Here is a 57671-nt window from a genome sequence, read left to right as displayed (position 1 = left end):
CCGGGGTCCGGCGTGTCACCCACGGCCCCGTAGGCGGTGGACTCCAGCCGGTGCGCGACCTGCTCGGCGGTGAGCCGGGGGTGGTAGGAGAGGACCAGGGCCGCCGTGCCGGCCACGAAGGCGCCGGCCACCGCGTCGCCGCGGCCGGTGAACTGGCCGCTGCCGCCCGGCCCGGGCCCCACCACCGAGACGCCGGGGGCGCTCAGCCTGGGCTGCGTACGCCGCCCCTTCTCCGTGCCCGGTGCTTCCGGTTCGCCGCCCGGCCCCACCGAGGAAACGGCGAGCACTCCGGGCAGCGCCGCCGGGTAGGCGGGCCCGTTCACCGTCTGCGATGCCGCCGCGCCGGCCTCCCACTCCCGTGCCGAGGCGGGCGCCACCACCAGCGCACCGGCCTTCTGTGCGGCGAGGACGGCGTCCTTGAGCTGCTTCGGTGCGGAAGGGACGCTCAGCGCCACGTGGATGATCCGCGCCCCGGAGTCGGTGGCCGCCCCGATGCCCTTGGCCAGCGCCTCGGGTGTGGTCGCACCGTATTTGTCGGTGGCCCGCACCGCGATCACCTCGGCCTCCGGGGCGACGCCGGCTGCCTTGACACCCTGCTGCTGTCCCCCCGCCACGATCCCGGCGAGGAACGTGCCGTATCCGACGCAGTCGTCCCGCACGGTGCCGCCCGCCACCACATCCGGGCCGCCGGTGACCCGGCCGTCCAGCGCCGGAACCCGCCGCAGGTCCGCTCCGGTGCCGATGACGGCAACCTTGACCCCCGCGCCACGGCTGAGTTCCCAGGCCCTGTCGATCCCCAGGAAGCTCTGCGCCCAGGGGACTTGGGAAGATTTCTTGGCGGATCCCGGAGTGCACGGGCGGCCGTCGGCGACAGTGGCGGGCATTCCCGGCAGTGAGGGGCTGTCCGTGTCCCCCGCCGCGCCGGCCGGAGCCGCGGTGCCGGGTATCAGGAGCAGGGCGGCCAGTGCTGCCGGCCCGAGTGCGCGGGACACCGAGGACCTCGAAGATCGCATGCGCCGATGGTAACGACGCTCCCCGCACCACCGGTACCTGCCCAGGAACACGCCCCGGACCCGTGCCCCGGCGGCCCCGGAACACCGACCACCATGGCGGGCAGGCTGCGGCAACAGGCATGATGGGCACAGCAGTTCCCCACGCCCTACATGCCGCGCGTCTCCGCCCCGTACCTACGGCGCAGGGGTCCGGGAGGTCAGACAAGTGTCACGCCAGATGCTCACCGTCGCCGCCGACGGAACGGGCGACCACCGCACCGTCGGGGAAGCCGTCGCTCGGGCCCGTGCCGGAGGGGTCGTCAGGATCGCTCCGGGGCGGTACGAGGAGAGCCTGACGGTCTCGGCCGCGATCACCCTGACCGCCGCCGAGGGCGAGGGGACGGTGGAGCTGGCGCCCCGGCGCGGTACGGCGCTGACACTCATCGGGGACGCGGTGATGGTCAGGGATCTCGTGCTGCGCGGGCACGACGACGAACTGCCCGTGGTCGACGCGCCGCGCGGGCAGCTCGCGATGGACCGGTGCGACATCCACGGTTCGGCCTGGTCGGCGCTCTTCGCGCGGGACGGCGGGTCGCTGGCGCTGCGTCAGTGCCGGATCAGCAACCCGGTGGGCGCCGGTGTGGTGTCCACCTCCTCGGCCGAGAGCTTCCTCGAGAACTGCGTCGTCGAACACCTCGGTACGTCCGCCGTGGTGGCCGGTGAGCAGGGCAGGATCACCGCGCGCTTCAGCCGGCTCAGGGACACCAAGGGCAACGGTGTCCTCACCAACGGGCAGGCGCACGTCCTCCTGGAGGAATGCGCGATATCGGCGACCGGCAAGCCGGGCGTCGCCGTCGAGGAGGAGAGTTCGGTCAGGATGGTGCGCGGCACGGTCCGCAAGGCCGTCGTCGGCGTGTTCGTGAACAGCGCCGGGCCGGTCGTCCTGGAGGACGTCGCGGTCAGCGACGTCACCGGGCACGGATTCGTCCTGGGCGGCGGCAGTTCACCGAAGCTGGCCCGGTGCAGTACCGAACGGACCGGCGGGCACGGCCTGTTGGTGACCGAGCGCAGCCGTGGCACGTTCGAGGAGTGCGTGTTCGCCACCGCCGAGGAACCCGGCGTACGCGTCACCGGCTTCTCCTCACCGGTGCTGACGGACACCGTCGTCCATGACGCCGAGGGCACCGGCGTGCTGCTCGACGAGGACTCGTCCGCCGAGTTCAACCACCTTGAGGTACGGGACAGCGGCGGGTCCGGAATCGTGATCCGCAGCGGCGCCAACCCGCTGCTGCTGCGGGCCACGGTCACCGGCGCCGGCACGCACGGCGTGGAGGTCGTCAAGGACGGCAGGGGGCGGCTGGAGGAGTGCGTCGTCGAGCGGTCGGGCGACTCGGCGGTCCATGTCTCGGGCCACGGCAATCTGTTCGTCGGCAAGGGCCGGCTGCGTACCTCCGCCGGGGCCGGGATCCACATCGGGGCGCTCGGTACGCTCACGCTGCGGGACACCGGGGTCGAGGAGTCCGGCGGCGCGGGCGTCCACATCGCACCCGAGGGCGAACTGGCGGCCGTGCGTGCCGTGGTGACCGGGTCCGCCGAGCACGGCGTACTGGTGTCCGCGGGCGCGCGGGCCTCCCTCAACGGCTGCGAGGTGACCGGTTCGGGCGCCGACGGCATACGGGTGGAGGGCACCGACGCCGTGTCGCTGACCGGCTGCACCGTCCGCGCCAACCGGGGCAGCGGAGTGCGCCAGACGGTGCCCGGCGACCGGCTCGCCGTCGAGGGGCTGGCCAGTGCGGAGAACGGTGCCCCGGACGCCTGGGGCACCGCGGAGGACGCGGAGGCGGCGGGCGACGGGCGGCTGCCCGGCGGAGCGGCCCCGGCGGCGGCCGAAACCCTGTCCGGTACGGGCCCGGTGGCCGAGCTGGAGTCGCTGATCGGCCTCGACGAGGTCAAACAGCAGGTGCTGACGCTGATCAACCTCAACCGGATGGCGCAGCGCAGGGCGAGCATCGGCATGCCCGCTCCGCCGATGAGCCGCCATCTGGTCTTCGCGGGCCCGCCCGGCACCGGCAAGACAACCGTCGCCCGGCTGTACGGCTCCATCCTCGCCTCGCTCGGCGTGCTGCGCTCCGGGCACCTGGTGGAGGTGTCGCGTGCGGACCTGGTGGCGCAGATCATCGGCGGGACGGCCATCAAGACCACTGAGACCTTCAACAAGGCGCTGGGCGGGGTGCTGTTCGTCGACGAGGCGTACACCCTGCTCTCCGACGGCGGCGGCAGTGGCGCCGACTTCGGGCGCGAGGCGATCGACACCCTGGTGAAGCTGATGGAGGACCACCGCGAGGACGTGGTGGTGGTGGCGGCCGGCTATCCGAAGGAGATGACGGACTTCCTGGCGTCCAACCCGGGTCTCGCCTCGCGTTTCACCCGCAGCGTCGAGTTCAGCGACTACACCTCGGACGAGCTGGTCACGATCGTGGAACGGATGTGTACCGGCCACCACTACGAGCTGGATCCGGCGGCGCGGACCGCACTGTTCACCCGCTTCGAGCGGATTCCCCGTGACGCGGGCTTCGGCAACGGCCGTACCGCCCGCAAGGTCTTCGAGGAGATGGTTGACCGGCAGGCATCCCGGCTGGCCACCCTGCCGGAGGCCGGCGAGCGGGAGCTGGCCGTGCTGACCGCGGAGGACGTGGGCGTCCCGGCGGGCGGCGCGCCGGAGGACGGGCAGGACGAGGATCCGCTGCTGCGGCTGGACGCCCTGGTGGGCCTCGCGGCCGTCAAGCGCGAGGTGGGCGACCTGGTCAGTCTGCTCGCCACCGCGCGCCGGAGGAAGGAGGCCGGCCTGCCCGCGCCCCGGATCAGCCACCATCTGATCTTCGCCGGCCCGCCCGGCACCGGCAAGACAACCGTGGCGCGGCTCTACGGCGAACTGCTGGCCTCCCTGGGCGTGCTGCCGCGCGGCCAGCTCGTCGAGGTCTCACGTGCGGACCTGGTGGGCCGCTATGTCGGACACACCGCGCAGCTGACCCGGGAAGTGTTCGAACGGGCTTTGGGAGGCGTTCTGTTCATCGACGAGGCGTACACCCTGACGCCCCACTCGGGCGCCGGTTCCTCGGACTTCGGCCAGGAGGCGGTGGAGACACTGCTGAAGCTGATGGAGGACCACCGCGATGAGGTGGTGGTGATCGCGGCGGGGTACACCGCGGAGATGAACCGGTTCCTGAGCTCCAACCCCGGCCTCGACTCACGCTTCCCGCGGCGTATCGAGTTCCCCGACTACTCCTCGGACGAACTGGTCACGATCGTCCGCATGCACGCGGCCGACAACGGCTACGAGTGCGCGCCCGGCACGGCCAACGCGCTGCGGACCCACTTCGACGGCATCCCCAGGGGGGCGACGTTCGGCAACGCTCGGCTGGCCCGGCAGACGCTGGAGCAGATGATGACCCATCAGGCGGGGCGGCTGAGCACCGTCCCGGTACCGAGCCTGGACGACCTGCGGCTGCTCCTCCCCGAGGACCTCCGCCGGCGCTGAGACCAAACGAGGCCCGGGGCCGTGGCGGCTATGCGAAACACTCCAGGATCACCGGCAGATCCTCCAGCCACTCCTGGAGGCGGGCGCACCTGCGTGCGGCGAGCAAGCAGTGGTGCACGGAGACGGACGGTGACCCCGAGGTGTCTGGGGCCCTTGGCCACGTACTCGACGGAGCCGATCTCGGCCCAGGTGAACTGCGAATCCCCGGCCGGGGATTCGATCGTGACGCCCACGGCGTCGATCGGCAGGGAACTCTCCGGGCCGACCGCCACACATTCGAGGCCGACGCCGGCCGGCGCCCCGCCCACGGGGGCGGCTTCGGTCGGGGCCGGTGCGGCGGGACGCCGTTGGGCGGTGCGTAGGAGGGCGGCAGGAGTACCGGTACCGTCACCCTGGTTGAGTACGTCGCGCTCTCCGGCACGAACAGGTCCAGCAGGCCTTACGGCGTGGGCCGTCGGGACGGTTTCTCGGCCAGGCACGACGTCACGGACTGCAGTAACGCGCAGCGCCCCCAGGTGATGGCACACCGAGGGGCGCGAATACTGAGGGGACTATCCGCCGGCCGGAGCTTCGATGACCCCCTGTATGCGGCCAATCTCGGCAAGAGGAAAAGGTTCACGTCCGCTCAGCCGAGACGCTACACCGGCCGGGCTCAGCCGGTCCGTCGCAGCAGCGCCAGATACATCGCGTCCGTGCCGTGCAGATGCGGCCACAGCTGGACGTCGGGACCGTCGCCCAGCGCCGGCACTCCCGGCATCAGCGGGCGGGCGTCGACCCACTCCGCCTCGACCGGCCGTCCGCCACGCCCCTTGAGTACGTCCTCGACGACGACCCGGGTCTCCGCGAGATGCGGCGAGCAGGTCGCGTAACCGACGATGCCGCCGACCCGTACCGCCTTCAACGCCTCACGCAGCAGACCGCGTTGCAGCGGTGCGAAGCTCTCCAGGTCCTCCGGGCGGCGCCGCCAGCGCGCCTCCGGACGGCGCCGCAGCGCGCCGAGGCCAGAGCACGGCACATCCATCAGGATCCGGTCGAAGGTGCCGGGCAGCCATGGCGGGCGGGTGCCGTCGGCGGTGATCACCTGGTACGGGCCGGGATTGCCGGCCAGCGCGCGCTGTACGAGGCGGGCCCGGTGCGGCTGCTTCTCGGCGGCCAGCAGGGCGGCGCCGCGTTCGGCGGCGAGTGCGCCGAGCAGGGCGGCCTTTCCGCCGGGCCCCGCACAGCCGTCGAGCCACCGGGTGTCGCTGCCCTCCAGCGGTGCGTTGGCGAGGGCAGCCGCCACCAGTTGACTGCCCTCGTCCTGGACCCCGGCCCGGCCCTCCTGCACAGCGGCCAGCGCACCGGGCTCGCCGCCCTCCGCCATCCGTACGGCATAGGGCGACCAGCGGCCGGGCAGGCCGTTCTCGTCACCGAGGGTGGCGAGCAGCTCGTCGGTGGTGGAGCGGCCGGGGCGGGCGACCAGAGTGACCTCGGGCCGTTCGTTGTCCGCTTCGAGGAGGTCCTCGATCCCGGCACGGCCGCCGCCCAGCGCGTCCCAGAGGGCGGAGACGACCCAACGCGGATGCGAGTGCACGACCGCGAGGTGGTCCTCGGCGTCCTCGTCGTACGACGGGGCGACGCGCGCCACCCAGCCGTCGAGGTCGTCCGCGGAGACCTTCCGGAGCACGGCGTTGACGAACTTGGCCCGCCCTTCGCCGAGCACCACCCGGGCCAGTTCCACGCTGGCGGAGACCGCCGCGTGGGTGGGGATACGGGTGCCGAGCAGCTGGTGCACGCCCATGTTGAGGACGTCCAGGACCGGCGGGTCGACCTCGCGCAGCGGCCGGTCGATGCAGGCCGCGACGATCGCGTCGTACGTCCCCTGGCGGCGCAGCGTCCCGTAGACCAGCTCGGTCGCCAGCGCCGCGTCCCGGTTGTCGAAGTCGCCCTTGGCGCGGGCCTTCTTCAGCAGTGGAGGAAGGACGAGGTTGGCGTACGCATCGCGTTCGTCGACGGCCCTGAGCGCTTCGAAGGCGAGGAACCGGACGGGGTCCTTCTTGGGGCGGCGATGCGGCTTGGCAGGACGGCGACTGCGCTGGTCGTTCACGTGAAAGGTGCTCCGCTGATGGTGAGAGGACGAACCATCCCAGCGTACGTCGCCGCCCGGCCCCGGATTCCCCCAGTGCCGCGGCACTAGACCCCCAGCAGCTCGCCGTGGACGATCCGCACCCCGCGTGCCCAGTCCGCGGCCCGCATCGGCTTCTTGCCCTGCGGCTGGACCCAGAGCAGCTCGACGGCGTGCGATCCGGTGCCCACGTACACATTGTTCTTGGCCGCCGACAGCTCGCCGGGCGCCAGCTCGGTGCGGTCCAGCACGGGCACCGCCTGGATCACCTTCAACCGCTCACCGCGGAACAGCGTCCATGCCCCTGGAGCGGGCGTGCAGCCGCGCACCACCCGGTCGACCCGCAGGGCAGGGGCGGACCACTGCACCTGGGCGTCCTCGACGGTGATCTTCGGTGCGAGGGTGACACCCTCGGCAGGCTGCGGTACGGCGTGCAGCGTGCCGTCCTCGATGCCGTCCATGGTCGCGACGAGGAGCCCCGCACCGGCGAACGCAAGCCGGGTGAGCAGGTCACCGCTGGTGTCGGTGGGCCGTACCTCTTCGGTGAGGACGCCGTACACCGGGCCGGAGTCGAGCCCCTCCTCGATCAGGAAGGTCGACGCACCGGTCACCTCGTCCCCGGCCATGATCGCGTGCTGCACGGGGGCCGCGCCGCGCCAGGCGGGCAGCAGCGAGAAGTGGAGGTTGACCCAGCCGCGGGCGGGCACGTCGAGCGTGGGCTTGGGCAGCAGCGCCCCGTAGGCGACGACCGGACAACAGTCCGGGCCGATCTCCCGCAGCCGCGCCAGGAAGTCCTCGTCGCGCGGCCGGGCGGGCTTGAGCACCTCGATCCCGGCCTCCTCGGCGCGCTCGGCAACGGGGCTGGCGACCAGACGGCGGCCTCGCCCGGCGGGGGCATCGGGCCGGGTGACGACCGCGGCCACCTCGTGCCGGTCGGAGGCGATCAGGGCGTCCAGGGCGGGTACGGCTACCTCGGGGGTACCTGCGAAGACGAGCTTCATGGGTGGCTGACTGCCTCTCAGGCCGAAACGTACGGTGACGAGCAACGCACAAGTCTATGGGCCGGGTGACCGGGGGCGTACGCACGGCTGCGCGCCCCCGGGATATGCCCGCGCGCCCCTCCACCGTGACCAGATCCCCGGCTGACGCGTTGGTCAAGAGAGATTGACCGAAGCAAGCCGCCACGATGCGGCCCTATCCCTTTCAATGCCGGTTCGAGAGGCTTCTTCATGGCCGACCACGCAACCCACGACGCCCAAGCGCGGGCCAGCCTGCATCTGTTGGTGCGGGACATCGAGCGGGTCCGGCGGCAGGTGGACGCGCTGCGCACGCTCACCGCCCAACTGGGCAACGTCTACCGTCCGCGCCGCTCCGGCCCGTCCACGGGCTTCGTCGTCTACGGCAGGGCCCCGGCCCCCACCGTCAGGCTGGCCCAGGAGCTGCGCGACAGTGTCGAGACCCTGGTCACCGCGGCAGTGGACTTCGACCGCTCACTGGGCTTCTCCTGGGACGCGGTGGGCTCCGCACTCGGGGTCACGAAACAGGCGGTGCACCGCCGCTACGGCGCCCGCCGCAACGCCCGGCAGCCGGGAGCGGCCGAGGCCACCGCAGAGGCCACGGTGCCGCGCCCCCTGCCCATCGCGCCCGGCTCCGCCCATGCGCCGACGCTGCCCGCCGTACCCGCCGCACGCTCCATGCCCCCGCAGCCGTCGATGGACCGCCCGTCCCTGCGCGAGGACGTGCGCCCGGGCATCTTTCCCGGCCCACGCAACGGCTGACCACCCCACCCCCTGCCCCGCCGCGCCCGACGCACGGCGGGGCAGCCGCATCTCCTCGCCCAGCTCCACCCCACCGGACCGTCACCCGATGTCCGGTGGATCCACCCTGATCCGGACCTGCGCACCGCTCCCCCGGGAAGTCCGCGCCGCCTGTGCCGCCTTCAGCGCGGCCGCAAGCGCCGCCCCGCTCCCGGGCGGCACTCTGAGCAGCGCCCGCTCCCAGGACTCCCCCGGCGGTGCGTCCCAGGGCCTGCGGGGCCTGCCGGGCTCGGCACCCGGCATCGGGACCGGGCCGAGCACCTCGGCCTCCGCCGGCAGTTCGGCGGCCGAGAGAAAAGCGGCGAGTGCCTCCGGTGGGCCGGTCACCGAGGCCATCCGGGACACCGGCGGGAAGCCGAGCTCGGCACGTTCCGCCAGCTCACGGCGGGCATGCCCGACCGGGTCCCAGCGCACCAGGGCCTGCACGGGCCGCAGCGTGGGCTCGGCGACCATCACCACCGTGCCACCCTGCGGCTGCCCCCTCACCAGCGAGGCCGCTGCGATCCAGCGGCGCAGCGCCTCCTCGCCGGCCCGCAGGTCGGGGCGCCCGACCATCACCCAGCCGTCCAGCAGCAGCGCCGCCGCGTATCCGCCCTCGGCGACGGGTTCGGCCCCCGGGGTGCTGACGACCAGCGCCGGCACGTCCGGCACCGAGTCCAGGACGTGGTCGCGGCCGGACGTCCGTACCGGTACCGCGGGAAACGCCCGGCCGAGCTCCTCGGCGGTGCGGCGGGCGCCGATGATCTGGGCCCGCAGCCGGTTGGAGCCGCAGGCCGGACAGTGCCAGGCGGTCTCGGTCCGCGCGCACCATGCGCAGTCGAGATCCCGCTGGTCCGGTGCCTGAAGCGGTCCGGCGCAATGCCGGCACCGGGCGGGTTCACGGCAGCGCTCGCAGGCCAGCCGCGGTGCGTATCCGCGGCGCGGCACCTGGACCAGGACGGGGCCGCTGCGCAGCCCGTCCCGTACCGTCTGCCATGCCAGGCTGGGCAGCCGGGCGGCCCTCGCGGCCCCGTCCCGCGCCAGCTCTCCGTCGCCGACCGTACGCACCAGGGGCGCCGCGATGCGCAGCTGCTCCCGGTCCGCGCGCAGCGGCAGCGCCCAGCCGCTCTCCACCAGCTGAGCGGCCTCCACGGTGCAGCTCGTACCGCCCAGCAGGAATGCGCACCGGCCGTGCGCGGCCCGTAGCTCGAGCACTTCGCGGACGTGCGGGAAGGGGGCGTTGTCGTCGCTGTGGCTGGAGTCCCCGTCGTCCCAGACGGCGACCAGGCCGAGGTCGGCGACGGGCGCGAACATCGCGGCCCTCGTCCCGACGACCGCCCGCACGGAGCCGCGCCGCACGGCGAGCCACTCCCGGTACCTCTTCTCCGGTCCGGAGTCGGCGGTCAGCAGCGCGTGGCGGCCCTCGCCGAGCAGCTCCGTGAGCGCGGCGTCCACCCGCCCCGCGGTCCGGCCGTCCGGCACGACGACGAGTGCGCCCCGTCCGGAGGCGAGCGTCGCGGCCACGGCCCTGGCGATCTCCTCGGGCCAGTGCGGTCCGGGCAGGGCGGTCCATACGGCCCGGGGCGCTCCGCCCTCGGCCAGCGCCCGCAGGAACGCGGGCCCCTGTGCATACCGCTCCCAGGTCCCGGCCGACGGCGCCGGGGGCGGCGGCAGCGGCTCCGGCGAGGGCTTGGACTCGGCCCGTCCGTTCCTGGGCGGCACGGCGAGCTGCAGCACATCGGCGAGGCTGCCCGCGTAGCGGTCGGCGACAGCCCGTGAGAGGGTCAGCAGCTCCGGTCCCAGCACCGGTTCGGGCGATACGACATAGGCCAGCGCGGCCAGGGCTCCCGTGTAGTCCGATTCGGCGAGCCGCTCGACGAGGAACCCGTCGATCAGCCCGCCCCCTTCGCGCCGCCCGCCGCGGACATTGCGCCCCCCTGCCCCGAATCGCACCCGCACCCGTACTCCGGGCTGTGCGTCGGCGTCGAGCTCCTCGGGCACGGCGTAGTCGAAGTACTGGTCGAGATGGAGCACGCCCTTGTTGACCAGCACCCGGGCGACGGGCAGTTCCTTGGCGAGCGCGGCCCCGCGCCAGGTCCGCGGTTTGGCCCGCGGCACCTCGGCCTTCCGCACCGTCTCCCGAATGAGCGCAAGCTGCTCCGGGGCCCCGCTCGCGGGGTCCTCGGATCGCTTGTTGTCGCTGCTCACAGCCAAATTCCTACCAGACACCGCTGACACCGGCCCCTGCGAGCCGGCACCGGCGGCCGTACGCACCGGGGCCCGGACACCATGTGCGGCGTCCGGGCCCCGGCGTACAGACGGAGAGCGGCAGGCTTACAGCCCGGCCGCCGTGCGCAGCGCGTCCACGCGGTCCGTGCGCTCCCAGGTGAAGTCGGGAAGCTCACGGCCGAAGTGGCCGTACGCCGCGGTCTGGGCGTAGATCGGGCGGAGCAGGTCGAGGTCGCGGATGATCGCGGCCGGGCGGAGGTCGAAGACCTCGCCGATGGCGTGCTCGATCTTCTCGGTCTCGATCGTGGCTGTGCCGAACGTCTCGACGAACAGGCCGACGGGCTCGGCCTTGCCGATCGCGTATGCGACCTGCGCCTCGCAGCGGGCGGCGAGGCCCGCGGCGACGACGTTCTTGGCGACCCAGCGCATGGCGTACGCGGCCGAGCGGTCGACCTTCGACGGGTCCTTGCCCGAGAAGGCGCCACCGCCGTGGCGGGCCATGCCGCCGTAGGTGTCGATGATGATCTTGCGACCGGTCAGGCCGGCGTCGCCCATCGGGCCGCCGATCTCGAAGCGCCCGGTCGGGTTGACCAGCAGCCGGTAGCCGTCGGTGTCCAGCTTGATGCCGTCCTCGGTCAGCTGCGCGAGCACATGCTCGACGACGAACTCGCGGATGTCGGGCGCGAGCAGCGAGTCGAGGTCGATGTCGCTGGCGTGCTGCGAGGAGACGACGACCGTGTCGAGACGGACGGCCTTGTCGCCGTCGTACTCGATGGTGACCTGGGTCTTGCCGTCCGGGCGCAGGTACGGGATGGTCCCGTTCTTGCGAACCTCGGAGAGCCGGCGCGAGAGCCGGTGTGCGAGGTAGATCGGAAGCGGCATGAGCTCGGGCGTCTCGTCGCAGGCGTAGCCGAACATCAGGCCCTGGTCGCCGGCGCCCTGCTTGTCGAGCTCGTCCTCATCGCCCTCGACCCGCTTCTCGTACGCGGTGTCGACACCCTGCGCGATGTCGGGCGACTGCGCACCGATGGACACCGAGACACCGCAGGAGGCGCCGTCGAAGCCCTTCTTGGAGGAGTCGTAGCCGATCTCGAGAACCTTGTTGCGTACGAGGGTCGGAATGTCGGCGTAGGCCTTGGTCGTGACCTCACCCGCAACATGCACCAGACCGGTGGTGATCAAGGTCTCGACGGCGACGCGGGACCGGGGGTCCTCGCTGAGCAGCGCGTCGAGAATGGTGTCGCTGATCTGGTCAGCAATCTTGTCGGGGTGGCCCTCGGTGACAGACTCCGAGGTGAAGAGACGGCGGGACACATCGCTCCCTGGGGTTGCAGCGGCTGCTGGCTGATCATTTGGCGGACGGCCGGGAGCTGCGCCCGGCACGGTCCGGGGGTCAGTTTATCCGCTATCGCTCAACGGACAACCTGTCTCGTCCTTTGGGAGATCTGTGACCTGTGGCACGACCCGTCCCTGCACGAGAATCCTTTCCGGAAGAGTCATTCCAGCCCGTATTCCAGGGATTCTGGCTTGCGCGAAGGCATCGAACGGCAATGTGGTCCCGGCCTTCATCCCAGCCGCGACGACACGAGGTCCCAGACCGTGTCGGCGAGCGCCTCCTTGGGGCCGAACGGCACCGGGGTCTCACCGCCGTCGGCTGCGAGGACCACCGCCTCGTTCTCCTCGGAGCCGAACGTCCTGCGCTCCCCCACCTCATTGACGACGAGGAGATCGCAGCCCTTGCGGCGGAGCTTCTCGCGGCCGTTGGCGAGGACGTTGTCGGTCTCGGCGGCGAAACCGACGACGATCTGGTCCGGCCGGGCGCGTTCGCCGGCGATCTCGGCGAGGATGTCGGGATTGCGGACGAGCCTGATGGGCGCAGGCTCCCGGCCGTCCTTCTTCTTGATCTTCCCCGTCGCGTACTCGGCGGGGCGGAAGTCCGCGACCGCCGCCGCCATCACGACCACATCGGCGTCCGCCGCGGCCTTCAGCACGGCCTCGCGCAGCTGTATGGCGGTCCCTGCGTGCAGGACGTCGGCGCCGGCCGGGTCGGGCAGGCCGGTGTTGGCCTCGATGAGGGTGACCCGGGCGCCACGGGCGACCGCGGTACGGGCCAGGGCGTAGCCCTGCTTGCCGGAGGAACGGTTTCCGAGGTAGCGCACCGGGTCGAGCGGCTCCCGCGTGCCCCCCGCGCTGACCACGACGTGACGGCCGGCCAGGTCGGCCTCGACGGGACCACGGGCCAGCACCCGGCGGCAGACCTCGAAGATTTCCCCGGGGTCGGGCAGCCGGCCCTTTCCGGTGTCGACGCCGGTGAGCCGGCCGACGGCGGGCTCGATGACGACGGCGCCGCGGCGGCGCAGCGTGGCGACGTTCTCCTGAGTGGCGGGGTGCTCCCACATCTCGGTGTGCATGGCGGGCGCGAAGACGACCGGACAGCGGGCGGTGAGGAGCGTGTTGGTGAGCAGGTCGTCGGCGAGACCGTGGGCGGCCTTGGCGAGCATGTCGGCCGTGGCCGGGGCGACGACGACCAGATCGGCACCCTGCCCGATCCTGACGTGCGGCACCTCGTGGACGTCGCTCCAGACTTCTGTCGACACCGGGTGGCCCGAGAGCGCCGACCAGGTGGCCGCCCCCACGAAGTGCAGGGCCGACCCGGTCGGGACGACCCTCACGTCGTGGCCGGACTCGGTCAGCAGCCGCAGCAGCTCGCACGCCTTGTACGCGGCGATGCCTCCGCTGACCCCAAGAACGACCTTCGGCTTGTCCACTGTGTCTCCCCGCACTCGGATACGAACACCCCCATGCTGCCTCACCGCACCCGGTCCGACGCTGTCGCCCCGGACACACCACAGGCCCGGCAGCCGAGGCCGCCGGGCCTGTGGTGAAGATGCAATTCCTGCTTACTGCGCGGGGCCCTCGATGGCCTCGGAGGTGAGCAGGCCCGCGTTGATCTCGCGGAGCGCGATCGAGAGCGGCTTCTCGTGCACGTGGGTGTCGACGAGCGGACCGACGTACTCCAGGAGACCCTCGCCGAGCTGCGAGTAGTACGCGTTGATCTGGCGCGCGCGCTTGGCGGCGTAGATCACGAGGCTGTACTTCGAGTCGGTGGCCTCAAGGAGCTCATCAATCGGCGGGTTGATGATGCCCTCGGGCGTGGTGATGGAAGAGGACACTCTCTGCCTTCCGAAGGGGGTAAAGATCAAAGAAATCTTTGACAGTGCGGAGTTCCGTACTGCCGCGCGTGTCGGCTGTGTCAGTCACTGTCGGCACGGTGGCCGGAAGCCTCCAGCATCAAGGCTAGCAGCTCACGTGCCACGTCCTGGACCGAGGTGTTGACCAGCGTCGTATCGAACTCGGACTCGGCGGCCAGTTCGATTCTGGCAGCAGCGAGCCGGCGCTCGATCACCTCGGCGGACTCGGTCCCGCGGCCGGTGAGCCGGCGCACCAGCTCCTCCCAGCTCGGCGGGGCCAGGAAGACGAGCTGGGCGTCCGGCATCGACTGCCGGACCAGCCGGGCGCCCTGGAGATCGATCTCCAGCAACACCGGCTCGCCCGCCTCCAGGCGGTCGAGCACGGCGCGGCGGGGCGTGCCGTACCGGTTGCCGGCGAACTCGGCCCACTCCAGCAGCTCGCCGTTGGCGATCAGCTTGTCGAACTCGTCGTTGTCCAGGAAAAAGTAATGGACTCCGTTGCGCTCGCCGGGGCGCGGCTTGCGGGTCGTCGCCGACACCGAGAGCCATACCTCGGGGTGGGCCTTGCGCATATGAGCGACGACCGTGCTCTTGCCGACCCCCGAGGGGCCGGAGAGCACGGTCAGCCGCGGACGTACGTCCGGGGGTACGGGGGACGTCCCCCGGGATGTTGCAGCCATGAAGCGATTATCCAGGTTCTCAGGGGTGCCCGAGAACGTCAGGCGGCGCTGCCGCCGAACTCGCGCTCCAGGGATGCGATCTGGTTGGAGCCGAGGCCCCGGACCCGGCGACTCTCGGAGATGCCGAGCCGCTCCATGATCTGCTTGGCGCGGACCTTGCCCACGCCCGGCAGGGACTCCAGGAGGGCGGAGACCTTCATCTTCCCGATGACGTCGTTCTCCTGGCCCTGCTTGATGACCTCGTGGAGGGAGGCGCCGGAGTGCTTGAGTCGATTCTTGACCTCGGCCCGCTCCCGGCGAGCCGCGGCGGCCTTTTCGAGCGCGGCTGCGCGCTGTTCAGGGGTAAGGGGCGGAAGAGCCACGCCTACGTCACCTCGGATGTCGATCTGTCGGATACGGACCGGTGAGGAAGCAGAGCGCTCCACACCAGGTGAGCGACGAACAACTTGTGCACGACGACTCTCGTCGGAGACTAGCGGGCAAGGCCGCTCGAGTCAGCGAGAACCAACGAAAAGTCCTGGTCAGCCTCAGCCGACCAGGACATTTCGGTCATAACAACCGAGTTTTTTGGTCAGGATTCCTTCAGCACGCTGTTACGTGGCATGTTTCACCTGCCTGCGAGGGCCGCCCGGACCTCGTCCGTGAGCCGGTCGGCGGCTGCGCGCAGCCCCGCCACGTCCGGTCCCTGGCTCAGTACGCCACGGCTCACACTGGGCACGACATTGCCCACCGCGTCGCCGAAGACACTGGGCAGATCCGCGGGCGTCGCACCCTGGGCCCCGATCCCGGGGGCGAGCAGCGGGCCGTTGATCGCCAGATTCACGCCCGCGTCCCCGAGCGTGGCACCGACCACCGCACCGACGGAGCCGAGCGGGGTGGCACCCTCGTTCTCGGCAGCCATGTGGTCGAGCATCACCTGGGCCAGCGAACGGCCGTCGGCGGTGGTGGCGCGCTGCACCTGCGCGCCCTCCGGATTGGAGGTGAGGGCGAGCACGAAGACACCCGCGCCGGAGAGGACGGCCGCGTCGAGCGCCGGGCGCAGCGAACCGAAGCCGAGGTACGGCGAGACGGTGACGGCGTCCGAGAAGAGCGGTGAGTCCTTGTCCAGGTAGGTCGCCGCGTAGGCGCCCATGGTGGAGCCGATGTCGCCGCGCTTGGCGTCCATCAGGACGAGTGCACCGGCCGCCCGCGCCTCCTCGACGGCCTTCTCCAGGACCGCGATGCCGCGCGAGCCGAACCGCTCGAAGAACGCGGACTGCGGCTTGAGGACGGCGACCCGGTCCGCCAGTGCCTCGACGACCGTACGCGTGAAGTGCTCCAGACCTGCGACGTCGTCGTTCAGGCCCCAGGCGGTGAGGAGCGAGGCGTGCGGGTCGATGCCGACGCAGAGCGGCCCGCGGGTGTCCATGGCGCGGCGCAGGCGTGCGCCGAACGGTTCCGGGATCATGCGGAGGCCTTCCTGGTTTCTGCGCCGACGGCTTCGGCGAGGGTGGCGTACGGGGAGGCGGCCAGGCGCGCGGCCAGGCCCTTGTGGATGGCCCGGGCGTAGAACGGGCCCTCGTAGATGAAGGCGCTGTAGCCCTGGACGAGCGTGGCGCCGGCCAGAATGCGCTGCCAGGCGTCCTCGGCGTTCTCGATGCCCCCGACACCGACCAGGGTGATCCGGTCGCCCACCCGCGCGTACAGGCGGCCGAGGACCTCCAGGGAGCGCGCCTTGAGGGGCGCACCGGACAGCCCGCCGGTCTCCTTGACCAGGGACGGCGAGGACTTCAGGCCGAGGCCTTCCCGGGCGATGGTGGTGTTGGTGGCGATGATGCCGTCCAGGCCCAGCTCGACCGCGAGATCGGCGACCGCGTCGACGTCCTCGTCCGCGAGGTCCGGGGCGATCTTGACGAGCAGGGGGACCCGCCGGTCGGTGACGGTCCGGTCGGCTGCCTCGCGCACGGCACCGAGCAGGGGACGGAGCGCCTCGGTGGCCTGGAGGTTGCGCAGGCCGGGGGTGTTGGGCGAGGAGACGTTCACGACGAGGTAGTCGGCGTGGCGGGCGAGCCGTTCGGTCGACTTCACGTAGTCGCCGACGGCTTCGGCCTCCGGCACAGCCTTGGTCTTGCCGATGTTGACGCCGACCGTGGTCCGGAAGACGGGGTTGCGGGTGGCCAGGCGCTCGGCCACGGCCGCAGAGCCCTCGTTGTTGAAGCCCATACGGTTGATCAGCGCGCAATCCGCGACGAGGCGGAAGAGACGCTTCCTGGGGTTGCCGGGCTGCGGCTCGCCCGTGACCGTACCGATCTCGATGTGGTCGAAGCCGAGCATCGACATGCCGTCGATCGCGACGGCGTTCTTGTCGAACCCGGCGGCGAGGCCGAAGGGGCCGTGCATCCGCAGGCCGAGGGCCTCGGTGCGCAGCTCCTTGAAGCGGGGGGCGAGCGCGGCGGCGACGAAGGTGCGAGCCACGGGGATGCGGGCGGCGAGGCGGATCCAGCGGAAGGCCAGGTGGTGCGCCTGCTCCGGGTCCATCCGCTTGAAGACCAGCTGGAAGAAGAATTTGTACATCGGGGTGTCCTCGGTGTCCTCACGGAGAGGGGGACACCGTTTCCGGTGTCCCCCTGCTGGACTGCTAGTCGCGGGCCGCGGTCAGACGCTCCGCGTGTTCCTGGAGGGAGCGGACGCCGACGTCTCCGTGGGTGAGTGCGTCGATGCCCTGGACGGCGGCGGCGAGCGCCTGGACGGTCGTCAGGCAGGGCACGGACCGGGCCACGGCTGCGGTACGGATCTCGTAGCCGTCGAGGCGGCCGCCCGTGCCGTACGGCGTGTTGACGATCAGGTCCACGTCGCCGTCGTGGATCAGCTGGACGATGGTCTTCTCGCCCTGCGGGCCCACGCCCTCGGACTGCTTGCGCACGACCGTGGCGTTGATGCCGTTGCGCTTGAGGACCTCGGCGGTGCCGGAGGTGGCGAGCAGCTCGAAGCCGTGGGCGACGAGTTCGCGCGCCGGGAAGATCATCGAGCGCTTGTCGCGGTTGGCGACCGAGATGAAGGCGCGGCCCTTGGTGGGCAGCGGGCCGTAGGCGCCGGCCTGCGACTTGGCGTACGCCGTGCCGAAGACCGAGTCGATGCCCATGACCTCACCGGTGGAGCGCATCTCCGGGCCCAGGACGGTGTCGACGCCGCGGCCGTGGATGTCGCGGAAGCGCGACCACGGCATGACGGCCTCCTTGACGGAGATCGGTGCGTCGAGCGGCAGTGTGCCGCCGTCGCCGTGTGCCGGGAGCAGGCCCTCCTCGCGCAGTTCGGCGACGGTCGCGCCGAGCGAGATCCGGGCGGCGGCCTTGGCGAGCGGGACCGCGGTCGCCTTCGAGGTGAAGGGGACGGTGCGGGAGGCGCGCGGGTTGGCCTCCAGCACGTACAGGATGTCGCCGGAGAGTGCGAACTGGATGTTGATCAGTCCGCGTACGCCGACGCCCTTGGCGATCCCCTCGGTGGAGGCGCGCAGCCGCTTGATGTCGTAGCCGCCGAGCGTGATCGGGGGCAGGGCGCAGGCGGAGTCGCCGGAGTGGATACCGGCCTCCTCGATGTGCTCCATGACGCCGCCGAGGTAGAGCTCGGTGCCGTCGTAGAGCGCGTCGACGTCGATCTCGATCGCGTCGTCGAGGAAGCGGTCGACCAGGACCGGCCGGGTGGGGCTGATCTCGGTGGACTCGGCGATGTACGAGGAGAGCCGCGCCTCGTCGTACACGATCTCCATGCCGCGGCCGCCGAGCACGTAGCTGGGGCGTACGAGGACGGGGTAGCCGATCTCGTCGGCGATGGCCTTGGCCTCGTCGAACGTGGTGGCGGTGCCGTGCTTCGGGGCCGGGAGGCCGGCCTCGGCCAGCACGCGGCCGAAGGCGCCGCGGTCCTCGGCGGCGTGGATGGCCTCGGGGGACGTACCGACGACGGGCACACCGTTGTCCTTGAGCGCCTGCGACAGACCCAGCGGGGTCTGGCCGCCGAGCTGGACGATGACGCCGGCGACCGGGCCCGCGAGGGACTCGGCGTGCACGATCTCCAGCACGTCCTCGAGCGTCAGCGGCTCGAAGTACAGGCGGTCGGAGGTGTCGTAGTCGGTGGAGACGGTCTCCGGGTTGCAGTTGACCATCACGGTCTCGTAGCCCGCGTCGCTGAGAGCGAAGGAGGCGTGGACACAGGAGTAGTCGAACTCGATGCCCTGGCCGATGCGGTTGGGGCCGGAGCCGAGGATGATCACCGCTGGCTTGGTGCGGGACGCGACCTCGCTCTCCTCGTCGTAACTGGAGTAGAAGTACGGCGTCTTCGCGGCGAACTCGGCGGCGCAGGTGTCGACCGTCTTGTAGACCGGGCGGATGCCCAGGGCGTGCCGCACCTCGCGCACGACTTCCTCGCGCAGACTGCGGATGTCGGCGATCTGCTCGTCGGAGAAGCCGTGACGCTTGGCCTCGGCGAGCAGTTCGGGGCCGAGCTCGTCGGCGGCGGCCAGCTCGTCGGCGATCTCCTTGATGAGGAAGAGCTGGTCGACGAACCAGGGGTCGATCTTCGTGGCGTCGAAGACCTCTTCCTGGGTGGCGCCGGCCCGGATCGCCTGCATGACGGTGTTGATCCGGCCGTCGGTCGGGCGGACCGCCTCGGCCAGCAGCTCGGCCTTGTTGCCGGTCTCACCGGTGAAGGAGAACTGCGAGCCCTTCTTCTCCAGGGAGCGCAGTGCCTTCTGGAGCGCCTCGGTGAAGTTCCGGCCGATCGCCATGGCCTCGCCCACCGACTTCATGGTGGTGGTGAGGGTGGAGTCGGCGGAGGGGAACTTCTCGAAGGCGAACCGCGGGGCCTTGACGACGACGTAGTCGAGGGTCGGCTCGAAGGAGGCCGGCGTCTTCTCGGTGATGTCGTTCGGGATCTCGTCGAGCGTGTAGCCGACGGCCAGCTTGGCGGCGATCTTGGCGATCGGGAAGCCGGTGGCCTTCGAGGCGAGCGCCGAGGAGCGGGAGACGCGCGGGTTCATCTCGATGACGATGATCCGGCCGTCGGTCGGGTCGACGGCGAACTGGATGTTGCAGCCGCCGGTGTCGACGCCGACCTCGCGGATGATCGCGATGCCGATGTCGCGCAGTCGCTGGTACTCGCGATCGGTGAGCGTCATCGCCGGGGCGACGGTGATCGAGTCGCCCGTGTGGACGCCCATCGGGTCGAAGTTCTCGATGGAGCATACGACCACGACGTTGTCGTGCTTGTCGCGCATCAGCTCCAGCTCGTACTCCTTCCAGCCGAGGATGGACTCCTCCAGGAGCACCTCGGTGGTCGGGGAGAGCGTCAGGCCCTGGCCGGCGATCCGGCGCAGTTCCTCCTCGTCGTGGGCGAAGCCTGAGCCGGCGCCGCCCATGGTGAAGGAGGGGCGGACGACCACGGGGTAGCCGCCGAGCGTCTCGACGCCCGCCAGGACCTCGTCCATGGAGTGGCAGATGACCGAGCGGGCGGACTCGCCGTGGCCGATCTTGGCGTTGACGGCCTCGACGACACCCTTGAAGAGGTCGCGGTCCTCGCCCTTGTGGATGGCCTCGACATTGGCGCCGATGAGCTCGACGCCGTACTTCTCCAGGACACCGTTCTCGTGCATGGAGATCGCGGTGTTGAGTGCGGTCTGGCCGCCCAGCGTGGGGAGCAGCGCGTCGGGGCGCTCCTTGGCGATGATCTTCTCGACGAACTCGGGAGTGATCGGCTCGACGTACGTGGCGTCGGCGATCTCCGGGTCGGTCATGATCGTCGCCGGGTTGGAGTTCACCAGGATGACGCGCAGGCCCTCGGCCTTGAGTACGCGGCAGGCCTGGGTGCCGGAGTAGTCGAACTCGGCTGCCTGGCCGATGACGATCGGGCCGGAGCCGATGACCAGGACGGACTGGATATCGGAGCGCTTAGGCACGCTGGCCCTCCATCAGGGATACGAAACGGTCGAAGAGATACGCGGCGTCGTGCGGGCCCGCGGCCGCTTCAGGGTGGTACTGGACGCTGAAGGCCGGCCGGTCGAGGAGCTGCAGCCCCTCGACGACCTGGTCGTTCAGGCAGACATGGGAGACCTCGGCGCGGCCGAACTCCGTGTCGGACACCTTGTCGATCGGGGCGTCGACGGCGAAGCCGTGGTTGTGTGCGGTGACCTCGACCTTGCCGGTCGTGCGGTCCTGCACGGGCTGGTTGATGCCGCGGTGGCCGTACTTCAGCTTGTAGGTGCCGAAGCCGAGGGCGCGGCCCAGGATCTGGTTGCCGAAGCAGATGCCGAAGAGCGGTGTCTTCCGCTCCAGGACGCCCTGCATGACGGAGACCGGGTGGTCGGCGGTGGCCGGGTCACCGGGGCCGTTGGAGAAGAAGACGCCGTCGGGCTCGACCGCGTACACATCTTCGAGGGTGGCGGTGGCGGGCAGGACGTGCACCTCGATGCCGCGCTCGGCCATCCGGTGCGGGGTCATGCCCTTGATGCCGAGGTCGATCGCAGCGACGGTGAACTTCTTGGTGCCGATCGCGGGGACGACGTACGTCTCCTTGGTCGTGACCTCCGCGGAGAGGTCGGCGCCCACCATCTGGGGGGCCTCCCGGACGCGGGCCAGCAGCGTGGCCTCGTCGGCGAGGCCCGCGGCGGAGCCGCTGTTCAGCGCAGGACCGGAGAAGATGCCGACGCGCATGGCGCCGCGCTCGCGCAGGTGGCGGGTGAGGGCGCGGGTGTCGATGCCGCTGATGCCGACGACGCCCTGGCGCTCCAACTCCTCGTCGAGCGAACGCTGCGAGCGCCAGTTGGAGGGCACCCGGGCGGGGTCGCGGACGACGTATCCGGCGACCCAGATCTGCTTCGACTCGGGGTCCTCGTCGTTCACCCCGGTGTTGCCGACGTGCGGGGCGGTCATCACAACGACCTGGCGGTGGTACGAGGGGTCGGTCAGCGTCTCCTGGTAGCCGGTCATGCCGGTGGAGAACACCGCCTCGCCGAAGGTCTCCCCCACGGCCCCGTAGGCGCGGCCGCGGAAGGCGCGGCCGTCCTCCAGGACGAGTACGGCGGGAGCTTTGGCGGCTCCCCGGGTGGAGATCGTCATCGTGCGGTGCCTTCCGTAGTGCTGGTGAGTTGTTCGATGGCCCCGACCCAGGCCGGGTGCTCGGCCGAGCGGTCGGAGCGGAAACCGGAGTCGATCAGCTTGTCGCCGTGCGCCCAGGTGATGATCAGCAGGCCGCCCTCGGGGAGGACCTTGCCGGCGATGCCCTTGTCGAGCCGGGCCTCACGCAGTGCGGCAGCCGGGACGAAGAAATCCGCTGCCCCGGGTCGTACGACGTCGAGGCCCTGGTCGGTCAGGGTGAGCACGACGCGGCTGCGGGTACCGAGGCCGTGGGCGACGATCCGGTCGAGCCACTGCCCGGCGGTGGTCGAGGCGTGGTACCGGCCGGCCAGCGTCAGCAGCTTCTCGCCGTCCGCGAACCCCTCCGGGGTGGTCGCGAGCTCCGGCAGATCGGACTGGAGACTCCCCCGCCACTTCCATCCCTGGCGCATCAGCCAGTAGAGGAAGGCGACGAGGACGAGCAGTCCGATGACCCAGCTGATGCGAGCGGGCCAGTCGGTCACTTCGGCCGACTTCTGCTCGGCGGCGAGCTGGAGGTACAGGGGGGTGAGTGATGTCACGCGAGCTTCCCGTCGACGACCGTGGCACGGCCCCGCAGGAAGGTGTGGGTGACTCGGCCCGGCAGCTCGCGACCCTCGTAGGGAGTGTTGCGGCTGCGGGAGGCAAAGCCTGCGGGGTCCACCACACCACGGTATGCCGGATCGACCAGCGTGAGGTTGGCGGGCTCACCGGCCGAGACGGGCCGGCCGTGTCCGTCGAGACGACCGATGGCGGCCGGACGCAGCGACATGCGGTCGGCGACGCCCGCCCAGTCGATGAGGCCGGTGTCGACCATCGTCTGCTGGACGACGGAGAGCGCGGTCTCCAGGCCCACCATGCCCATGGCGGCGGCGGCCCACTCGCAGTCCTTGTCCTCGTGCGGGTGCGGGGCGTGGTCGGTGGCGACGCAGTCGATGGTGCCGTCGGCGAGCGCCTCGCGCAGGGCCATGACGTCGGCCTCGGTACGCAGCGGCGGGTTCACCTTGTAGACCGGGTTGTAGGACCGTACGAGCTCGTCGGTGAGGAGCAGGTGGTGCGGGGTGACCTCGGCGGTGACGTTCCAGCCCTTGGACTTGGCCCAGCGGACGATCTCGACGGAGCCGGCGGTCGAAAGGTGGCAGATGTGCACCCGGGAGCCGACGTGGGCGGCGAGCAGTACGTCCCGGGCAATGATCGACTCCTCGGCGACGGCGGGCCAGCCGCCGAGGCCGAGTTCCGCGGAGACGACGCCCTCGTTCATCTGGGCGCCCTCGGTGAGGCGGGGCTCCTGGGCGTGCTGGGCGACGACGCCGTCGAAGGCCTTCACGTACTCGAGCGCGCGGCGCATGATCACCGCGTCGTCGACGCACTTGCCGTCGTCGGAGAAGACCTTCACTCCGGCGGCCGAATCGTGCATGGCGCCGAGCTCGGCGAGCTTCTTGCCCTCCAGGCCGACGGTGACGGCGCCGATCGGCTGTACGTCGCAGTAGCCGGACTCCTTGCCGAGCCGCCAGACCTGCTCGACGACACCGGCGGTGTCGGCGACCGGGAAGGTGTTGGCCATGGCGTGCACGGCGGTGAAGCCACCGACGGCTGCCGCCTTCGTCCCGGTGAGGACGGTCTCGGAGTCCTCACGGCCGGGCTCGCGGAGGTGGGTGTGGAGGTCGACCAGGCCGGGCAGCAGAATCTGGCCCCCGGCCTCGACGACGGTCGCGTCACCGGCCTCGAGACCGGTACCGATCGCCGAGATGGTCTCGCCGTCGATCAGGACGTCCTGGGGTTCGCCGCCAAGGATCTTCGCGCCGCGGATAAGGGTCTTGCTCATGATTACTTGTTCTCCTCGGTACGGGAGGGGGTGGCGGGCGACGGGGAAGCCGGGGCGGCGGGCTCGGAGCCGCCCAGCAGCAGGTACAGGACGGCCATGCGGACCGAGACGCCGTTGGCAACCTGCTCGACGGCCGTGCACCGGTCGGAGTCGGCGACCTCTGCGGTGATCTCCATGCCCCGGACCATCGGGCCGGGGTGCATGACGATGGCGTGCTCGGGCATCTTCGCCATGCGGTCGCCGTCCAGGCCGTAGCGGCGGGAGTACTCGCGCTCGGTCGGGAAGTACGCGGCGTTCATCCGTTCGCGCTGCACACGCAGCATCATCACCGCGTCGGACTTCGGCAGCACCTCGTCGAGGCCGTAGCTGACGTCGCACGGCCACTGCTCGACGCCGACGGGGACGAGGGTCGGCGGGGCCACCAGGGTGACGTGGGCGCCGAGCGTATTCAGCAGGTGGACGTTGGAGCGGGCCACCCGGCTGTGCAGGATGTCGCCGACGATGGTGATCCGGCGGCCTTCGAGGTCCCGGCCGAGACCGCTGTCGGCCCCGACCAGTCGGCGGCGCACGGTGAAGGCGTCCAGAAGGGCCTGGGTGGGGTGCTCGTGGGTGCCGTCACCGGCGTTGACGACGGCACCGTCGATCCAGCCGGAGGTGGCGAGGCGGTACGGGGCACCGGAGGCGCCGTGCCGGATGACGACGGCGTCGGCGCCCATCGCCTCCAGGGTCAGTGCGGTGTCCTTGAGCGACTCGCCCTTGGAGACGGACGAGCCCTTCGCGGAGAAGTTGATGACATCGGCGGAGAGGCGCTTGGCGGCGGCCTCGAAGGAGATGCGGGTACGCGTCGAGTCCTCGAAGAAGAGATTGACGACGGTACGGCCGCGCAGGGTGGGGAGCTTCTTGATCGGCCGGTCCGCGACCCGGGCCATCTCCTCGGCGGTGTCGAGGATCAGGACGGCGTCGTCGCGGGTGAGGTCGGCGGCCGAGATGAGGTGACGCTTCATCTGGGTGTTCTCCGGGTGGCTGGAGCGTTCAGGCATGCGGGCGTGCAGAAGCTGCCGTACGGCTTCGAGGTACGCCGTACGGGTGAATTACAGCTACTGCTCGCCCGCCGGGGCGGTCTGCTGGACACCGAGCAGCACGGCGTCGCGGCCGTCCTCCTCGGCGAGCTGGACCTTGACCGTCTCCCGCAGCGACGTGGGGAGGTTCTTGCCGACGTAGTCGGCACGGATCGGGAGTTCGCGGTGACCGCGGTCGACGAGGACCGCGAGCTGCACCGCGCGGGGCCGGCCGATGTCGCCCAGCGCGTCGAGCGCTGCGCGGATCGTGCGGCCCGAGAAGAGGACATCGTCGACGAGGACGACCAGGCGGCCCTCGATGCCGTCGCCGGGGATCTCGGTGCGGGCCAGGGCGCGCGCAGGGCGCAGCCGCAGGTCGTCGCGGTACATCGTGATGTCGAGCGAGCCGACCGGCATCTTCCGGCCGGTGATCTCCTGGAGTTTTTCGGCGAGCCGGCCGGCGAGGAAGACGCCTCGCGTCGGGATGCCGAGGAGCACCACATCGTCGGCGCCCTTGGCGCGTTCGACGATCTCGTGAGCGATTCGGGTGAGTGCTCGGGCGATGTCGGGAGCCTCCAGAACGGGGCGTGCCGCGTTGCCGGTGGCTTTGTGCTGTGCGTCCATAAGAAACGGACCTCCTTCTCCGCCTCACTGGACGGACCTTAAAGGACGTCGAAATTGCGTCATCAACGCTACCAGTGCTTGTGCCGTGCCCTGGCAGCACCCCCGGGAGGTGCCGGTCCGGACCATTCGGCTTGACGCAGCCCAGTAACGCTGCGTAACCTCACAGTGAGTTACCAGCCACGCGGCGGAGCCGCAAAATGTTCCAGCGTCCGGGGAGCCTTATGTCCAGCGAATACGCAAAACAGCTCGGGGCCAAACTCCGTGCCATCCGCACCCAGCAGGGCCTCTCCCTCCATGGCGTGGAGGAGAAGTCCCAGGGCCGCTGGAAGGCCGTCGTGGTCGGTTCGTACGAGCGCGGCGACCGTGCAGTGACGGTACAGCGCCTCGCCGAGCTCGCGGATTTCTACGGAGTCCCGGTGCAGGAACTCCTGCCCGGTACGACGCCTGGCGGGGCCGCAGAGCCCCCGCCGAAGCTTGTCCTGGACCTGGAGCGCCTCGCCCACGTCCCGCCGGAGAAGGCCGGACCGCTGCAGCGTTATGCCGCGACGATCCAGAGCCAGCGCGGCGACTACAACGGCAAGGTGCTGTCGATCCGCCAGGACGACCTGCGCACGCTGGCCGTGATCTACGACCAGTCGCCGTCCGTGCTCACGGATCAGCTGATCAGCTGGGGCGTGCTGGACGCCGACGCGCGCCGCGCCGTCGCCCACGACGAGGGCTGACACCCCTCCGCAGAAACGTGCCGCCGTGTCGGCGCGGGTTCACCCTTTCGGGCGCCCGCGCCGACACGGTTTTTTCGTTGGCGCAACACGCCGCATACCGAAGGGCCCACGGTCACGACCATGGGCCCTTCGCCGGCTGAACAGCCGCCGGAGGCTACTGCTCCCGGCGGAGGTTCGGCTTGAGGTCCTTGAACCGGGCCAGCAGCCCGTTCACGAAAGACGGGGAGTCATCGGTGGAGAACTCCTTGGCGAGCTGGACCGCCTCGTCGATCACCACCGCGTCCGGGGTCCCGTCCACCCAGATCAGCTCGTACGCACCGAGCCGCAGGATGTTCCGGTCGACGACCGGCATGCGGTCGATCTCCCAGTCCACGGCGTAGGTCACGATGAGCTCATCGATCCGGTCCGCGTACTGCGCGTACCCCTCGACGAGCTCCATCGTGTACTCGGTGACCGGCGGCTGACGGGTGTCGGACCGCGAGAGCCGCACCCAGTCCGCGAGGACCGTCTGCACGGACTCACCGCGCTGGTCGGCCTCGAAGAGGATCTGGAAGGCTCGCTTGCGGGCCGTGTTCCGAGCAGCCACGGTTAGCTGTTCACCCGGCCGAGGTAGTCACCCGTGCGGGTGTCGACCTTGATCTTCTCACCCGTGGTGATGAAGAGCGGGACGCCGATCTCGTAGCCGGTCTCCAGCGTGGCGGGCTTGGTGCCACCGGTGGAGCGGTCGCCCTGGACGCCCGGGTCCGTGTGCTGGACGGTCAGCTCGACGGCGGCGGGCAGCTCGACGTAGAGCACCTGGCCCTCGTACTGGGCGACGGAGGCGGTGAAGCCCTCGATCAGGAAGTTGGCTGCGTCGCCGACAGCCTTGCGGTCGACCATGAGCTGGTCGTACGTGTCCATGTCCATGAAGACGAAGTACTCGCCGTCCATGTACGAGAACTGCATGTCGCTACGGTCGATGGTGGCCGTTTCGACCTTCACGCCGGCGTTGAACGTCTTGTCGACGACCTTGCCTGAGAGCACGTTCTTGAGCTTGGTGCGCACGAAGGCCGGGCCCTTGCCGGGCTTGACGTGCTGGAACTCGACGACGGACCAGAGCTGGCCTCCGTCGAGCTTGAGCACCAGGCCGTTCTTGAGGTCGTTCGTGGAAGCCACGGTTGCGGAATCTCCTGGACTGAAGCTGGTGGAACGACCGAGGACGCGCGCTAGAGCGCGAGCAGTTCCTTGGTCGTAATGGTGAGTAGCTCGGGTCCGCCGTCCGCCTCGGGGCGCACGACGAGCGTGTCATCGATCCGGACCCCGCCCCGGCCCGGGAGGTGGACCCCCGGTTCGACGGTGACCGGCACACAAGCGTCCAGTTTACCCATGGCTGCAGGTGTCAGCTGCGGGTCCTCGTCGATTTCGAGCCCCACCCCGTGTCCGGTCCATGGTGCGAGGCCGCCGCCGTGGCCCGCGGAGTCCAGGAGACAGCGCGCAGCACGGTCCACATCGCGGTAGGCGGCCCCCGGCACGAGAGCCTCGCGCCCGGCCCGCTGAGCGGCGAAAACCAGGTCGTAGAGCTCGATCTGCCAGTCGGCGGGCGTCGTCCCGATGACGAACGTACGGCCGATCTCACAGCGGTAGCCGCGATAGTTCGCGCCCAGGCAGACGGAGAGGAAATCCCCCTCCTCCACCCGCCGGTCCGAGGGGCGGTGCCGGCCCTGGCCGGAGTTCGGCCCGGTGGCTACGGAGGTGGCGAAGGCGGGACCGTCGGCGCCGTGGTCCACCAGGCGGCGCTCCAGCTCCAGGGCGAGATGCCGTTCGGTGCGGCCCACCAGGATGGATTCGAGGAGTTCCCCCAGGGCCTGGTCGGTGATCTCGGCGGCGATGCGCAGGCAGGCGATCTCCTCCTCGTCCTTGACGACCCGCAATCGCTCCACGAGGGCACCGAGATCGGCGAGCCGGAGCCGCGGGGCGACCGAGCTCATGGCCCGGTGGCGGGCGACCGTCAGATGGTGTTCCTCGACGGCCAGGGACTCGGCGCCGAGGGAGGCGGCCAGATCGGCGGCCGCGACCACCGGATCACCGTCGGTGGCCGGCATCAGTGACACCCGCAGCCGATCGTCGGTGCGCCCGTCGGCGGGATCGCCGGTCGGGGCGCGGGGGCAGAGCAGGACGTCCTCACCGGGGCCGAGCAGCAGCACGGCGCCCGGGGGCGCTCCGCCCGCGAGATAGCGGACGTTGGCGGGGCGGGAGACCAGAGCGGCCGCGGATCCGACGGCGGCGCACCGGTCGCGGAGCAGCCCGCGGCGGACGGCGTACACGTCTGACATGTCACGAGCCTACGAGCGGTGGCGCAGGCCTGCTCGGTCAGCGCATCCGACCGGGGGCCGCGGCCTGGTCCGTCACCGGACGGGGAACACCGCCCGGCGGTGGTTCACCAGGCCGGAGGGCTGGCTATCGAGCGGGCGAGTATGTCGTCCAGGACACGCGCGGTGGTCTCCACGTCGTACGCCGAGTTGTCGATGATCGGCAGTCCGGAGCCGTACCACCCGGCCATCCGGCCGTGGATCCGGGCAACCTCCTCGTCCGAGAGGCGGCGGTTCCCGCTGCGGGCGGCGTTGCGCTCCAGCACGACCTCCAGGCCGGGCAGCAGAACGACGGGCAGCAGTCCGGGGCCGACATGGCGCTTCCAGCCGCCGAGGCCGACGACCGCCCGGTCCGGGAAGACGGCGTCGTCCAGGATGCAGGAGATCCCGTTGGCGAGGAAGTTGCGGGCGGCGAAGCCGCAGGTGCGACGGGCGAGACGGTACTGGGCCTCGGAGTGGTCGTTCCACCCGGCCTGGGGGTCGGCGAAACCGGAGCAGACCCATTCGCGGACGTCATCGAGGCTGACGTGGGCCGTGGGAACCCGGCGGCGGCTGGCCCAGAGCCTGGCCACGGTGGTCTTGCCTGCGCCCGCGGGGCCGATCAGGAGTACGGCGAGGGTCGCGCTGCCGGTGCCGGGCTCGGCGGGCGGCGCGGGCATCGGGACGGGTCCGCCGGGCGGCAACTGGATGTGCCCGGTGGTCTCCCTGGAGGGAGGCGCCGGGGGGTGCTGCGGGGCGGGTGCGTTCCAGCCCTGGGGCATGGGAGGGGTGGTGGGCGGCGGCCCCGGCGGTCCGGGGCGCTGGGCCTGCTGCGTCCAGCCGGCAGGTCCGCTTCCGGGGCCTTGGGGCGGCGGCAGCGGGGCCCCCACTGCGTGCTGCATCCGGTGCCACTCCGTCTCGTACAGGCAACTGGCGCTGGTGGAACGGCAACCGTACCGTCCCCGACCGCCACTGAGGCAATGGTCGGGGACGGTCCGCGGTGCACCGGACGGCCGGCCGTCCGGTGCACCGGTCCGTCAGTCGGGCAACTCGTCCGCGAGGGCGCGCAGAGCGAGGCGGTAGGAGCCTATGCCGAATCCGGCCACGGTCCCCGTGGCGACCGGCGCGACCACGGAGTTGTGGCGGAATTCCTCCCGTGCGTAAGGGTTCGAGATGTGCACCTCGATCAGCGGGGCGGTGCGCTGGGCAGCCGCATCCCGCATTCCGTACGAATAGTGGGTGAAGGCCCCGGGGTTGAGAACGACCGGAATCGAGCCGTCCGCGGCCTCGTGGAGCCAGCGGATCAGCTCGCCCTCGTCGTTGGTCTCCCGGACGTCGACATCGAAGCCGAGCTCCTCGCCGAGGGCCTGACAGGTCTCGACGAGTCCGGCGTACGACGTGGCGCCGTACACATCGGGCTCGCGGGAGCCGAGCCGGCCGAGATTCGGCCCGTTGAGCACGAGGACCCGGCGGGTCACGCCGACACCTCCCCATATGCGGCGAGCAGCACCGCCGGGTCGGGCCCCTCCAGGACGGTGGGCTTGCCCAGGCCGTCGAGAACGATGAAGCGCAGCAGGTCGCCGCGGGACTTCTTGTCGATCTTCATGTTCTCCAGCAGCTTGGGCCACTGGTCGCCGCGGTAGGTGAGCGGCAGTCCGACGGACTCCAGGACCGCGCGGTGCCGGTCCGCGGTGGCGTCGTCGAGGCGCCCGGCCAGCCGGCCCAGCTCTGCGGCGAAGACCATGCCGACGGAGACTGCCGCGCCGTGGCGCCACTTGTAGCGCTCGTTCTTCTCGATGGCGTGGGCGAGGGTGTGCCCGTAGTTGAGGATCTCGCGCAGCCCGGACTCCTTGAGGTCGCTGGAGACGACCTCGGCCTTGACCCGGATGGAGCGCTCGATCAGCTCGGCGGTGTGCGGCCCGGCGGGCGTACGGGCGCCTTCCGGGTCCGCCTCGATCAGGTCGAGGATCGCGGGGTCGGCGATGAAACCCGCCTTGATGATCTCGGCCATGCCGCTGACGTAGTCGTGCACGGGCAGCGAGTCGAGGGCGGCGAGGTCGCAGAGCACTCCGGCCGGCGGGTGAAAGGCACCGACCAGGTTCTTGCCCTCGGCGGTATTGATCCCGGTCTTGCCCCCGACGGCGGCGTCGACCATGGCGAGCACCGTCGTCGGTACGGCGATCCAGCGCACCCCGCGCAGCCACGTCGCCGCGACGAACCCGGCCACGTCGGTGGTGGCGCCGCCGCCGACGCCGACGATGACATCGGTGCGGGTGAATCCGGTCTGGCCGAGCGCCTTCCAGCAGTACGCCGCGACCTCTGCGGTCTTGGCCTCCTCGGCGTTCGGCAGCTGGATCGCGATGGCCTCGTAGCCCTGCTCGGCGAGGTCCTGGCGGACCGCCTCACCGGTCTCGGCGAGCGCCTCGGGGTGCAGGACGGCGACCCGCTTGGCGCGGTCGCCGATGAGCGTGGGCAGCTCGCCGAGGAGCTGCCGGCCGACCAGCACCTCGTACGGGTCGGTGCCCGCACCGCCGGCGATCTGGATGCGTGTGGGTCCCTGGTCCGTCATGCGTGTGTTCTCCCGGCCGGGCGCCGCGGGGTCACCCGCGCGCTTGGGCAGTTCCAGTGCGTCGAGGACCGCCTGGGCGACCTCTTCGGGGGTGCGCGCGTCGGTGGCGACGGTCGCCCGGGCCACCTCGTCGTAGAGATGGCGGCGGGCTTCCATCAGCTCGCGCCACTGCCGCCGCGGGTTGACGGCGAGGAGCGGACGCGCGGTGTTCAGACCGACCCGTTTGACGGCCTCTTCCACATCCATCGAGAGATAGACGACGGAGTGGCCGGCGAGCAGGGCGCGGGTCGTCTCGTCGAGCACGGCGCCGCCGCCGAGCGCGAGGACGCCGCTGTGCTCGGCGACGGCGGTGCGTACCGCCTGCCGCTCCAGCTCGCGGAAGTGCTCCTCGCCCTCGTCGTAGAAGATCTCCGAGATCGGCTTGCCGGCCGTGGCGACGACATCCGCATCGGTGTCCCGGTAGGTGGTGCCGAGCCGCTCGGCGAGCAGTTCACCGACCGTGGACTTGCCGACGCCCATCGGACCGACGAGGACGATCAGCGGGCCGCTCATCGGATCTGCAGGTGGTCGAGGTACGACTGAACGTTGCGGTGGGTCTCGGCAACGCTGTCGCCGCCGAACTTCTCGGCGACGGCGTCGGCGAGGACCAGGGCGACCATCGCCTCGGCGACGATGCCCGCGGCCGGAACGGCACAGACATCGGAGCGCTGGTGGTGGGCCTTGGCGGGTTCGCCGGTGACGACGTCGACGGTTGCGAGCGCGCGCGGCACAGTCGCAATGGGCTTCATCGCAGCGCGGACCCGCAGCAGCTCACCGGTGGTCAGACCGCCCTCGGTGCCGCCGGAGCGGCCGGAGGCGCGCTTGATGCCGTCCTCGGTGACCAGGATCTCGTCGTGCGCCTTGGAGCCGGGGACCCGGGCCAGGTCGAAGCCGTCGCCGACCTCGACACCCTTGATCGCCTGAATGCCCATCAGGGCGGCGGCGAGGCGCGCGTCGAGCCTGCGGTCCCAGTGCACGTGCGAGCCGAGGCCGACCGGCACTCCGTACGCGAGCACCTCGACGACCCCGCCGAGGGTGTCGCCGTCCTTGTGGGCCCGGTCGATCTCGGCGACCATTTCCTTGCTCGCGTCGGCGTCCAGGCAGCGCACCGGGTCGGCGTCGAGCCTCTCGACGTCGGCGGGGGTCGGGTAGACGCCGTAGGGCGCCTTGGCCGCGGCCAGCTCGACGACATGGCTGACGATCTCGATGCCCGCGGTCTCCTTGAGGTACGACCGCGCGACGGCGCCGAGCGCGACCCGGGCCGCGGTCTCCCGGGCACTGGCGCGCTCCAGGATCGGCCGGGCCTCGTCGAAGCCGTACTTCTGCATGCCCGCGAGATCGGCGTGGCCGGGCCGCGGACGGGTCAGCGGGGCGTTGCGGGCCAGCGCCGCCAGCTCCTCGGGGTCGACCGGGTCGGCCGACATGACCTGCTCCCACTTGGGCCACTCGGTGTTGCCCACCATCACAGCGACCGGAGAGCCCATGGTGAGACCGTGGCGAACCCCGCCCAGGAAGGTGACCTCGTCCTTCTCGAACTTCATCCGCGCACCGCGGCCATAACCGAGCCGCCGCCGGGCGAGTGCGTCCGCCACCATCTCCGTGGTGATCGGGACGCCGGCGGGAAGACCCTCCAGCGTCGCCACGAGTGCGGGGCCGTGCGACTCCCCCGCGGTCAGCCAGCGCAACCTGCTCAACGGTGCTCCTCATACTCGCGCCTGGAACTGCGACGGCACGACCGGGTGCGCGGCCCTGGCCCGCCGCCTTTGATCCTCCCACGGTCGGGGACGTGAACCGGTCGCCGGTCCAGCAGGCGGACGCATCCCACCGGCGGGCGCAAGGGATCAGCGGGCGGCGAGCGCCGCTTCTCCGGCCTGTCGCATGGCCGCGAGCGGCGCGGGCGCACGGCCCGTCATCTGCTCGACCTGGAGGACGGCCTGGTGCACCAGAAGGTCGAGACCTCCGACGACTGCGCCGTTACGGGCTGCCCAGGCGGCCGCGAGTCCGGTCGGCCAGGGCTCGTACAGCACATCGAAGAGCGTGCCGGGCCGGTCCGGTACGGCATCGACGAGCGCGTCCGTGGCACCGGCCGGGGTGGTGGCGATGACCAGCGGGGTGTGCAGCGCCTGCTCGGCCTCCGCCCAGTCGGAGATCCGGACGTCGACGCCGAGGCGTTCACCCCAGCCGCGCATCTCCTGGCCCCGTTCCCGGCTGCGGACGTACGCCGTGACCGGTCCCGTACAGATCTCGGACAGCGCGGCGAGCGCAGAGGAAGCGGTCGCTCCGGCACCGAGCACGGCGGCGGATTCGGTCTTCTCCACACCGCGTTCGCGCAGTGCCGCGATCATGCCGGGGACATCGGTGTTGTCGCCGAGCCTTCGGCCGTCATCCGTGAAGACGACCGTGTTGACCGCCTCCACCGAGGAGGCCGTCTCGCTGATGGAGTCCAGCAGCGGGATGACCGCACGCTTGAGCGGCATGGTCAGCGAGAGCCCTGCCCAGGTGGAGTCGAGTCCCTGAACGAAACCGGGGAGCGCGGCCTCATCGATCTCGAAACGGTCGTACGACCATCCGGTGAGACCGAGCTCACGGTACGCGGTCCGGTGCAGCACCGGGGAGAGCGAGTGGGCGATCGGTGAGCCGAGGGCGGCTGCCCGGCGACGCCCGTCAGCCGAGGCCATGCTGTTCCTTGAATTTCTTGTTGAGCTTCTCGTGCTCGGCGGCCGTCTTGGTGAACTGGGTCTTCTTGCCGTCGAGCGAGATGAAGAACATCCACCCGTCATCAGTGGGATTGAGCGTTGCCCTCAGGGCTTCGTCGCCCGGATTGCTGATCGGACCCGGCGGAAGACCCTCGTGGTAGTAAGTGTTGTAAGGGTCCGGATTGTTCCGGATCTCATTCGACCCGATCTTGATCTCACTCTGGTTCTTGAGGTAATTGAATGCGGAGTCGAATTCAAGCTTACGGTTCGTGACAATGTTGTCCGGCTTCAAACGGTTGTAGGCGACCTCAGCCATCTTGCGGAAGTCGTCGTGTGTGAGGCCCTCCGCCTGGACCAGGCTGGCGACAGTGAGGACCTGCCAGGGGCCGTCCAGGTCGTACTTCTCGGCCGTCCCCTCGAGGTCGAGCTTGTTGTACTCCTGGTTGGCACGGGAGACCATCTTCTTCAGAATCGTCTCCGGCTTGGTTTCCTTGGTGACCGGATAAGCGGCCGGGTACAGGAATCCTTCCAGCGGGTCCTTTATGTCCTTGTCATTGCTCACCCAGTCGGGCAGACCGAGATCGGATGCCTCGGACGCGGCAATCCCCTTGGTCGTTCCCTTCTTGAGGCCCAGCTTCTTGTCGACCATCGCGTAGATGTCGACATTGCGGGAACCCTCGGGAATCACGAGAAGATTCTGGCTGTTGGGGTCGACCATCATCTTCACGGCCTCGGCCGCGGACATCTTCTCGTGGAGCAGATAGACGCCTGCCTGGATCGAGTTGCCCTTGGGGTTCTCTTTCTGCGCGTCGACGAACGCGTCGACGCTCTTGACGACGCCCTTCTGCTTCAGGATGTTGCCGATGTCGGAGCCGAGGGAGCCCTTGGGGATCTCCACCTCGACGGACCCCGAGCCACTGCCTGCGTAGTCGGGCGCCGCGCCGAACATGTCCTGCCAGAACGAGTAACCGAGGTAGCCCACGCCGCCGACGCCACCGACCAGCACCACCGCGACGATCAGGCAGGCGACGCCACTGCGGCCCTTCTTCTTCCCCTTGCCGCCCCGGCGCTCGTTGCCACCGCGACCGCCGCGGCGTGACTCGCGCGGGCTGTCGTCGTACGCTTCGTCGTCTTTGTCGCTTCGGTCGTCGGCGCCGGTGAAGAAGGGGTGGGTCTCCTCCGGCTGGGTCTCCGGGTCCCGGTCGGGACTCTGCACGGGGTCCTGCTCGGGCACGGCCTCCCGGTGGCCCGGGGGCTTCGGCGGCGGGTAGGCCTCCGGCGTGCCGTAGTGGTCATGCGTCTCGCCGTAACCGGCCTGCTGGCCGCCGTACGGGTCGGCCTGCTGGGCGTCGTAGGGCATCCCGGCGGGCTGCTGCCCGGTGTCCCAGCCACCGTTGTCGTACTGGGGCTGCTGGGGCTGCTGCTGTGCATATGCGTCCTGCGGAATTCCGTACACAGGCTGCTGCTGGTAATGCTGCTGCGCGTACGGGTCCTGCGGCTGCTGCTGCGCGTACGGGTCCTGCGGCTGCTGCTGTGTGTACGGGTCCTGGGGGTAAGGCGGTTGCTGACCGCCGTACTGGCTCTGGCCGTGGGCAGACGGCTGTCCTGCCCATCCCTGGTCCCCGTACAAGGGGTCCTCGGGATGCCACGGTTCGGAGCCGGGGCCCCGGCCATACTCAGTCATCGATCCCCTAGAGCCGCGAGACGACCTTTCGTCTCTTTGCTGTGCGGTGTTTGTTCGAACACCGCCGCATCGCGCGGAACGTTACCGTATCGCGATCAGAGAGCCACTTCGACGCCTTCGCCCGGGGCTTTACCCGACGCCCGTTCGGACTCCAGGGCGTTCTGAAGGATCACCACAGCGGCGGCCTGATCGATGACGGAACGACCCTTCTTGGACTTCACGCCCGAGGCGCGCAGTCCATGACTGGCCGTCACTGTGGTCATCCTCTCGTCCACCAGTCGCACCGGAACAGGTGCGACCGAGCGCGCGACCTCCTGGGCGAAGACCCGGATCTTGGCTGCGGCGGGGCCTTCACCGCCGCCGAGGGACCGCGGCAGGCCGATGATGATCTCGATCGGTTCGTACTCCTCGACGATCTGCCCGAGCCGCCGGTGGGCCGCCGGGACATCGCGTCCCGGGACGGTCTCCACCGGTGTGGCGAGGATCCCGTCGGGGTCGCACGAGGCGACCCCGATCCGGGCGTCCCCGACGTCGATCGCGAGACGACGACCGCGGCGCATCTGCGTCATCCCCGCCGTCACGCCGTCTCGGCGACGAGGTGTTCGACAGCGGCCACGGCGGCGCCGATGGCCTCGGGGTTCTGGCCCCCGCCCTGGGCGACGTCCGGCTTGCCGCCGCCACCGCCGCCGAGGGTCTTGGCGGCCGTACGGACCAGGTCGCCGGCCTTGAGTCCGCGCTCACGGGCGGACTCATTGGTGGCGATCACGGTGAGCGGGCGGCCGTTGGCGGTGGTGAACAGGGCCACGACAGCCGGGCGGCCGCCCTGGATGCGTCCGCGGACGTCGAGGACGAGCTTGCGCAGATCGTCGGCCGAGGTGCCGTCCGGGACCTGACCGGTGACCAGGGCGACGCCCCGGACGTCCCTTGCGGAATCGACCAGTCCGGCGGCGGCCTGGAGGACCTTCTCCGCGCGGAACTTCTCGATCTCCTTCTCGGCGTCCTTCAGCTTGCCGAGCATTCCGGCGATCTTCTCCGGGAGCTCCTCGGGACGGCCCTTGACCAGCTCCTGGAGCTGAGCGACGACCGTGTGCTCCCTGGCGAGGAAGTTGTAGGCGTCGACGCCGACGAGGGCCTCGATACGGCGCACACCGGAACCGATGGACGATTCGCCGAGCAGCTTCACCAGACCCAGCTGGGCGGTGTTGTGGACGTGCGTACCGCCGCAGAGCTCCTTGGAGAAGTCGCCGATGGTGACGACCCGAACCTGGTCGCCGTACTTCTCGCCGAACTCGGCGATGGCGCCCTGCTTCTTGGCCTCGTCGATCGGCATGACCTCGGCCTGGACGTCGAGCTCACGGGCGAGGACCTCGTTGATCTTCTGCTCGACGTCGGTGAGGACCGTGCCGGGTACGGCGGCGGGCGAGCCGAAGTCGAAGCGGAAGCGGCCCGGCGAGTTCTCCGAACCGGCCTGTGCGGCCGTCGGTCCCAGTGCGTCGCGCAGCGCCTGGTGCGTAAGGTGCGTGGCGCTGTGGGCGCGGGCGATGGCGCGGCGGCGGGTGGTGTCGATGGCGGCGTGGGCAGAAGCACCGACGGTCACCTCGCCGACCTGCACCGAACCCTTGTGGACGAAGACGCCGGGGACGGGCTGCTGAACGTCGCGGACCTGGATGACGGCGCCGCTGTCGAGCCGGATCCGGCCCTGGTCGGCGAGCTGGCCGCCGCCCTCGGCGTAGAACGGGGTGCGGTCCAGGACGACTTCGACCTCGTCGCCCTCGGTGGCGGCGGGCGAGGACACCCCGTCGACGAGCAGGCCGACGATGGTCGACTCGCCCTCGGTGGCGGTGTAGCCGGTGAACTCGGTGGTGCCGGAGTTGTCGGCGACCTCGCGGTAGGCGGACAGGTCGGCGTGGCCGGTCTTCTTGGCCTTGGCATCAGCCTTGGCGCGCTCCCGCTGCTCCCTCATCAGACGGCGGAAGCCGTCCTCGTCCACCGACAGGCCTTGTTCGGCGGCCATCTCCAGGGTGAGGTCGATCGGGAAGCCCCAGGTGTCGTGGAGCAGGAACGCCTTGTCGCCGGCGAGGACCTTGCCCCCGGCGGCCTTGGTCTCGGTGACGGCGGTGTCGAGGATGTTGGTGCCGCCCTTGAGGGCCTTGAGGAAGGCGGCCTCTTCGGCGAGGGCGACGGTCTCGATGCGCTTGCGGTCGGTGACCAGCTCCGGGTACTGCTGCCCCATCGTGCTGATCACGACGTCGACCAGGTCCTTGACGACCGGGCCTGTGGCACCCAGCAGCCGCATGTTGCGGATGGCCCGGCGCATGATGCGGCGCAGCACGTAGCCGCGGCCCTCGTTGCCGGGAGTGACGCCGTCACCGATGAGCATCACGGAGGTACGCACGTGGTCGGCGACCACACGGAGCGAGACGTCCGAACCGTGGTCGGCGCCGTACCGGACGCCGGTCAGCTCGGTGGCCTTGTCCATGACGACGCGCAGGGTGTCGGTCTCGTACATGTTCTGTACGCCCTGCAGGATCATGGCGAGGCGTTCCAGGCCCAGACCCGTGTCGATGTTCTTCGACGGCAGGTCGCCGAGGATCGGGAAGTCCTCCTTGCCGTCACCGGTGCCCCGCTCGAACTGCATGAAGACCAGGTTCCAGATCTCCACGTAGCGCTCGTCGTTGACGGCCGGGCCGCCCTCGACGCCGAACTCGGGGCCGCGGTCGTAGTTGATCTCGGAGCAGGGGCCGCAGGGTCCGGGGACACCCATGGACCAGAAGTTGTCCTTCTTGCCCAGGCGCTGGATGCGCTCGGCCGGTACGCCGATCTTGTCGCGCCAGATCTGCTCGGCCTCGTCGTCGTCGAGGTAGACCGTGATCCACAGCCGCTCGGGGTCGAGACCGAAGCCGCCGTCCGCCACGGAGCTCGTCAGAGCCTCCCAGGCGTAGCTGATGGCGCCTTCCTTGAAGTAGTCACCGAAGGAGAAGTTGCCGCACATCTGGAAGAACGTGCCGTGCCGGGTGGTCTTGCCGACCTCCTCGATGTCCGGCGTACGGACACATTTCTGCACGCTGGTGACGCGCGGGGCCGGCGGCTTGACCTCTCCGAGGAAGTACGGCTTGAAGGGGACCATGCCCGCGGGGACCAGGAGCAGAGTCGGGTCGTCCGCGATGAGCGACGCCGAAGGGACGACGGTGTGACCGCGCTCCTCGAAGAAGCTCAGCCAACGGCGACGAATTTCAGCCGACTCCATCAGTGGTCCTCATTCCGGTTGTACGAGTTGTAGGGGAGCTTGCGGTAATTGGCGACGTCGAGGGACCTGTCCGGTCCGACGGGCTCGGCCGCCTCGACGGCGAAATGACGCCGTACGGGGAGGTCGGGGTCGACCGGTGCCTCCAGGCCCAGCGCCTCGCCCAGTTCGGCCTCGCGCCGGGCCATGGACTCACGGACGTCCAGAGCGAAGTCCTTGAGCTTGTGGCCCGTCTCGATCGCCTTGTCCGCGGCCTGCGCCGCGAGACTTTCGGGGGTCAGCTGCTTGAGCTTCCGGTTCACCTTGGTGGTGGCCCAGACACCGGCGGCGGCGCCGGCGGTGAACCAGAACGTACGGCGGAACATCGCTGCGTCAGTCCTTCGATCCGCGGGAGTTTCTGCCGTCGCGCTTCCTGCCGCGCGCGGCCGGCACGGTGCGGCCGACGATCACCGTACGACGGGCAGGTTCCGGTTCCGGATTGGTCTTGCGGCCGATGGCCTGTCGTACCCCGTAGCCGAACGCGGCGACCTTGACGAGCGGGCCACCGAAGGCCGAGGCGACGGTGGTGGAGAGCGCCGAGGCGTTCGAGGTGACTTCCTGGACGTCCGTGGCGATCGCGTCGACCTTGTCGAGCTGCGTCTGCGCGGAGCGCACGGTGGCAGAGGCGTCGGCAAGCAGCGGGACTGCCTGCTCGGTCACGTCCGCCACGAGCTTGGTGGTCGCCCTGAGCGTCTGGGCCAGCCTCACCAGTACGACTGCGAGGAACGAAACCAGGATCGCCCAGAAGACGGCCACCAGGATCCCGGCCACCTCTCCACCGGACACAGTGCACCGCTCTCTGACTTGTTGCTGTCTCTGTACTGTCTCGGTCTGTCTCTGCTCGCTCCGGCGACCGCTGTTGCAACAGCCGATCGTCGTCTCCCGAGCCTATCGCGCCCGCGGTCGCACCCCGTACCGCATTACCGGCGGCAGAACCGCAGTTGCCGCAGGGGGATTGCACGGAGAGCATCCGTACCGGCACTTTACGTGTTTCACGCGACGCCCCAGAACGCTCAGGCCCGCCCCCTCCCATACATCGGGAAGGGGCGGGCCTGAGCGCTGGTGAGAGCGGGTACGCCTGGATCAGCGGGCGTAGTACTCGACGACGAGCTGCTCGTCGCAGATCACGGGGATTTCCTTGCGGTTCGGGTCCCGGTCAAGGCGGAAGGCCAGGGCCTTCAGGTTCACCTGCAGGTAGCGCGGAGTCTCGCCGTCGGGGGCGTAACCACCCTCGCGGGCAACCTGGAAGGGGTGCTTGTCGCGGCTGCGCTCGCGGACCGTCACGATGTTGTCGGGACGGACACGGAAGGACGGCTTGTCGACCTTGCGGCCGTCGACCTCGATGTGACCGTGCACGACCATCTGGCGGGCCTGGTAGATGGTGCGGGCGATACCCGAACGCAGGACCAGGGCGTCGAGACGACGCTCGAGCTCGACGACGAGCGCCTCGCCCGTCTTGCCCTCGGCCTTCTTGGCACGGTCGTAGGCACGCGCCATCTGGCGCTCGCTGATGTCGTACTGGGCACGCAGACGCTGCTTCTCCAGCAGACGGACCTTGTAGTCCGAGTTCTGCTTGCGGCCACGGCCGTGCTCGCCCGGCGGGTAGGGGCGGGCCTCGAAGTACTTGACGGCCTTCGGCGTCAGCGCAATGCCGAGCGCGCGGCTCTTCTTGACCTTGGGACGCGACTGGTTAGGCACGTTCTCCAGACCTCCATTGTAGGTTAGGTTAGGCTCACCTTATTTGAGGAGATCGCATGTCTCGCCCGGGGAACACCACACACGTCACGGACAGCACTGACAGCGTCGACACCCCTCAGGGTGCCGATACGACGGAGGACCGATCAGATCGTGGTCAGCCGCGTCCCGGCGGGCTTGAAATCACTCGGATGCCGTCAGCAGCCGAGCGCACACGAACTCGCGTACAGAATACCTCTTCGTCGGCACTGCTCATCGCCGGGCCGGACGCGCGCGGCTCGGACCGGCTGAGGCCCCTGACCAGGAACGTGGCCCCGATGAGGATCTGTTCCTCGAACTCCCCGCTGATTCCCCGGCCGTACGGGCCGCGACAGACGCCGAGGGCGACGACCCGGCCGTCGTGCTGGAGATCACGGACGTCGCCCCGGTCTGCGTACCGCACGGGGAATGGCCCCTGCGCGTCCTCTCAGTCGGCGGACGTGCCTGAGAGCCGCTCGCGGACCCGCTCCACCACATCCGCGTAGCGCGCCTCCGCGCCGTAGCGAGTGGGCTGGTAGTAGTGCTTGTCGCGTACGGCGTCCGGGGCGTACTGCTGGGCGGCGATACCACCGGGGACATCGTGCGGATACACATAGCCCTGGGCATGGCCGAGCTTGGCGGCACCCTTGTAGTGGCCGTCACGCAGATGGGCCGGGACGGGGCCCGCGAGCCCCTTCCGTACGTCCTCCTGAGCGGCGAAGATCGCCAGTGTCGCCGCATTGGACTTGGGGGCGAGGGCCAGGGCGATCGTGGCATGGCTCAGGGTGAGCGCTGCCTCGGGGAAACCGATCATGGCGACCGCCTGGGCGGCCGCGACGGCGGTGGGCAGTGCCGTGGGGTCGGCGAGACCGATGTCCTCGCTGGCCGAGATCATCAGCCGCCGGGCAATGAACCGGGGGTCCTCCCCCGCCTCGATCATCCGGGCCAGATAGTGCAGCGCGGCATCCACATCGGAGCCGCGGATCGACTTGATGAGCGCGCTCGCCACGTCGTAATGCTGGTCGCCGTCCCGGTCGTATGTGACGGCGGCACGGTCGACGGTCTCCTCCAGGGTAAGGAGGGTGATCTCCTTCTCCTGCTTGGCCAGCGCCGCACCGGCCGCGGCCTCCAGCGCCGTGAGCGCCCGCCGGGCGTCGCCGCCCGCGATGCGCAGCAGATGTGCCTCGGCGTCGCTCGGCAGCGCCACCGTGCCGCCGAGTCCGCGCTCGTCGGTCAGGGCTCGCTGCAGCAGGCCGCGCAGATCGTCGTCGGTGAGCGATTCCAGGGTGAGCAGCAGCGAGCGCGACAGCAGCGGCGAGATGATCGAGAAGTACGGATTCTCGGTGGTCGCGGCAATCAGCGTCACCCAGCGGTTCTCCACCGCCGGGAGCAGCGAGTCCTGCTGCGCCTTGGAGAAGCGGTGGATCTCGTCGAGGAAGAGGACGGTCTCCTTGCCGTAGCCTCCGGTGGCGCGGCGGGCGCCCTCGATGACGGTCCGCACTTCCTTGACGCCCGCGGTGATCGCGGAAAGTTCGACGAAGCGCTTGTTGGTGGCCTTGCTGACCACGTACGCCAGAGTCGTCTTTCCGATGCCCGGCGGGCCCCAGAGGATCACCGACGACGGACCTGCGGGCCCGCCGTTCCCCTCGCCGACGAGGCGTCGGAGCGGCGAGCCCGGCTTGAGCAGATGCTGCTGACCGACGACCTCGTCGAGGGTGCGCGGACGCATCCGGACAGCCAGTGGGCTGCTGGACGGGTCCTTCTCCTGGCGGTCTTCGGCGGCTGCGGTGAATAGGTCGGGCTCCACGCTTTGAAGCCTATGTCACGGCACTGACAGCCCTGCCGGACCGGTCGCCCGGCAGGGGCGGCCGGCCGGGTCAGCTGGTCCAGGTGTCCCACCAGCGGGTCAGGATCAGCATGCCGATGATGCCGATCCACAGGACCGGCGGCACCCAGTGGAACTCCGTCAGTCCGTTGCGCAGCCAGTTCGGCGCGGGGATGATCCGGTGCTCGATGTTGTGCTTGGTCACGTAGCAGAACATGACGATCGTGGCGACCCAGGCCAGGCAGCACCACAGGCAGATCGAGTTGATGTTGTAGAGCGACTGGTACTGGAGCCAGGTGCAGAAGCCGACGCCGAACAGCGTGCCGGCGTTCATTCCGAGCCAGTACCAGCTGCGGAAGCGGGCGCCCGCGAGCAGCGCCAGACCGATTCCGATGATCACTGAGTAGGTGGCCAGACCGAGCATCGGGTTGGGGAACCCGAAGGCGGACGCCTGCTCGCTCTTCATGATGTTGCCGCATGCGACGATCGGGTTGAGACTGCAGCCCGGCGTGAAGTTGGGGTCCTCCAGCAGCTTGAACTTGTCGATGGTGATGGCCCAGGCGGCAATGAGGCCGGCCGCGCCCGTGATCACCAGCAGCAGTGCGAACGCCCGACTGCCTCCGATGGTTCTTTTCCTGCCGTCCTCGTCCTGGTCGGAGGAGGGACGGTCAACCGCTGCAGTCGTCATATCGCCGTTCCATCAGTGAGTGGCCTGCTGGGCACGGTCATTGTGCCGCACCGCACCGCTGGCCTTCTGTTCGATGGACATAAAGGTGTACGCAAAATTCTGCACACGGCCGGCACGGAACACGCGGGTCCGCGAGACGCAGCCGCGACGAAGGGATCGGTCGGCGCTCGGCGTGGACTCTGCTTCCACCGACCGCCGTTGGCGTTCCCGGGGCGAAGTCGCCTGGCAGGATGAATCCGAGCCCGCTGAGTTGACGTTACGCGAGACGGTGACGCGCTTGCCCCGCTGCCGCACGACTGCGGTCGGCGCGACGGCTGACCGGGTTGGGCCGGTGAACCCTGCGCTCCGGGTCGCAGGACGGGCCGGTGTTCCAGTCCGTCCTGCGCCCCGGAGACTCCCTCCCGGGGCAATTCACTCAGGCCAGGCGCCCGCGGATCGCCTCGGCGACGTCCGGCAGGGGTACCGCGGTCTGCTCTCCGGACTCCATGTCCTTGAGCTGGACGACGCCCTCGGCCAGGTCCCGCTCACCCGCGACGATCGTGAACCGCGCCCCCGACCGGTTCGCGCTCTTCATCGCACCCTTGAGGCCGCGGTTTCCGTACGCGAAGTCCGCCGCCACACCGTCGCGGCGCAGCTGTGTGACGATCCCGAAGAGCACCCGCCGGGCCTCCTCGCCAAGGGGTACCGCGAAGACGCTGGTGGCCGCGGGCAGTTCGAGCTCGATGCCCTCCGCCTCCAGCGCGAGCACCGTACGGTCCACGCCGAGCGCCCAGCCGACCGACGGGAGCGCCGGGCCGCCGATCATCTCGGAAAGGCCGTCGTAGCGGCCGCCGCCACCCACCGCGGACTGCGAGCCGAGTCCGTCGTGGACGAACTCGAAGGTGGTGCGGGTGTAGTAGTCGAGGCCGCGGACCAGCTTCTCGTCGTCCTCGTACACCACACCTGCCGCGGAGAGCAGATCGCGCACCTCCTCGTGGTACGCCTTGCACGCGTCGCACAGGTAGTCGCGCAGCACCGGGGCGCCGGACAGCTGCTTCTGTACCTCGGGCCGCTTGTCGTCGAGGACCCGGAGCGGGTTGATCTCGACGCGGCGGCGGGTGTCGTCGTCGAGGTCCAGGTCGCGCAGGAAGCCCTGGAGCGCGTCGCGGTAGACGGGGCGGCATTCCTTGTCGCCCAGCGAGTTGAGCAGGATGCGGAAGTTGCGCAGGCCGAGCGTGCGGTACGCCTGATCGGCAAGGATGATCAGCTCGGCGTCCAGCGCCGGGTCCTCGGCGCCGATCGCCTCGGCACCGACCTGCGAGAAGTGCCGGTAGCGGCCCTTCTGCGGGCGCTCGTAGCGGTAGTACGAGCCTGAGTACCAGAGCTTCACAGGCAGGTTGCCGAGCTTGTGGAGGTTGGCCTCCAGAGCGGCGCGCAGCACGGACGCGGTGCCCTCGGGGCGCAGCGCCAACTGGGAGCCGCCCTTGGTGGTGAGGGTGTACATCTCCTTGGTCACGATGTCGGTGGACTCACCGACACCGCGCGAGAAGAGGGCGACGTCCTCGAAGCCGGGCGTCTCGATGTAGCCGTAGCCGGAGTTCTTCAGGGGCGCGGCGATCGCCTCGCGCACCGCGAGGTACTTCGCGGAGTCGGGCGGGGTCAGGTCGTACGTGCCCTTGGGGGCCTTGAAGGTGCTCACGGGGTTTCTCTCGTCACATTCCTCGTCGGGGCGCGTCCATACCGTGCAGATACGGATTCGAGGCGCGCTCGCGGCCGATGGTCGTCTGGGGGCCGTGGCCGGACAGCACCACGGTCGAGTCGTCGAGCGGCAGGCACACACGGGCCAGCGACTCGAGCAGCTCGGCGTGGTCGCCGCCGGGCAGGTCGGTGCGTCCGACGGAGCCGGCGAAGAGCAGGTCGCCCGAGAAGAGGATCTGCGGAACATCCGCGGCCTCGGGCATCCTGAACGTCACCGACCCCTTGGTATGGCCGGGCGCATGCGCGACACCGAACTCCAGACCGGCCAGCAACAGCTGGGCGCCGTCACTCAGCTCCTTGACATCGTCCGGCTCCCCCACCGTCAGCTCGCCCATGAGCGGCATCCCGATGGAGCGGCCGAGGGCCTTCTCCGGGTCGCTCATCATGTACCGGTCCTCCGGGTGGATCCAGGCAGGGACGTCGTGCGCGCCGCACACCGGGACGACCGAGGCCACATGGTCGATGTGGCCGTGCGTCAGTACGACGGCGACAGGCTTCAGCCGATGCTTCTTCAGTGCTTCCTCGACTCCGGATGCGGCCTGGTGGCCCGGGTCGATGATCACGCACTCCTCGCCTGCGGCCGGGGCGACCAGGTAACAGTTGGTCCCCCAGGCCCCGGCGGGGAACCCGGCAATGAGCACGATCGTCCTTAATGGTCGTCCGACGATGGATTGCGGCTGAGAAGGTCGCGGCAGTTCAGAGCCTACCGGCGCTCCTCATTCCACAGCTAACCCATATACGGTACGGGGCAGCCCAGGCCTCATCACACGACCTACAAGGAGATCACCCGGTGGTCAGCAGCGATCAGCGGCGGCGGCAGCTCGCCAGGGAGAAGTTCGAGCGGCAGCAGCAGCGCCGGGAGGAGGCCCGCCGCAGGACGAGGCGTCTGACAATCGTCATCGCGTCCGTGGTGGCCGTGGCGGCGATCGTCGGAGTGGGCTCGTATCTCGCCCTCGACGACGACGGCAAGAAGGACAAGAGCGATGCGGCCGCGAGCTCGTCGGCCTCGCCGTCCGCGAGCGAGAAGAGCGTGCCCGAGCCCGCGATGAAGATCGACAAGAAGTCGAAGTACACGATGTCGCTCAAGACGAGCCAGGGCGACATCGCGTTCACGATGGACGCGGCGAAGACGCCGCACACCACGAACTCGTTCAAGTCTCTGGCCGACAAGGGCTTCTTCGACGGTACGAAGTGTCACCGGTTGACCACGCAGGGCATTTTCGTCCTGCAGTGCGGTGACCCCAAGGGCGACGGCACGGGCGGCCCCGGCTACACGATCCCGGACGAGAACCTGACCGCGCTGGGCAAGGCGGGCAAGGACGGCACGGTGACCTATCCGGCGGGCACGGTGGCGATGGCGAACACCGGCCAGCCGCACTCCGGTGGCAGCCAGTTCTTCCTGGTGTACAAGGACAGCAAACTGCCGCCCACCTACACCCCGTTCGGCACGATGGACGATGCCTCGCTGAAGGCCGTCAAGGACGTCGGCGCCGAGGGCGTGGCCGGCGGTGCCCCTGACGGTGCGCCCAAGAAGGCCGTGGACATCTCGAAGGCCGCTGTCGACAAGTCGTGACCGGCCAGGACGGCCGGACCGGTCGGCCGGTGATGACGGCGAAGCGCGGGCCGGATTATTTTCGGCCGCGCTGAGTGCGGACAGCCGGGCGGCCGGTCGCCTAGATTGGCGTTGTGCAGGGCGGGCGCTGCCCGCCCCAGGAAACTGTGGACGATGCCAGGGGGGCGAACCCTCTCGCAGGCATCAGGTGGAGGAGGCGCTGTGAGCAGCGACCCGTGGGGCCGCGTCGATGAGACGGGCACCGTGTACGTGCGTACAGCCGATGGCGAGCAGGTCGTCGGATCGTGGCAGGCGGGTTCCCCCGAGGAGGCTCTGGCCTACTTCGAGCGCAAGTACGAGGGCATTGTGGTCGAGATCGGCCTCCTCGAACGGCGGGTGAAGACCACTGATCTGTCGGCCAAGGACGCCACGACCGCCATCGAGCATCTGCGTCTGCAGGTGGACGAACATCACGCCGTCGGTGACCTCGACGCGCTGCGCAAGCGGCTCGACGCGCTGGTGGCGACGGTCGACTCGCGGCGCGAGGAGCGCAAGGCCCAGAAGGCGAAGCAGACCGACGAGGCGAAGCAAGCCAAGGAGGCGCTGGTCACCGAGGCAGAGGAGCTGGCGCAGAGCGAGCAGTGGCGCTCAGCGGGCGAGCGTCTCCGTGCGCTCGTCGACACGTGGAAGGGCCTGCCGCGGCTCGACCGCAAGTCGGACGACGAGCTGTGGCACCGCTTCTCGCACGCCCGCTCGGCGTTCTCCAAGCGCCGCAAGGCCCACTTCGCCTCGCTGGACGCCCAGCGCGAGGAGGCCCGCAAGGCCAAGGAGAAACTGGTCGTCGAGGCCGAGTCGCTCTCCGGCTCCACGGACTGGGGAGCGACGGCCGCCCGCTATCGCGACCTGATGACGGAGTGGAAGGCGGCGGGCCGCGCCCAGCGCGAGGCCGAGGACGACCTGTGGAACCGTTTCCGCGGTGCTCAGGACGTATTCTTCGCCGCCCGCAGCGAGGTCTTCGCCGAGCGGGACGCGGAGCAGGGCGAGAACCTCAAGCTCAAGGAGGAGCTCGCGGTCGAGGCCGAGAAGCTGGTGCCGGTGCAGGACCTGAAGGCGGCCAGAGCCGCGTTCCGGGCCATCAATGAGCGCTGGGAGGCCATCGGCCACGTGCCGCGTGACGCCCGCCCGAAGGTCGAGGGGCGGATGCACGCGGTGGAGCGGGCGCTCCAGGAGGCGGAGGAGTCGGAGTGGCGCCGGACGAACCCGGAGGCGCGTGCGCGCGCCGCGGGTCTGACCGGTCAGCTGCAGGCGGCCGTGGACAAGCTGCGTACGCAGATCGACACGGCCCGCGCCTCGGGCAACAATGCCCGGGCCGACAAGCTGTCCAAGGAGCTCGAAGGCCGGCAGGCACTGCTGGACCAGGCGCTGAAGGGCCTGGAGGAGTTCGGCGGCTGACCGGCTTGTGACAAGGCCCCCTGTGCGCGCCCCGAGGGACGCGCACAGGGGGCCTTGCGTATGCCCGAGGTCGTCGGTCAGGGCCTGCGGGCCGAGGTGACGCGGTAGACGTCGTAGACGCCCTCCACGCCCCGTACCGCCTTCAGCACGTGTCCGAGGTGCTTCGGGTCGCCCATCTCGAAAGTGAAGCGCGAGGTGGCCACCCGGTCCCGGGAGGTCTGGACGGCCGCGGACAGGATGTTGACGTGCTGGTCGGACAGGACACGGGTGACGTCCGAGAGCAGTCGCGACCGGTCCAGTGCCTCGACCTGGATGGCGACCAGGAAGACGGAGGACTGGGTGGGCGCCCACTCGACGTCCAGGATCCGTTCCGGCTGCTGCGACAGCGAGTCGACATTGACGCAGTCGGCGCGGTGCACGGAGACGCCGCTGCCACGGGTGACGAAGCCGATGACCGGGTCGCCGGGGACCGGCGTACAGCAGCGGGCCAGTTTGACCCAGACGTCCTCGACGCCCTTGACGACGACACCCGGATCGGCGTTGGAGCGGCGCTTCTGGCGGCTGCGGGAGGGCGGCGCGCTCTCCACGAGGTCCTCTTTGGCGGCGTCCTCGCCTCCGAGCGCCTGGACAAGCTTCTGTACGACACCGGCCGCGGCCACGTGGCCCTCGCCGATCGCCGCGTACAGCGACGAGATGTCGGGGTAGCGCATCTCGTGGGCAAGGGTGACCAGGGAGTCGCCGGTCAGGATCCGCTGGATCGGCAGGTTCTGCTTGCGCATGGCACGCGCGATGGCGTCCTTGCCCTGCTCGATCGCCTCGTCGCGGCGCTCCTTGGAGAACCAGGCGCGGATCTTGTTGCGGGCGCGGGGCGACTTGACGAAGCCCAGCCAGTCCCGGGAGGGTCCGGCGCCGGCCGCCTTGGAGGTGAAGACCTCCACCAGATCGCCGTTGTCGAGGGTCGATTCGAGCGGTACGAGCCGCCCGTTGACGCGTGCTCCTATGGTCCGGTGGCCGACTTCCGTGTGCACGGCGTACGCGAAGTCGACCGGCGTCGCACCCGCGGGGAGCGCTATGACGTCGCCCTTGGGCGTAAAGACGAAGACCTCGTTGCGGGAGAGGTCGAAGCGCAGCGACTCCAGGAATTCGCTGGGGTCCTCGGTCTCCTTCTGCCAGTCCAGGAGCTGGCGCAGCCAGGCCATGTCGTTGACGGTGTCCTGGCCTCGACCGGTGTTCTTGGGTACGTCGGTACGCACCTTGGAGGCGCCCGCGACGGCCTCCTGCTTGTACTTCCAGTGCGCGGCGATGCCGTACTCGGCGCGGCGGTGCATGTCGAACGTACGAATCTGCAGCTCGACGGGCTTGCCGCTGGGACCGATCACCGTGGTGTGCAGCGACTGGTACATGTTGAACTTGGGCATCGCGATGTAGTCCTTGAACCGGCCGGGTACCGGATTCCATCGCGCGTGCACGGTGCCGAGCGCCGCGTAACAGTCGCGGACGGTGTCGACGAGGACGCGGATGCCCACCAGGTCGTAGATCTCGGCGAAGTCCCGGCCCCGCACGATCATCTTCTGGTAGACGCTGTAGTAGTGCTTCGGCCGGCCGGTGACGGTGGCCTTGATCCGGGCGGCGCGCAGGTCGGCCTGGACCTCGTCGGTCACTATGGCGAGGTATTCGTCGCGCTTGGGGGCCCGCTCGGCGACGAGGCGGACGATCTCGTCGTACATCTTGGGGTAGAGGATCGCGAAGGCGAGATCCTCCAGCTCCCACTTGATGGTGTTCATGCCCAGGCGGTGTGCCAGCGGGGCATAGATCTCAAGCGTCTCGCGGGCCTTCCTCTCCTGCTTCTCCCGCTTGAGGTAGCGCATGGTGCGCATGTTGTGCAGCCGGTCGGCGAGCTTGATGACGAGGACCCTGGGGTCCTTGGCCATGGCGACGACCATCTTGCGTACGGTCTCGGCCTGTGCGGCCTCGCCGAACTTGACCTTGTCCAGCTTGGTGACACCGTCGACGAGCAGGGCGACCTGGTCGCCGAAGTCCCGGCGCAGGGTGTCCAGGCCGTACTCGGTGTCCTCGACCGTGTCGTGCAGCAGTCCGGCCATCAGCGTCGCCGGGTCCATGCCCAGCTCGGCCAGGATCGTCGTGACGGCGAGCGGGTGCGTGATGTACGGGTCGCCGCTCTTGCGCTTCTGGCCGCGGTGCCAGCGCTCGGCCACCTGGTAGGCGCTCTCGATCTGGCGCAGCGTTGCGGTCTCGATCTTGGCGTCGTTGCTGCGGACGATGCGCAGCAGCGGTTCGAGCACCGGGTTGTACGGGCTGGAGCGCTGCACACCGAGGCGGGCGAGCCTGGCCCGTACCCGGCTGGAGGAGCCGCCGGAGCGGGTTGCGGGAGCGGGTGGGGTGACCGGCTTCGCAGTGTGCTTCGCCGGTGGCTTCGGCGCGGACACGGCCTGGGAGGCGGGCGCGGCCGGCTGGGCGGGCGAAGCGGCCGCGGGCCGCAGCGCCGGGGCACCGGCCCGCTCCGGGCCCGCGCCGGGCCCGGGGCCCGGGGGCTTCGGCTTCTCCGCGGCCTGATTCTTCCCGGGCGCGGCTCGCACCGCCACCGGCTTGTCAGGCTGCGGGGCGGCGACTGGCTGGGCCTCGTTCGGCAAGAGTGCTCCTCGTGCGGATCCGGACTCCCGGAAAGGCCATCGTATCGATCCTGTGGCCGGTCCTCCCCCGGGGAGCGTGAGAGCTGTCACAACGCCTGAAGGGCACCAGGTTGTTCCCGGGTGCCCGTACTTCGCGCATGAGCCGTTGCCATGTATGGTCCGCTGCTGCTCAGACCGTGACCGGAACCTCCAGCGGGGCACCGCGCAGGCCCTGACCGTGGCGATCTTGCATGAAATCGTCAGTGGATTCTTCTGTTGGGATGCGGATTCTTCTGTTGGGATGCCTGGTCGGCGTCATCGGCAGGATCCAATCGAATGACAGCTCGATCGGTGCACCATTTGAGGTTGTTCCGAGCTGCTTTTACGCCCGAAAACTTTTCGCAGACGCGAAACGGGTGCCCCAAGGAAAATCCTTGGGGCACCCGTTTCAGGGTCGGGGGTTCTCAGACCTGGCTGAGCGCCTCGAGCGGTGCGCCCGCCAAGGCGGGCTCCAGCCGGGCCCGGCCGGCGAGGAACGCGAGCTCCATCAGGACCGCGACGCCCGCGACCTGGGCACCGGCCCGCCGGATGAGTTCCAGCGACGCCTCAGCGGTGCCACCCGTGGCGAGGACGTCGTCGATGACCATGACCCGGTCGTCGGCACAGAGGTCCTCTGCGTGGATCTCGATCTCCGCGGTGCCGTACTCGAGGTCGTACGCCTGCCGCAGCGTGGCCCTGGGGAGCTTCCCCGCCTTGCGCGCGGGAACGAATCCCATCCCCGCCCGGACCGCGACAGGCGCGGCCAGGATGAAGCCGCGTGCCTCAAGGCCGACGATCTTCGTGGCGCCGTGGCGTACGCACAGCTCCGCGAGGGTGTCGGTGAGGGCCGTGAACGCCGTCGGGTCCGCGAGCAGCGGGGTGATGTCCTTGAACGTCACGCCCGGCTTCGGGTAGTCCGGCACGTCGCGGATCCGGCTGAGCAGGAGTTCCCTCGTGCTTTCGGTGGTGCTGCCGGTCATCAGCGCTTCCCCGGGGTCCGGCCGCGGCCCCTGGGGGGCTGCTGGCGCTGGCCGACGACCGCGGCGGCAGGTGCGGCGTCCTCCGGGAAGTCGTCGTCCGGCTGCTCGTCCTCGGCGGACTCGCCCTTGGCGGCGGCTGCCGCACGCTTGGCGAGGACCCGCTTCTTCAGGGCCTTCATCTGCGGGTCGCGTTCCTTGAGGTCGGCGACGAGCGGGGTGGCGATGAAGATCGAGGAGTACGCACCGGCCGCGAGGCCGACGAACAGCGACAGCGAAATGTCGTTCAGCATGCCGGCGCCGAGGACGCCGCCGCCGATGAAGAGCAGACCGGCGACGGGGAGCAGGGCCACGACGGTGGTGTTGATGGAGCGGACCAGCGTGCCGTTGATCGAGCGGTTGGCGATCTCGCTGTACGTCCAACGGGTCTGCTTGGTGATGTCGTGCGTGCTCTCCCTGAGGCTGTCGAAGACGACGACCGTGTCGTAGAGGGAGTAGCCGAGAATGGTCAGCAGACCGATCACGGTGCCCGGGGTGACCTCGAAGCCGACCAGGGAGTAGACCCCGACCGTGATGGTGATGTCGTGGATCAGTGCGACCAGGGCCGCGATCGCCATGCGCCACTCGAAGGCGATGGCCAGGTAGATCACCACGAGAACCATGAAGATGCCGAGGCCTGTCCAGGCCTTGTTGGCGATCTGCTCACCCCAGCTGGGGCCGACCAGGTCGGCGGCGATCTTCTCCGGCGGGACGTCGAGGTCCTTGGAGAGCTTCTCCTTGATCTGGTCGGACTTCGCGGTGTCGACTTCGCTGACCTGAATACGCAGACCGCCGTTGCCGAGCTTCTGGACGATCGCCTGGTGGCCGGAGGCCTCCGTGGCCAGGTCCTCCGCCTCCGCGACACTGACGCTCGTCTTCGGGGTGGTGAAGACGGCGCCGCCCTTGAACTCGATGCCCATGTTCAGGCCGCTGACCGCCAGGCCGACGATGGCCGTGATGGTGATCAGGATCGAGATCCCGTACCAGATCTTGCGCTTGCCGATGAAGTCGTAGCCGACTTCGCCGCGGTAGAGACGGGCGCCGAGAGTGCCGAGTCGCGACATCTCACGCCTCCTTCGGGTGGTCGGTGAGGGCGTTGACACGGCGCGAGCGGCGCAGCGGTGGCTTGGCGCCGAGCCGCTTCGGGTCCAGACCGGACCACGGGTGACCGCTGGAGAAGAACTTCGTACGGGCCATGAGCGTCATGACGGGCTTGGTGAAGAGGAACACCACGACCACGTCGAGCAGGGTGGTGAGACCCAGCGTGAAGGCGAAGCCCTGGACCTTGCCGACGGTGACGACGAAGAGGACGGCCGCGGCGAGGAACGACACGAAGTCGGAGACCAGGATGGTGCGCCGGGCACGCGGCCAGGCGCGCTCGACGGCCGGGCGGAGTGTACGGCCGTCACGGATCTCGTCGCGGATTCTCTCGAAGTACACGATGAAGGAGTCCGCGGTGATACCGATGGCCACGATGGCGCCGCAGACCGCCGGGAGGTTCAGCGCGAAGCCGATGGCCGGGCCGAGCAGCGACATGATCGTGTAGGTCAGGATGCCGGAGGTCAGCAGGCTTACGAGCGCGATGAACGCCAGTCCGCGGTAGTAGGCCACCAGGTAGATGACCACCAGGGCCAGGCCGATGGCGCCGGCGATCAGACCCGCCCGGAGCTGCTCGTCACCGAGCGCGGGGGTGACGGTGGTGACGCTCGCCTCCTTGAAGGAGAGCGGGAGCGCACCGTAGGAGAGCACGTTGGCCAGGTCCTCGGCGGACTGCTGGGTGAAGCTGCCGGAGATCTCGGCGCTACCGCTGAGCGTCGTGTTCACCTGGGGCGCGGAGACGACCTCGCCGTCCAGCGCGATGGCGAACTGGTTCTGCGGGGACTGCAGCGTGGAGAGCTTCTGCGTGATCGCCTGGAATTCCTTGGAGCCCTTCTTGGTGAACTCCATGTTGACGACCCACATGCCGCGCTGCTGGTCGAAGCCGGCCTTGGCGTTGTCGACCTCTGTGCCGGACACCTCGGCCGGGCCCAGGACGTACTTGGCGTCGCCCTCGGAACTGCACGCGACGACCGTGTCGGTGGGCTTGGCGCCCTGTGCGGCCTTGGCGCGGGACGCCTTGCTGGAGCAGTCGAGCTCCGCGAACTGCTTCTGCAGCTTGGTGGCGGCTGCCTGGTCCTCGGCGGAGGGCGGCGGCGTGGCGGCGGCGGAGTTGCTCGCCTTGGGGTTCGGCGTGGAGTCGGCCTTGAGGCCGTCGGTGACTGCGCGGCCCTGTGTGGAGGCACTCGCGTCCGGCGTCGCAGAGGCATTCCCCTTGCCCGATGCCGAGGTGCTCGGGCTCGCGGACGGGCTGGGCTTGCCGGACGACGAGGTGCTGGGCGCGGGGGTGGGCGTGCCCTGGGCGACGGTCAGCACCGGCCGGAAGTAGAGCTTGGCGGTGGTGCCGACCTGCTCACGGGCCTGGGCGGAGTCCGTGCCCTTGGGGATGTTGACGATGATGTTGCGATCGCCCTGTGTCTGGACCTCGGCCTCGCTGACGCCCAGACCGTTGACACGGCGTTCCATGATCTGGACCGCGGTGTCCATGTTGGTCTTGTTGATCGCCGATTCCTGGCCCGGCTCGCTCTGCGCCTCGAGCGTGATGGACGTGCCGCCCGCCAGGTCGATGCCCAGTCGCGGGGTCGGCTGATCAGCCAGGAACATCCCGCCGGTGAGCGCGACCATGACGATCAGGATCAGAGCCAGGGAACGCCCCGGCCTGCCCTGACCGCCGGCCGGCCCCCGGCTCTTCTTCGGTGCTGCCACCTTCTCGTTTCTCCCTGTCCAACCGCCCCGCGCCGGGTACGCGCCCGAGCGGCCACGAAGTGTAGTGGGGACCCGCCCCCGCAGAAGATCGCACGGTCCGGGGAGTGCCGTATGCCGGTGGGCTCACGGCATCCCCGGGTCGTGGGCTACTTCGAGCCGGCCTCGCCGTCGGTCTTGCTCTCGGACTTCTCGTCGGACTCGGCGTCGTCGGACTCGGTCTTCTTGCCCAGGTCGATCTTGGCGTCGTCCGAGGTGTCCTCGTCGGCGTCGGCGTCAGTCAGCGACGAGGCGTCGTCCGGCACGACCGCGCCGTCGACGTCGAAGGCGTCCTCGCCGTCGCCGTGGACGATGCGGTTGTACTCCTCGTCGTCGAGGACGGCGCCGACGGCGTTCTTGGCGTAGACGGCGTGGACACCGGGTGCGACCTCAAGGAGAACCGTGTCGTCGTGAACCTCCTTGACGGTGGCGTACATGCCCCCGATCGTCCGGACGCCGGTGCCGGGCTGCATCTCATTGCGCATCTGGATGGCAGCCGCCTGCTTCTTCTTGGCGGACCGCGTCATCAGGAACATGGCCCCGATGAGCACGATGAAAGGGAGGAAAGACAGGGGATTCACGGGACGAGTTTCCTTCGCACGACCGCGCTGAGACAGCGGCCTGATCTTCGGGGGTGGGTACACCGCCTATAAGGACGGCATCGGCGGAGTCTAAGGGAGTCCGCATCGATGGAACAACGCCCGACATCGCTCGGTGGTTCCTGTCCGGGTGAACCTGTGACGCATCACGCCCCGAACAGGCCCTGTTGTCCCTTTCCGCCGTGCTGGGGAGGTACGAGGCCGAGGTGGGCCCAGGCCGCGGGTGTTGCGACACGCCCCCTCGGCGTCCTGGCCAGCAGTCCTTCCCGCACCAGGAAGGGCTCCGCGACCTCCTCGACCGTCTCGCGCTCCTCGCCCACGGCCACGGCGAGGGTGGACAGCCCGACGGGGCCGCCACCGAAGAGCTTCAGCAGGGCGCCCAGCACCGCCCGGTCCAGCCGATCGAGGCCGCGCGCGTCGACCTCGTACACCCCGAGGGCGGCGGAGGCGACAGCGCGGTCGATCCGTCCGTCGGCCTTGACCTGGGCGTAGTCCCGGACACGGCGCAGCAGCCGGTTGGCAATACGGGGGGTACCGCGAGAACGTCCGGCGATCTCGGCGGCGCCGTCCGCGTCTATCGCCACGTCGAGGAGGCGGGCGGAGCGGTGGATGACGCGTTCCAGTTCGGTGGGGGCGTAGAACTCCATATGGCCGGTGAAGCCGAAACGGTCGCGCAGCGGGGGCGGCAGCAGTCCGGCCCTGGTAGTGGCGCCGACCAGGGTGAAGGGCGGCAGTTCCAGCGGGATGGCGGTGGCTCCGGGGCCCTTGCCGACGATGACATCGACCCGGAAATCCTCCATCGCCATGTAGAGCATCTCCTCGGCGGGCCGCGACATGCGGTGGATCTCGTCCAGGAAGAGAACTTCGCCCTCCTGGAGTGAGGAGAGAATCGCGGCAAGATCACCCGCATGCTGGATGGCGGGGCCCGAGGTGATCCGGATCGGCGCGCCCATCTCGGCCGCGATGATCATGGAGAGGGTGGTCTTGCCGAGACCGGGGGCGCCGGAGAGCAGGACATGGTCGGCGGTGGCGCCGCGGGCCCTGGCCGCCTTGAGGACCAGGTCGAGCTGTTCACGGACCTTTTCCTGGCCGACGAATTCGTCGAGGTCCTTCGGCCGCAGCGCCGCTTCGACCGCGGTGTCCTCGCCGTCCGCGCCGGCGTCGACGAGGCGCTCGTCGAGCCGCGCGTCGGTGTCGGGTCCGGTCTCGTCCCAGTTCATTCAGTCTGTCCCGCCTCGGGTGTTTCGGTGCCGTGCGGTGCCCGGCCCGGTGTCGGGGTCTCCCCCGGGGGTGACGCGCTCCGGTCAGCGCGCGCGGTTGAGCGTCTGCAGCGCGGCGCGCAGCAGTTGCGGCACGGGGGCCTGCCCGCCCTCCGCCAGGGCCGCCTCGGCCTGCGGGGCGACAGCGGTGACCGCTTCGTCGGCCTCCCGGGTGGCGTAGCCGAGACCGATCAGAGCGGCCTGCAGCTGATCGCGCCAGGAAGAGGTGACGGCGGTGCCAATGCCTTGTCGGCCGATGTGGGCGCCGACGGGCTCACCGAGTCTGTCCTTCAGCTCGAGGAGAAGCTTCTGCGCGCCCTTCTTGCCGATGCCGGAGACGGCGGTGAGCGCCTTCTCGTCACCGCCCGCGACCGCGATCCGCAGGGCGTCCGGGCTGTGGGTGGCCAGCATGGCCTGGGCAAGCCGGGGCCCGACTCCGCTGGCGGTCTGGAGCAGCTCGAAGACCTGCCGCTCGTCGTCGTCGGCGAAGCCGTAGAGGGTGAGCGAGTCCTCCCGCACGACGAGGGAGGTGGCCAGCCTGGCCTCCTTGCCGATCCGGAGGCCTGCGAGAGTGTTTGGCGTGCATTGGACGGCCATACCGATGCCGCCGACCTCGATCACGGCCGTGGTCGGGGCGAGTACGGCCACGGGGCCGCTGACGAAGGCGATCATCGGGGGACCTTCCGGACGGGAACTGCGGGTGTACGGGGAACGCGCGGGGCACGGGCGGCTGCCGCGGCAGCCGCGTGTGCCTGCTGGAGGCGGTTGACGGCGGGGGCGCGCCAGATGTGGCAGATGGCGAGCGCGAGGGCGTCGGCCGCGTCGGCGGGTTTCGGCGGGGCGGCGAGCCTCAGCAGCCGGGTGACCATGGCTCCTATCTGTGCCTTGTCGGCGCGGCCGCTGCCGGTGACGGCCGCCTTGACCTCGCTGGGGGTGTGCAGGGCGACCGGTATGCCGCGCCGGGACGCGCAGAGCATGGCGACCGCACTGGCCTGGGCGGTGCCCATCACCGTACGGACGTTGTGCTGGCTGAACACCCGCTCCACGGCAACGAATTCGGGCCGGTGCTCATCGAGCCATTCCTCGATGCCGCGTTCGATGGCCACCAGCCGGTGGCCGAGCTCCGCATCGGCCGGGGTACGCACGACTCCGACGCCGAGCAGGGTCAGGGGCCGGCCGGCGACACCTTCGACGACGCCGACACCGCACCGGGTCAGCCCCGGGTCGACGCCGAGTACCCGCATGGAAGGCCCCCTCCGTACCGATCGGTCAACTGTTCCCGCAGGCTATCGGCTCGCACTGACAATGCGACGGGCCGACGGGGTGTGTCCCCGTCGGCCCGTCCGCGAAGGCTGCGCTGAGCCCGGCTCAGGCGTCCACCTTCTCCATGACCTCGTCCGATACGTCGAAGTTGGCGAAGACGTTCTGTACGTCGTCGCTGTCCTCCAGCGCGTCGATCAGCTTGAAGATCTTGCGCGCGCCCTCCTCGTCCAGCTCGACCTGCATGGTCGGCAGGAAGTTGGCCTCGGCGGAGTCGTAGTCGATGCCGGCCTGCTGGAGCGCGGTACGGACCGCGACCATGTCGGTGGCCTCGCTGACGACCTCGTAGGTGTCACCGAGGTCGTTGACCTCCTCGGCGCCCGCGTCGAGCACGGCGCCCAGGACGTCGTCCTCGGTCAGCTCACCCTTGGGGACGATCACGACGCCCTTGCGGTTGAAGAGGTACGAGACCGAACCCGGGTCGGCCATCGAACCGCCGTTGCGGGTCATCGCGACACGCACGTCGGACGCGGCACGGTTGCGGTTGTCGGTGAGGCACTCGATGAGCACCGCGACACCGTTCGG

At 70.0% G+C, this 57671-nt stretch carries 49 protein-coding genes and 1 pseudogene (2 of these 50 running past the window's edge); 6 read left to right on the top strand and 44 right to left on the bottom strand.

The window, feature by feature from the left end; all coding sequences use genetic code 11:
- On the bottom strand, positions 1 to 1013 hold the 5' portion of the coding sequence (locus tag ACH4EW_RS17580) for a S8 family serine peptidase (protein ID WP_398257608.1). Its footprint begins 274 nt before the window's first position; the window shows 1013 of its 1287 coding nt (coding positions 1-1013); the start codon lies at positions 1011 to 1013; its stop codon lies beyond the left edge, outside the window.
- A 217-nt stretch (positions 1014 to 1230) separates the two neighbouring features.
- Between ACH4EW_RS17580 and ACH4EW_RS17575 the strand changes: the two genes are divergently transcribed.
- Entirely contained in the window at positions 1231 to 4530 is a 3300-nt protein-coding gene (locus tag ACH4EW_RS17575) for a right-handed parallel beta-helix repeat-containing protein (RefSeq protein WP_398257683.1), read from the top strand.
- A gap of 652 nt (positions 4531 to 5182) precedes the next feature.
- Here ACH4EW_RS17575 and ACH4EW_RS17570 read toward each other — a convergent pair.
- Both ACH4EW_RS17570 and fmt read right to left on the bottom strand, forming a co-directional pair.
- Entirely contained in the window at positions 5183 to 6616 is a 1434-nt protein-coding gene (locus ACH4EW_RS17570; RefSeq protein WP_398257606.1) for an RsmB/NOP family class I SAM-dependent RNA methyltransferase, read from the bottom strand.
- Between the two features lie 86 nt (positions 6617 to 6702).
- Positions 6703 to 7635: a methionyl-tRNA formyltransferase gene (gene fmt, locus ACH4EW_RS17565; protein WP_398257603.1), complete on the bottom strand. Its 933-nt coding sequence runs from the start codon at positions 7633 to 7635 to the stop codon at positions 6703 to 6705.
- Positions 7636 to 7863: 228 nt separating this feature from the next.
- Between fmt and ACH4EW_RS17560 the strand changes: the two genes are divergently transcribed.
- On the top strand, positions 7864 to 8412 hold the full coding sequence (locus ACH4EW_RS17560; RefSeq protein WP_398257601.1) for a hypothetical protein: 549 nt from the start codon (positions 7864 to 7866) through the stop codon (positions 8410 to 8412).
- Positions 8413 to 8493: 81 nt separating this feature from the next.
- Here ACH4EW_RS17560 and ACH4EW_RS17555 read toward each other — a convergent pair whose 3' ends face one another.
- From ACH4EW_RS17555 to pyrR, 14 genes are all read right to left on the bottom strand, one after another.
- The gene (locus ACH4EW_RS17555) at positions 8494 to 10638 is read right to left on the bottom strand and encodes a primosomal protein N' (protein ID WP_398257598.1); all 2145 of its coding nucleotides are present in this window, start codon (positions 10636 to 10638) and stop codon (positions 8494 to 8496) included.
- 126 nt (positions 10639 to 10764) lie between these two features.
- On the bottom strand, positions 10765 to 11973 hold the full coding sequence (metK, locus tag ACH4EW_RS17550) for a methionine adenosyltransferase (protein ID WP_398257595.1): 1209 nt from the start codon (positions 11971 to 11973) through the stop codon (positions 10765 to 10767).
- 251 nt (positions 11974 to 12224) lie between these two features.
- Entirely contained in the window at positions 12225 to 13427 is a 1203-nt protein-coding gene (gene coaBC / locus ACH4EW_RS17545) for a bifunctional phosphopantothenoylcysteine decarboxylase/phosphopantothenate--cysteine ligase CoaBC (protein WP_398257593.1), read from the bottom strand.
- A gap of 132 nt (positions 13428 to 13559) precedes the next feature.
- On the bottom strand, positions 13560 to 13832 hold the full coding sequence (rpoZ, locus tag ACH4EW_RS17540) for a DNA-directed RNA polymerase subunit omega (protein WP_003970369.1): 273 nt from the start codon (positions 13830 to 13832) through the stop codon (positions 13560 to 13562).
- An 80-nt stretch (positions 13833 to 13912) separates the two neighbouring features.
- Positions 13913 to 14530 (bottom strand): guanylate kinase, encoded by a 618-nt coding sequence (gene gmk / locus ACH4EW_RS17535; protein WP_398257590.1) that lies wholly within the window; start codon positions 14528 to 14530, stop codon positions 13913 to 13915.
- A 38-nt stretch (positions 14531 to 14568) separates the two neighbouring features.
- The gene (locus ACH4EW_RS17530) at positions 14569 to 14892 is read right to left on the bottom strand and encodes an integration host factor (RefSeq protein ID WP_014157387.1); all 324 of its coding nucleotides are present in this window, start codon (positions 14890 to 14892) and stop codon (positions 14569 to 14571) included.
- A gap of 245 nt (positions 14893 to 15137) precedes the next feature.
- Entirely contained in the window at positions 15138 to 15977 is an 840-nt protein-coding gene (gene pyrF, locus ACH4EW_RS17525; RefSeq protein WP_398257587.1) for an orotidine-5'-phosphate decarboxylase, read from the bottom strand.
- Positions 15974 to 17083, bottom strand: coding sequence for a quinone-dependent dihydroorotate dehydrogenase (locus ACH4EW_RS17520; RefSeq protein WP_398257584.1), 1110 nt, complete (start codon positions 17081 to 17083; stop codon positions 15974 to 15976). The genes pyrF and ACH4EW_RS17520 overlap by 4 nt, the downstream gene beginning before the upstream one ends.
- Before the next feature lie 64 nt (positions 17084 to 17147).
- Positions 17148 to 20456 (bottom strand): carbamoyl-phosphate synthase large subunit, encoded by a 3309-nt coding sequence (gene carB / locus ACH4EW_RS17515; RefSeq protein ID WP_398257582.1) that lies wholly within the window; start codon positions 20454 to 20456, stop codon positions 17148 to 17150.
- Entirely contained in the window at positions 20449 to 21615 is a 1167-nt protein-coding gene (carA, locus tag ACH4EW_RS17510; RefSeq protein WP_398257579.1) for a glutamine-hydrolyzing carbamoyl-phosphate synthase small subunit, read from the bottom strand. Before carA ends, carB begins: the two co-directional genes overlap by 8 nt.
- Positions 21612 to 22193 (bottom strand): hypothetical protein, encoded by a 582-nt coding sequence (locus ACH4EW_RS17505; RefSeq protein ID WP_398257576.1) that lies wholly within the window; start codon positions 22191 to 22193, stop codon positions 21612 to 21614. Before ACH4EW_RS17505 ends, carA begins: the two co-directional genes overlap by 4 nt.
- Positions 22190 to 23476 (bottom strand): dihydroorotase, encoded by a 1287-nt coding sequence (locus ACH4EW_RS17500; protein ID WP_398257573.1) that lies wholly within the window; start codon positions 23474 to 23476, stop codon positions 22190 to 22192. Before ACH4EW_RS17500 ends, ACH4EW_RS17505 begins: the two co-directional genes overlap by 4 nt.
- A gap of 2 nt (positions 23477 to 23478) precedes the next feature.
- A complete protein-coding gene (locus tag ACH4EW_RS17495; protein WP_398257680.1) occupies positions 23479 to 24480 on the bottom strand; it encodes an aspartate carbamoyltransferase catalytic subunit in 1002 nt (333 codons plus the stop codon).
- A gap of 93 nt (positions 24481 to 24573) precedes the next feature.
- Positions 24574 to 25158 (bottom strand): bifunctional pyr operon transcriptional regulator/uracil phosphoribosyltransferase PyrR, encoded by a 585-nt coding sequence (gene pyrR, locus ACH4EW_RS17490; protein ID WP_398257571.1) that lies wholly within the window; start codon positions 25156 to 25158, stop codon positions 24574 to 24576.
- Between the two features lie 221 nt (positions 25159 to 25379).
- Between pyrR and bldD the strand changes: the two genes are divergently transcribed.
- Positions 25380 to 25880 carry a transcriptional regulator BldD gene (gene bldD / locus ACH4EW_RS17485; protein ID WP_398257568.1) on the top strand — a complete coding sequence of 167 codons (501 nt, stop codon included), beginning with the start codon at positions 25380 to 25382 and terminating at the stop codon, positions 25878 to 25880.
- A gap of 154 nt (positions 25881 to 26034) precedes the next feature.
- Here bldD and nusB read toward each other — a convergent pair whose 3' ends face one another.
- The 14 genes from nusB to rpsD all read right to left on the bottom strand — a co-directional run bounded on the left by nusB (position 26035) and on the right by rpsD (position 40176).
- Complete coding sequence (gene nusB, locus ACH4EW_RS17480) at positions 26035 to 26466, bottom strand: transcription antitermination factor NusB (protein ID WP_398257565.1); 432 nt, start codon at positions 26464 to 26466, stop codon at positions 26035 to 26037.
- A 2-nt stretch (positions 26467 to 26468) separates the two neighbouring features.
- Positions 26469 to 27035, bottom strand: a complete 567-nt coding sequence (gene efp / locus ACH4EW_RS17475; RefSeq protein WP_398257562.1) for an elongation factor P — start codon at positions 27033 to 27035, stop codon at positions 26469 to 26471.
- A gap of 50 nt (positions 27036 to 27085) precedes the next feature.
- On the bottom strand, positions 27086 to 28192 hold the full coding sequence (locus ACH4EW_RS17470) for an aminopeptidase P family protein (RefSeq protein ID WP_398257560.1): 1107 nt from the start codon (positions 28190 to 28192) through the stop codon (positions 27086 to 27088).
- 104 nt (positions 28193 to 28296) lie between these two features.
- Positions 28297 to 29109, bottom strand: coding sequence for a Pro-rich N-terminal domain-containing protein (locus tag ACH4EW_RS17465; protein WP_398257558.1), 813 nt, complete (start codon positions 29107 to 29109; stop codon positions 28297 to 28299).
- Between the two features lie 135 nt (positions 29110 to 29244).
- Complete coding sequence (gene aroQ / locus ACH4EW_RS17460) at positions 29245 to 29685, bottom strand: type II 3-dehydroquinate dehydratase (RefSeq protein ID WP_398257556.1); 441 nt, start codon at positions 29683 to 29685, stop codon at positions 29245 to 29247.
- Positions 29682 to 31328 carry a 3-dehydroquinate synthase gene (aroB, locus tag ACH4EW_RS17455; RefSeq protein WP_398257553.1) on the bottom strand — a complete coding sequence of 549 codons (1647 nt, stop codon included), beginning with the start codon at positions 31326 to 31328 and terminating at the stop codon, positions 29682 to 29684. The genes aroQ and aroB overlap by 4 nt, the downstream gene beginning before the upstream one ends.
- Positions 31325 to 32509, bottom strand: a complete 1185-nt coding sequence (aroC, locus tag ACH4EW_RS17450) for a chorismate synthase (protein WP_398257550.1) — start codon at positions 32507 to 32509, stop codon at positions 31325 to 31327. Before aroC ends, aroB begins: the two co-directional genes overlap by 4 nt.
- A gap of 147 nt (positions 32510 to 32656) precedes the next feature.
- Positions 32657 to 33493, bottom strand: coding sequence for a shikimate dehydrogenase (locus ACH4EW_RS17445; protein ID WP_398257547.1), 837 nt, complete (start codon positions 33491 to 33493; stop codon positions 32657 to 32659).
- A complete protein-coding gene (mltG, locus tag ACH4EW_RS17440; protein ID WP_398257544.1) occupies positions 33480 to 35195 on the bottom strand; it encodes an endolytic transglycosylase MltG in 1716 nt (571 codons plus the stop codon). Before mltG ends, ACH4EW_RS17445 begins: the two co-directional genes overlap by 14 nt.
- Before the next feature lie 95 nt (positions 35196 to 35290).
- Positions 35291 to 35764: a Holliday junction resolvase RuvX gene (gene ruvX, locus ACH4EW_RS17435; protein ID WP_398257541.1), complete on the bottom strand. Its 474-nt coding sequence runs from the start codon at positions 35762 to 35764 to the stop codon at positions 35291 to 35293.
- 8 nt (positions 35765 to 35772) lie between these two features.
- Positions 35773 to 38442: an alanine--tRNA ligase gene (gene alaS / locus ACH4EW_RS17430; RefSeq protein WP_398257539.1), complete on the bottom strand. Its 2670-nt coding sequence runs from the start codon at positions 38440 to 38442 to the stop codon at positions 35773 to 35775.
- Entirely contained in the window at positions 38442 to 38804 is a 363-nt protein-coding gene (locus ACH4EW_RS17425) for a DUF6167 family protein (RefSeq protein WP_398257537.1), read from the bottom strand. Before ACH4EW_RS17425 ends, alaS begins: the two co-directional genes overlap by 1 nt.
- A gap of 7 nt (positions 38805 to 38811) precedes the next feature.
- Complete coding sequence (locus ACH4EW_RS17420) at positions 38812 to 39249, bottom strand: DUF948 domain-containing protein (protein ID WP_398257678.1); 438 nt, start codon at positions 39247 to 39249, stop codon at positions 38812 to 38814.
- Between the two features lie 312 nt (positions 39250 to 39561).
- A complete protein-coding gene (gene rpsD / locus ACH4EW_RS17415) occupies positions 39562 to 40176 on the bottom strand; it encodes a 30S ribosomal protein S4 (RefSeq protein WP_398257535.1) in 615 nt (204 codons plus the stop codon).
- A gap of 188 nt (positions 40177 to 40364) precedes the next feature.
- Here rpsD and ACH4EW_RS17410 point away from each other — a divergent pair.
- Positions 40365 to 40615 (top strand): annotated as a pseudogene (locus ACH4EW_RS17410) (DUF2470 domain-containing protein); the annotation flags it as partial.
- Positions 40616 to 40639: 24 nt separating this feature from the next.
- On the opposite strand, the gene ACH4EW_RS17405 reads toward ACH4EW_RS17410, so the two are convergent.
- The 4 genes from ACH4EW_RS17405 to ACH4EW_RS17390 all read right to left on the bottom strand — a co-directional run bounded on the left by ACH4EW_RS17405 (position 40640) and on the right by ACH4EW_RS17390 (position 45082).
- Entirely contained in the window at positions 40640 to 41998 is a 1359-nt protein-coding gene (locus ACH4EW_RS17405; protein WP_398257532.1) for a replication-associated recombination protein A, read from the bottom strand.
- Between the two features lie 70 nt (positions 41999 to 42068).
- Complete coding sequence (locus tag ACH4EW_RS17400) at positions 42069 to 42704, bottom strand: vitamin K epoxide reductase family protein (protein ID WP_398257529.1); 636 nt, start codon at positions 42702 to 42704, stop codon at positions 42069 to 42071.
- 415 nt (positions 42705 to 43119) lie between these two features.
- Entirely contained in the window at positions 43120 to 44382 is a 1263-nt protein-coding gene (gene hisS, locus ACH4EW_RS17395; protein WP_398257526.1) for a histidine--tRNA ligase, read from the bottom strand.
- 13 nt (positions 44383 to 44395) lie between these two features.
- Positions 44396 to 45082 (bottom strand): MBL fold metallo-hydrolase, encoded by a 687-nt coding sequence (locus ACH4EW_RS17390; protein ID WP_393695488.1) that lies wholly within the window; start codon positions 45080 to 45082, stop codon positions 44396 to 44398.
- A gap of 149 nt (positions 45083 to 45231) precedes the next feature.
- Between ACH4EW_RS17390 and ACH4EW_RS17385 the strand changes: the two genes are divergently transcribed.
- On the top strand, positions 45232 to 46014 hold the full coding sequence (locus tag ACH4EW_RS17385; protein ID WP_398257523.1) for a peptidylprolyl isomerase: 783 nt from the start codon (positions 45232 to 45234) through the stop codon (positions 46012 to 46014).
- Between the two features lie 201 nt (positions 46015 to 46215).
- Positions 46216 to 47445 (top strand): DUF349 domain-containing protein, encoded by a 1230-nt coding sequence (locus tag ACH4EW_RS17380; protein ID WP_398257521.1) that lies wholly within the window; start codon positions 46216 to 46218, stop codon positions 47443 to 47445.
- A gap of 77 nt (positions 47446 to 47522) precedes the next feature.
- On the opposite strand, the gene ACH4EW_RS17375 is transcribed toward ACH4EW_RS17380, so the two are convergent.
- From ACH4EW_RS17375 to ACH4EW_RS17335, 9 genes are all read right to left on the bottom strand, one after another.
- Positions 47523 to 50096 (bottom strand): RelA/SpoT family protein, encoded by a 2574-nt coding sequence (locus tag ACH4EW_RS17375; RefSeq protein WP_398257519.1) that lies wholly within the window; start codon positions 50094 to 50096, stop codon positions 47523 to 47525.
- Between the two features lie 443 nt (positions 50097 to 50539).
- On the bottom strand, positions 50540 to 51094 hold the full coding sequence (locus ACH4EW_RS17370; RefSeq protein ID WP_398257516.1) for an adenine phosphoribosyltransferase: 555 nt from the start codon (positions 51092 to 51094) through the stop codon (positions 50540 to 50542).
- Complete coding sequence (secF, locus tag ACH4EW_RS17365; RefSeq protein ID WP_398257513.1) at positions 51094 to 52194, bottom strand: protein translocase subunit SecF; 1101 nt, start codon at positions 52192 to 52194, stop codon at positions 51094 to 51096. The genes ACH4EW_RS17370 and secF overlap by 1 nt, the downstream gene beginning before the upstream one ends.
- 1 nt (position 52195) lies before the next feature.
- A complete protein-coding gene (gene secD / locus ACH4EW_RS17360; protein WP_398257510.1) occupies positions 52196 to 53932 on the bottom strand; it encodes a protein translocase subunit SecD in 1737 nt (578 codons plus the stop codon).
- A 146-nt stretch (positions 53933 to 54078) separates the two neighbouring features.
- Positions 54079 to 54549, bottom strand: coding sequence for a preprotein translocase subunit YajC (gene yajC / locus ACH4EW_RS17355; RefSeq protein ID WP_398257507.1), 471 nt, complete (start codon positions 54547 to 54549; stop codon positions 54079 to 54081).
- A gap of 164 nt (positions 54550 to 54713) precedes the next feature.
- The gene (gene ruvB, locus ACH4EW_RS17350) at positions 54714 to 55787 is read right to left on the bottom strand and encodes a Holliday junction branch migration DNA helicase RuvB (protein WP_398257505.1); all 1074 of its coding nucleotides are present in this window, start codon (positions 55785 to 55787) and stop codon (positions 54714 to 54716) included.
- Positions 55788 to 55871: 84 nt separating this feature from the next.
- Positions 55872 to 56498, bottom strand: coding sequence for a Holliday junction branch migration protein RuvA (gene ruvA, locus ACH4EW_RS17345; RefSeq protein ID WP_398257502.1), 627 nt, complete (start codon positions 56496 to 56498; stop codon positions 55872 to 55874).
- The gene (gene ruvC, locus ACH4EW_RS17340) at positions 56495 to 57070 is read right to left on the bottom strand and encodes a crossover junction endodeoxyribonuclease RuvC (RefSeq protein ID WP_398257499.1); all 576 of its coding nucleotides are present in this window, start codon (positions 57068 to 57070) and stop codon (positions 56495 to 56497) included. The genes ruvA and ruvC overlap by 4 nt, the downstream gene beginning before the upstream one ends.
- 124 nt (positions 57071 to 57194) lie before the next feature.
- Positions 57195 to 57671, bottom strand: partial view of a YebC/PmpR family DNA-binding transcriptional regulator gene (locus tag ACH4EW_RS17335; protein WP_189543716.1) — the 3' portion only. It continues 276 nt past the right edge of the window; the window shows 477 of its 753 coding nt (coding positions 277-753); the start codon falls outside the window, past its right edge; the stop codon is at positions 57195 to 57197.

The sequence above is a fragment of the Streptomyces sp. NPDC018000 genome (genome assembly GCF_044328025.1).
GTDB lineage: Bacteria > Actinomycetota > Actinomycetes > Streptomycetales > Streptomycetaceae > Streptomyces.
This window is presented reverse-complemented; position numbering and strand designations above follow the sequence as displayed.

Coding starts and splice junctions, on each gene's coding strand:
- carA (WP_398257579.1), bottom strand. CDS start 21,615: ATGACGATCTCCACCCGGGGAGCCGCCAAAGCTCCCGCCGTACTCGTC.
- pyrR (WP_398257571.1), bottom strand. CDS start 25,158: ATGGACGCACAGCACAAAGCCACCGGCAACGCGGCACGCCCCGTTCTG.
- ACH4EW_RS17520 (WP_398257584.1), bottom strand. CDS start 17,083: ATGTACAAATTCTTCTTCCAGCTGGTCTTCAAGCGGATGGACCCGGAG.
- ACH4EW_RS17575 (WP_398257683.1), top strand. CDS start 1,231: ATGCTCACCGTCGCCGCCGACGGAACGGGCGACCACCGCACCGTCGGG.
- ACH4EW_RS17400 (WP_398257529.1), bottom strand. CDS start 42,704: ATGACGACTGCAGCGGTTGACCGTCCCTCCTCCGACCAGGACGAGGAC.
- ACH4EW_RS17470 (WP_398257560.1), bottom strand. CDS start 28,192: ATGTCAGACGTGTACGCCGTCCGCCGCGGGCTGCTCCGCGACCGGTGC.
- ruvC (WP_398257499.1), bottom strand. CDS start 57,070: ATGCGGGTACTCGGCGTCGACCCGGGGCTGACCCGGTGCGGTGTCGGC.
- ruvA (WP_398257502.1), bottom strand. CDS start 56,498: ATGATCGCCTTCGTCAGCGGCCCCGTGGCCGTACTCGCCCCGACCACG.
- pyrF (WP_398257587.1), bottom strand. CDS start 15,977: ATGATCCCGGAACCGTTCGGCGCACGCCTGCGCCGCGCCATGGACACC.
- secF (WP_398257513.1), bottom strand. CDS start 52,194: ATGTCGCGACTCGGCACTCTCGGCGCCCGTCTCTACCGCGGCGAAGTC.
- ruvX (WP_398257541.1), bottom strand. CDS start 35,764: ATGACGCAGATGCGCCGCGGTCGTCGTCTCGCGATCGACGTCGGGGAC.
- ACH4EW_RS17370 (WP_398257516.1), bottom strand. CDS start 51,094: ATGACCGGCAGCACCACCGAAAGCACGAGGGAACTCCTGCTCAGCCGG.
- ACH4EW_RS17465 (WP_398257558.1), bottom strand. CDS start 29,109: ATGCAGCACGCAGTGGGGGCCCCGCTGCCGCCGCCCCAAGGCCCCGGA.
- aroB (WP_398257553.1), bottom strand. CDS start 31,328: ATGAGCGGCCCGCTGATCGTCCTCGTCGGTCCGATGGGCGTCGGCAAG.
- ACH4EW_RS17500 (WP_398257573.1), bottom strand. CDS start 23,476: ATGAGCAAGACCCTTATCCGCGGCGCGAAGATCCTTGGCGGCGAACCC.
- mltG (WP_398257544.1), bottom strand. CDS start 35,195: ATGACTGAGTATGGCCGGGGCCCCGGCTCCGAACCGTGGCATCCCGAG.
- fmt (WP_398257603.1), bottom strand. CDS start 7,635: ATGAAGCTCGTCTTCGCAGGTACCCCCGAGGTAGCCGTACCCGCCCTG.
- ACH4EW_RS17560 (WP_398257601.1), top strand. CDS start 7,864: ATGGCCGACCACGCAACCCACGACGCCCAAGCGCGGGCCAGCCTGCAT.
- ruvB (WP_398257505.1), bottom strand. CDS start 55,787: ATGAACTGGGACGAGACCGGACCCGACACCGACGCGCGGCTCGACGAG.
- alaS (WP_398257539.1), bottom strand. CDS start 38,442: ATGGAGTCGGCTGAAATTCGTCGCCGTTGGCTGAGCTTCTTCGAGGAG.
- bldD (WP_398257568.1), top strand. CDS start 25,380: ATGTCCAGCGAATACGCAAAACAGCTCGGGGCCAAACTCCGTGCCATC.
- ACH4EW_RS17445 (WP_398257547.1), bottom strand. CDS start 33,493: ATGGCCTCGGCTGACGGGCGTCGCCGGGCAGCCGCCCTCGGCTCACCG.
- ACH4EW_RS17495 (WP_398257680.1), bottom strand. CDS start 24,480: ATGAAGCGTCACCTCATCTCGGCCGCCGACCTCACCCGCGACGACGCC.
- gmk (WP_398257590.1), bottom strand. CDS start 14,530: ATGGCTGCAACATCCCGGGGGACGTCCCCCGTACCCCCGGACGTACGT.
- ACH4EW_RS17425 (WP_398257537.1), bottom strand. CDS start 38,804: ATGTTCCGCCGTACGTTCTGGTTCACCGCCGGCGCCGCCGCCGGTGTC.